Annotated in this window: 56 protein-coding genes and 1 other RNA gene (2 of these 57 cut by a window edge); 26 read left to right on the forward strand and 31 right to left on the reverse strand. The window is 62.1% G+C overall.

Translation table 11 applies throughout. The features are described from left to right. A protein-coding gene (uraH, locus tag ABGX75_RS01760; protein WP_011505378.1) for a hydroxyisourate hydrolase crosses the window boundary here: on the reverse strand, nt 1–172 show its 5' end (the start). It extends 185 nt beyond the left edge of the window; 172 of the gene's 357 nt are visible here — the first part of the coding sequence; its start codon is at nt 170–172; the stop codon falls past the left edge of the window. Nucleotides 173–295: 123 nt separating this feature from the next. On the opposite strand from uraH, the gene uraD reads away from it, so the two are divergent. The 3 genes from uraD (at nt 296) to ABGX75_RS01775 (ending at nt 3,133) form a co-directional block, all read left to right on the forward strand. Next, entirely contained in the window at nt 296–820 is a 525-nt protein-coding gene (gene uraD / locus ABGX75_RS01765) for a 2-oxo-4-hydroxy-4-carboxy-5-ureidoimidazoline decarboxylase (protein ID WP_347410847.1), read from the forward strand. Nucleotides 821–929: 109 nt separating this feature from the next. Continuing rightward, entirely contained in the window at nt 930–1,760 is an 831-nt protein-coding gene (locus ABGX75_RS01770) for an IclR family transcriptional regulator C-terminal domain-containing protein (RefSeq protein WP_128689564.1), read from the forward strand. Between the two features lie 323 nt (nt 1,761–2,083). Further along, on the forward strand, nt 2,084–3,133 hold the full coding sequence (locus tag ABGX75_RS01775) for a homocysteine S-methyltransferase family protein (RefSeq protein WP_287124463.1): 1,050 nt from the start codon (nt 2,084–2,086) through the stop codon (nt 3,131–3,133). A 291-nt stretch (nt 3,134–3,424) separates the two neighbouring features. Here the strand turns inward: ABGX75_RS01775 and ABGX75_RS01780 are convergent, their stop codons facing one another. Next, nucleotides 3,425–4,279 carry an SDR family oxidoreductase gene (locus ABGX75_RS01780; protein ID WP_011505374.1) on the reverse strand — a complete coding sequence of 285 codons (855 nt, stop codon included), beginning with the start codon at nt 4,277–4,279 and terminating at the stop codon, nt 3,425–3,427. A gap of 182 nt (nt 4,280–4,461) precedes the next feature. Between ABGX75_RS01780 and pyrB the strand changes: the two genes are divergently transcribed. Next, nucleotides 4,462–5,493 (forward strand): aspartate carbamoyltransferase, encoded by a 1,032-nt coding sequence (gene pyrB, locus ABGX75_RS01785; RefSeq protein ID WP_011505373.1) that lies wholly within the window; start codon nt 4,462–4,464, stop codon nt 5,491–5,493. Nucleotides 5,494–5,536: 43 nt separating this feature from the next. Here the strand turns inward: pyrB and ABGX75_RS01790 are convergent, their stop codons facing one another. Continuing rightward, nucleotides 5,537–6,364, reverse strand: a complete 828-nt coding sequence (locus ABGX75_RS01790) for a LuxR C-terminal-related transcriptional regulator (RefSeq protein ID WP_179152446.1) — start codon at nt 6,362–6,364, stop codon at nt 5,537–5,539. Nucleotides 6,365–6,555: 191 nt separating this feature from the next. On the opposite strand from ABGX75_RS01790, the gene ABGX75_RS01795 reads away from it, so the two are divergent. After that, on the forward strand, nt 6,556–7,365 hold the full coding sequence (locus ABGX75_RS01795; protein ID WP_011505371.1) for a carbon-nitrogen hydrolase family protein: 810 nt from the start codon (nt 6,556–6,558) through the stop codon (nt 7,363–7,365). A 75-nt stretch (nt 7,366–7,440) separates the two neighbouring features. Beyond that, nucleotides 7,441–8,763 carry an APC family permease gene (locus tag ABGX75_RS01800; protein WP_347410846.1) on the forward strand — a complete coding sequence of 441 codons (1,323 nt, stop codon included), beginning with the start codon at nt 7,441–7,443 and terminating at the stop codon, nt 8,761–8,763. 58 nt (nt 8,764–8,821) lie between these two features. Here ABGX75_RS01800 and ruvX read toward each other — a convergent pair whose 3' ends face one another. The 5 genes from ruvX to ABGX75_RS01825 form a co-directional block, all read right to left on the reverse strand. Further along, complete coding sequence (ruvX, locus tag ABGX75_RS01805; protein ID WP_011505369.1) at nt 8,822–9,268, reverse strand: Holliday junction resolvase RuvX; 447 nt, start codon at nt 9,266–9,268, stop codon at nt 8,822–8,824. Beyond that, on the reverse strand, nt 9,268–9,825 hold the full coding sequence (locus tag ABGX75_RS01810) for a YqgE/AlgH family protein (RefSeq protein ID WP_347410845.1): 558 nt from the start codon (nt 9,823–9,825) through the stop codon (nt 9,268–9,270). Before ABGX75_RS01810 ends, ruvX begins: the two co-directional genes overlap by 1 nt. Before the next feature lie 118 nt (nt 9,826–9,943). Then, a complete protein-coding gene (gene gshB, locus ABGX75_RS01815) occupies nt 9,944–10,897 on the reverse strand; it encodes a glutathione synthase (protein ID WP_110060980.1) in 954 nt (317 codons plus the stop codon). 78 nt (nt 10,898–10,975) lie between these two features. Further along, a complete protein-coding gene (locus ABGX75_RS01820; RefSeq protein WP_043557815.1) occupies nt 10,976–11,710 on the reverse strand; it encodes a S1-like domain-containing RNA-binding protein in 735 nt (244 codons plus the stop codon). 139 nt (nt 11,711–11,849) lie between these two features. After that, a complete protein-coding gene (locus ABGX75_RS01825) occupies nt 11,850–12,728 on the reverse strand; it encodes a LysR family transcriptional regulator (RefSeq protein ID WP_347410844.1) in 879 nt (292 codons plus the stop codon). Between the two features lie 137 nt (nt 12,729–12,865). Here ABGX75_RS01825 and ABGX75_RS01830 point away from each other — a divergent pair, with 137 nt between their 5' ends. Then, complete coding sequence (locus ABGX75_RS01830; RefSeq protein ID WP_179152443.1) at nt 12,866–13,714, forward strand: alpha/beta hydrolase; 849 nt, start codon at nt 12,866–12,868, stop codon at nt 13,712–13,714. Nucleotides 13,715–14,020: 306 nt separating this feature from the next. On the opposite strand, the gene ABGX75_RS01835 is transcribed toward ABGX75_RS01830, so the two are convergent. Beyond that, the gene (locus ABGX75_RS01835; RefSeq protein ID WP_347411442.1) at nt 14,021–14,248 is read right to left on the reverse strand and encodes an ogr/Delta-like zinc finger family protein; all 228 of its coding nucleotides are present in this window, start codon (nt 14,246–14,248) and stop codon (nt 14,021–14,023) included. 232 nt (nt 14,249–14,480) lie between these two features. Here ABGX75_RS01835 and ABGX75_RS01840 point away from each other — a divergent pair, with 232 nt between their 5' ends. Together ABGX75_RS01840 and ABGX75_RS01845 are read left to right on the forward strand one after the other, a co-directional pair. Beyond that, nucleotides 14,481–15,731, forward strand: a complete 1,251-nt coding sequence (locus ABGX75_RS01840; RefSeq protein ID WP_179152441.1) for a glycoside hydrolase family 68 protein — start codon at nt 14,481–14,483, stop codon at nt 15,729–15,731. 59 nt (nt 15,732–15,790) lie between these two features. After that, nucleotides 15,791–16,093 carry a phage holin, lambda family gene (locus ABGX75_RS01845; protein ID WP_179152440.1) on the forward strand — a complete coding sequence of 101 codons (303 nt, stop codon included), beginning with the start codon at nt 15,791–15,793 and terminating at the stop codon, nt 16,091–16,093. 657 nt (nt 16,094–16,750) lie between these two features. On the opposite strand, the gene ABGX75_RS01850 is transcribed toward ABGX75_RS01845, so the two are convergent. From ABGX75_RS01850 to ABGX75_RS01865, 4 genes are all read right to left on the reverse strand, one after another. Continuing rightward, nucleotides 16,751–17,284, reverse strand: coding sequence for a Spy/CpxP family protein refolding chaperone (locus ABGX75_RS01850; RefSeq protein WP_179152439.1), 534 nt, complete (start codon nt 17,282–17,284; stop codon nt 16,751–16,753). Nucleotides 17,285–17,591: 307 nt separating this feature from the next. Further along, complete coding sequence (locus tag ABGX75_RS01855; RefSeq protein ID WP_179152438.1) at nt 17,592–18,320, reverse strand: 16S rRNA (uracil(1498)-N(3))-methyltransferase; 729 nt, start codon at nt 18,318–18,320, stop codon at nt 17,592–17,594. A 3-nt stretch (nt 18,321–18,323) separates the two neighbouring features. Then, nucleotides 18,324–18,818, reverse strand: coding sequence for a protein-export chaperone SecB (gene secB / locus ABGX75_RS01860; RefSeq protein ID WP_011505359.1), 495 nt, complete (start codon nt 18,816–18,818; stop codon nt 18,324–18,326). Nucleotides 18,819–18,889: 71 nt separating this feature from the next. Next, on the reverse strand, nt 18,890–19,309 hold the full coding sequence (locus tag ABGX75_RS01865; protein WP_011505358.1) for a rhodanese-like domain-containing protein: 420 nt from the start codon (nt 19,307–19,309) through the stop codon (nt 18,890–18,892). A 294-nt stretch (nt 19,310–19,603) separates the two neighbouring features. On the opposite strand from ABGX75_RS01865, the gene gpmI reads away from it, so the two are divergent. The 9 genes from gpmI (at nt 19,604) to ABGX75_RS01910 (ending at nt 28,870) form a co-directional block, all read left to right on the forward strand. Beyond that, nucleotides 19,604–21,181 (forward strand): 2,3-bisphosphoglycerate-independent phosphoglycerate mutase, encoded by a 1,578-nt coding sequence (gene gpmI / locus ABGX75_RS01870; protein WP_287124472.1) that lies wholly within the window; start codon nt 19,604–19,606, stop codon nt 21,179–21,181. 29 nt (nt 21,182–21,210) lie between these two features. Further along, nucleotides 21,211–22,374, forward strand: a complete 1,164-nt coding sequence (locus ABGX75_RS01875; protein WP_301968669.1) for a peptidoglycan DD-metalloendopeptidase family protein — start codon at nt 21,211–21,213, stop codon at nt 22,372–22,374. Nucleotides 22,375–22,525: 151 nt separating this feature from the next. After that, nucleotides 22,526–23,848, forward strand: coding sequence for a S41 family peptidase (locus ABGX75_RS01880; RefSeq protein ID WP_179152435.1), 1,323 nt, complete (start codon nt 22,526–22,528; stop codon nt 23,846–23,848). A 261-nt stretch (nt 23,849–24,109) separates the two neighbouring features. Next, the gene (locus ABGX75_RS01885; protein ID WP_011505354.1) at nt 24,110–24,910 is read left to right on the forward strand and encodes an AraC family transcriptional regulator; all 801 of its coding nucleotides are present in this window, start codon (nt 24,110–24,112) and stop codon (nt 24,908–24,910) included. 80 nt (nt 24,911–24,990) lie between these two features. After that, nucleotides 24,991–25,641, forward strand: coding sequence for a LysE family translocator (locus ABGX75_RS01890; protein WP_179152434.1), 651 nt, complete (start codon nt 24,991–24,993; stop codon nt 25,639–25,641). Between the two features lie 97 nt (nt 25,642–25,738). Further along, a complete protein-coding gene (locus tag ABGX75_RS01895) occupies nt 25,739–26,248 on the forward strand; it encodes a TetR/AcrR family transcriptional regulator (protein ID WP_256985217.1) in 510 nt (169 codons plus the stop codon). 191 nt (nt 26,249–26,439) lie between these two features. Further along, nucleotides 26,440–27,624: an MFS transporter gene (locus tag ABGX75_RS01900; RefSeq protein WP_347410843.1), complete on the forward strand. Its 1,185-nt coding sequence runs from the start codon at nt 26,440–26,442 to the stop codon at nt 27,622–27,624. A gap of 77 nt (nt 27,625–27,701) precedes the next feature. Further along, on the forward strand, nt 27,702–27,875 hold the full coding sequence (locus ABGX75_RS01905) for a hypothetical protein (RefSeq protein WP_179152431.1): 174 nt from the start codon (nt 27,702–27,704) through the stop codon (nt 27,873–27,875). 122 nt (nt 27,876–27,997) lie between these two features. After that, nucleotides 27,998–28,870: an EamA family transporter gene (locus tag ABGX75_RS01910; RefSeq protein ID WP_301968672.1), complete on the forward strand. Its 873-nt coding sequence runs from the start codon at nt 27,998–28,000 to the stop codon at nt 28,868–28,870. Nucleotides 28,871–28,924: 54 nt separating this feature from the next. On the opposite strand, the gene ABGX75_RS01915 is transcribed toward ABGX75_RS01910, so the two are convergent. From ABGX75_RS01915 to ABGX75_RS01975, 13 genes are all read right to left on the reverse strand, one after another. Then, on the reverse strand, nt 28,925–29,560 hold the full coding sequence (locus ABGX75_RS01915; RefSeq protein ID WP_347410842.1) for a LysE family translocator: 636 nt from the start codon (nt 29,558–29,560) through the stop codon (nt 28,925–28,927). Between the two features lie 156 nt (nt 29,561–29,716). Next, complete coding sequence (locus tag ABGX75_RS01920; RefSeq protein ID WP_347410841.1) at nt 29,717–30,208, reverse strand: DinB family protein; 492 nt, start codon at nt 30,206–30,208, stop codon at nt 29,717–29,719. Nucleotides 30,209–30,377: 169 nt separating this feature from the next. Next, on the reverse strand, nt 30,378–30,602 hold the full coding sequence (locus ABGX75_RS01925; RefSeq protein ID WP_347410840.1) for a hypothetical protein: 225 nt from the start codon (nt 30,600–30,602) through the stop codon (nt 30,378–30,380). A gap of 159 nt (nt 30,603–30,761) precedes the next feature. Beyond that, nucleotides 30,762–31,241: an OsmC family protein gene (locus ABGX75_RS01930; protein ID WP_347410839.1), complete on the reverse strand. Its 480-nt coding sequence runs from the start codon at nt 31,239–31,241 to the stop codon at nt 30,762–30,764. Between the two features lie 30 nt (nt 31,242–31,271). After that, entirely contained in the window at nt 31,272–31,886 is a 615-nt protein-coding gene (locus ABGX75_RS01935) for a hypothetical protein (RefSeq protein ID WP_347410838.1), read from the reverse strand. Nucleotides 31,887–31,985: 99 nt separating this feature from the next. Then, nucleotides 31,986–32,228 carry a hypothetical protein gene (locus ABGX75_RS01940; RefSeq protein WP_347410837.1) on the reverse strand — a complete coding sequence of 81 codons (243 nt, stop codon included), beginning with the start codon at nt 32,226–32,228 and terminating at the stop codon, nt 31,986–31,988. 295 nt (nt 32,229–32,523) lie between these two features. Beyond that, complete coding sequence (locus ABGX75_RS01945) at nt 32,524–33,225, reverse strand: DUF4145 domain-containing protein (protein ID WP_347410836.1); 702 nt, start codon at nt 33,223–33,225, stop codon at nt 32,524–32,526. Between the two features lie 128 nt (nt 33,226–33,353). Beyond that, nucleotides 33,354–34,085: a hypothetical protein gene (locus ABGX75_RS01950; protein ID WP_347410835.1), complete on the reverse strand. Its 732-nt coding sequence runs from the start codon at nt 34,083–34,085 to the stop codon at nt 33,354–33,356. 22 nt (nt 34,086–34,107) lie between these two features. Then, a complete protein-coding gene (locus ABGX75_RS01955) occupies nt 34,108–34,851 on the reverse strand; it encodes a hypothetical protein (RefSeq protein ID WP_347410834.1) in 744 nt (247 codons plus the stop codon). 389 nt (nt 34,852–35,240) lie between these two features. Beyond that, nucleotides 35,241–36,182, reverse strand: coding sequence for a hypothetical protein (locus tag ABGX75_RS01960; protein ID WP_347410833.1), 942 nt, complete (start codon nt 36,180–36,182; stop codon nt 35,241–35,243). 465 nt (nt 36,183–36,647) lie between these two features. Continuing rightward, nucleotides 36,648–38,855, reverse strand: coding sequence for an OsmC domain/YcaO domain-containing protein (locus tag ABGX75_RS01965; protein ID WP_347410832.1), 2,208 nt, complete (start codon nt 38,853–38,855; stop codon nt 36,648–36,650). A 205-nt stretch (nt 38,856–39,060) separates the two neighbouring features. Continuing rightward, nucleotides 39,061–40,800, reverse strand: a complete 1,740-nt coding sequence (locus tag ABGX75_RS01970; protein ID WP_280512633.1) for a methyl-accepting chemotaxis protein — start codon at nt 40,798–40,800, stop codon at nt 39,061–39,063. A 386-nt stretch (nt 40,801–41,186) separates the two neighbouring features. Continuing rightward, a complete protein-coding gene (locus tag ABGX75_RS01975; RefSeq protein ID WP_287124489.1) occupies nt 41,187–41,663 on the reverse strand; it encodes a GFA family protein in 477 nt (158 codons plus the stop codon). Nucleotides 41,664–41,925: 262 nt separating this feature from the next. Here ABGX75_RS01975 and ABGX75_RS01980 point away from each other — a divergent pair, with 262 nt between their 5' ends. The 5 genes from ABGX75_RS01980 to ABGX75_RS02000 all read left to right on the forward strand — a co-directional run bounded on the left by ABGX75_RS01980 (nt 41,926) and on the right by ABGX75_RS02000 (nt 47,900). Further along, nucleotides 41,926–43,176: a M20 family metallo-hydrolase gene (locus ABGX75_RS01980; RefSeq protein WP_347410831.1), complete on the forward strand. Its 1,251-nt coding sequence runs from the start codon at nt 41,926–41,928 to the stop codon at nt 43,174–43,176. An 80-nt stretch (nt 43,177–43,256) separates the two neighbouring features. Continuing rightward, on the forward strand, nt 43,257–44,513 hold the full coding sequence (locus ABGX75_RS01985; RefSeq protein WP_347410830.1) for a peptidase: 1,257 nt from the start codon (nt 43,257–43,259) through the stop codon (nt 44,511–44,513). A 50-nt stretch (nt 44,514–44,563) separates the two neighbouring features. Then, nucleotides 44,564–44,743, forward strand: coding sequence for a hypothetical protein (locus tag ABGX75_RS01990; RefSeq protein ID WP_011505340.1), 180 nt, complete (start codon nt 44,564–44,566; stop codon nt 44,741–44,743). A gap of 39 nt (nt 44,744–44,782) precedes the next feature. Next, the gene (locus tag ABGX75_RS01995; protein WP_179152422.1) at nt 44,783–46,375 is read left to right on the forward strand and encodes a sodium:solute symporter family protein; all 1,593 of its coding nucleotides are present in this window, start codon (nt 44,783–44,785) and stop codon (nt 46,373–46,375) included. Between the two features lie 91 nt (nt 46,376–46,466). Beyond that, nucleotides 46,467–47,900, forward strand: a complete 1,434-nt coding sequence (locus ABGX75_RS02000) for a sigma 54-interacting transcriptional regulator (RefSeq protein ID WP_347410829.1) — start codon at nt 46,467–46,469, stop codon at nt 47,898–47,900. Between the two features lie 6 nt (nt 47,901–47,906). Here ABGX75_RS02000 and ABGX75_RS02005 read toward each other — a convergent pair whose 3' ends face one another. The 4 genes from ABGX75_RS02005 to ABGX75_RS02020 all read right to left on the reverse strand — a co-directional run bounded on the left by ABGX75_RS02005 (nt 47,907) and on the right by ABGX75_RS02020 (nt 52,536). Further along, entirely contained in the window at nt 47,907–49,139 is a 1,233-nt protein-coding gene (locus ABGX75_RS02005) for a UbiH/UbiF/VisC/COQ6 family ubiquinone biosynthesis hydroxylase (protein WP_224113433.1), read from the reverse strand. 20 nt (nt 49,140–49,159) lie between these two features. Then, complete coding sequence (ubiH, locus tag ABGX75_RS02010; RefSeq protein WP_347410828.1) at nt 49,160–50,362, reverse strand: 2-octaprenyl-6-methoxyphenyl hydroxylase; 1,203 nt, start codon at nt 50,360–50,362, stop codon at nt 49,160–49,162. 178 nt (nt 50,363–50,540) lie between these two features. Further along, entirely contained in the window at nt 50,541–51,878 is a 1,338-nt protein-coding gene (pepP, locus tag ABGX75_RS02015; protein ID WP_347410827.1) for a Xaa-Pro aminopeptidase, read from the reverse strand. Nucleotides 51,879–51,933: 55 nt separating this feature from the next. Further along, nucleotides 51,934–52,536, reverse strand: coding sequence for a UPF0149 family protein (locus ABGX75_RS02020; RefSeq protein WP_035414051.1), 603 nt, complete (start codon nt 52,534–52,536; stop codon nt 51,934–51,936). Nucleotides 52,537–52,749: 213 nt separating this feature from the next. Here ABGX75_RS02020 and ABGX75_RS02025 point away from each other — a divergent pair, with 213 nt between their 5' ends. From ABGX75_RS02025 to ABGX75_RS02035, 3 genes are all read left to right on the forward strand, one after another. Then, on the forward strand, nt 52,750–53,067 hold the full coding sequence (locus ABGX75_RS02025; RefSeq protein WP_011505333.1) for a cell division protein ZapA: 318 nt from the start codon (nt 52,750–52,752) through the stop codon (nt 53,065–53,067). Between the two features lie 44 nt (nt 53,068–53,111). Beyond that, nucleotides 53,112–53,295, forward strand: a non-coding RNA gene (gene ssrS / locus ABGX75_RS02030) — 6S RNA. A gap of 6 nt (nt 53,296–53,301) precedes the next feature. Beyond that, nucleotides 53,302–53,928: a 5-formyltetrahydrofolate cyclo-ligase gene (locus ABGX75_RS02035; protein WP_347410826.1), complete on the forward strand. Its 627-nt coding sequence runs from the start codon at nt 53,302–53,304 to the stop codon at nt 53,926–53,928. 442 nt (nt 53,929–54,370) lie between these two features. Here ABGX75_RS02035 and ilvA read toward each other — a convergent pair whose 3' ends face one another. Further along, nucleotides 54,371–55,479 carry the 3' portion of a threonine ammonia-lyase, biosynthetic gene (gene ilvA / locus ABGX75_RS02040; protein WP_347410904.1) on the reverse strand. 505 nt of this gene lie beyond the right edge of the window, so 1,109 of the gene's 1,614 nt are visible here — the last part of the coding sequence; the start codon falls outside the window, past its right edge; it ends in the stop codon at nt 54,371–54,373.

Genomic DNA, 55,479 nt, shown 5'->3' on the forward strand with positions numbered 1-55,479 from the left:
CCCGGAAGGCTTCGCCCTCCAGCAGCGGTCCATCGCAACGGCCATCCTCGTTGGTCACGAACTCGCCCAGCGCCTGGCGGGTGTCGCCATCGAGCCGATACAGCGACAGGCGCATGCCGCGTGCGGGGCAGCCCCGAGCGGTGTCCAGAACGTGCGTGGTGAGATAGCCCATGGTCACTCCTTGCGATCGTCGGCGGGCATCGAGCGGCAGCCCGGGATGGACGCCCGTGGCGCCACCGCTTACCCTGATTTTTGTATACAACAATCCCGAACAACATAGCATCAGGAGACGCGCATGCGCCATGCCCTGCTCTCGCCGCGCCCCACGCAACTCGACCGCGAGGCCTTCGTGGCCGCGTATGGCGGCATCTACGAACACTCTCCGTGGATCGCCGAAGCGGTATGGGACGCCGGCCTCGACACCCGCCACGACAGCCCCGCGGGTCTCGCCGAGGCAATGGCCGCCGTGCTTGACGCCGCCCCCGCCGAGCGCCAGCTCACGGTCATCCGCGCGCACCCCGACCTGGCCGGCAAGGTCGCGCTGGCTGGCGGGCTGACCCAGGCCTCGAGCCAGGAACAGGCCGGTGCCGGGCTCGATCAGTGTACCCCGGACGAGCTGGCCCGCTTCGAGCGCCTGAACGCCGCCTACCAGGCACGCTTCGGCTTTCCCTTCGTGATGGCGGTCAAGGGCTACCACCGTCACGAGATTCTCGATGCCTTCGAGCTCCGCCTCGCGCATGGGCCCGACGAGGAACGCCGTTCCGCCATCGCGCAGATCCATCGCATCGCGCGACTACGCCTGGACGCCCATGCCACCTGAAGGCCGTCCTGCATCGGAATGAGCGGCAGCGTGCGTCTTTGGTGGGCTGGCGAGGCAGCGGAATTCATGGAAGAATTTTCCATGAATGCTTCGTGAGAGAGAGCCAGGCGTGACGGAAAGCAAACGCAAGACGGTCGGACGCCCCGCCGGCAACGGCAAGGCCGCCAGCGGCCACAGCCAATCGCTGGTGCGGGGCCTGAATATCCTCGAAGGGCTCGCTGCCGCTCCCGGTGGGCTGGCCCTGTCCGATATCGCCCAGATCGTGGGTCTGGCCCCGTCGACCACGCACCGCTTGCTGCAGGCGCTCCACCAGCAGGGCTTCATCGCCCAGGACGCGGAGATGGGCGTGTGGCATATCGACGCCAAGACATTCCGCGTGGGCAATGCCTTCCTCGAGGCACGCGATTTCGTCGCCACCGCCCGCCCCTTCCTGCATCAATTGACGGCGGAGACCGGGGAAACCGCCAACCTGGGTATCCGGGATCAGGGCATGGCCGTGTTCCTCGCCCAGAGCGAGTCGCCGCAGATGATGCGCATGATCACGCGGCTGGGCTCACGCGCCCCGCTGCACGCCTCGGGCGTCGGCAAGGCCCTGCTCGCCTGGCTGCCGCGCGACGAGGTCGAGCGCATCCTCCACACGCGCGGCCTCGACAAGGTGACGCCCAATACCCTCGACACCCCATCCCGCCTGCGCGACGCCCTCGGCGAGATCCGCCGCCAGGGCTATGCCTGCGATCGCGAGGAACACGCCATCGGCCTCAACTGCGTTGCAGCGACGCTGCACGACGAGAACGGTCTGCCGCTCGCCGCCATCTCGGTGTCCGGTCCCGCCGCACGCATTCCCGAAGCACGGCTCGCCGAACTCGGCGGCCTGGTGAGCCGAGCCGCCCGCGAGATCACGGCGCGCCTGGGCGGGCGACTGCCCGGCGCTCAGGACTGAGCAGACAGGCTAATTTAGTCTCAGCCTTCTCATTAGAAACCTCTCACTATCGTTGCTTGATTGGCTGGGGCTTCTCTTCCACCCGCGTCATGAACGACCTGGCGTACTTGGCGGCCCGCGAAGGATAACGCCTGTCGCCCATCTGATCATCGGGGAACCTGCAGCGACAGAGCTGATGGGGTATGCACTTCCCTACTAGAACCCCCTATCAACATGAGCCTGATTCACTTTTAGGTGGGAATTCTTCATTGGTGGTGGAAGCCACGGGGCTGCCAAAATGCGGCCTCGATTGAAGACGCACACCACCCCCGAGGCATTCATCCATGACGCAAGACCTGATCACCCAACGACTCGACCAGGGCCCGCTTATCTGTGCCGAGGGCTTTCTGTTCGAGCTCGAACGGCGCGGTTATCTCTCCGCTGGTGAGTTCGTGCCCGAAGTGGCGCTGTTGCGCCCGGACGCGCTGGAAGCGCTGCATCGCGATTTCCAGCATGCGGGGTCGGACGTCGTTCAGGCGTTCACCTACAACGGCCACCGCGAAAAAATGCGGGTGATCGGCAAGGAAGAGCTGCTGGAACCACTGAACCGGGCTGCGTTGAAGATCGCTCGCAAGGTGGCCGATGAAAAACCCGGCAACCTGATGGCCGGCAACATCTCCAACAGCAACGTCTGGGACCCGGAAGATCCGGCCGCCCAGCAGAGCGTGCGCGCCATGTTCGACGAGATGGTGCAATGGGCCGTCGAGGAAGGCGCCGATTTCATCATCGCGGAAACCTTCTACTATGCCGGCGAAGCCGAAGCGGCCCTGGCAGCGATCAAGGCCCAGGGGCTGCCTGCCGTCGTCACCCTGGCGCCGATGGCCGAGAACCGCATGGTCGATGGCCCCGGCATCGTGGAAACCTGTGTCGCCCTCGAGCAGCAGGGCGCCAGCGTGGTCGGCCTGAACTGCTTCAGAGGGCCGGACACCATGCGCCCCTGGATCCAGCAGATTCGCGACGCCGTTACCTGCCATGTGGCGGCACTGCCGGTGACCTATCGCACTACCGAGCAGGAGCCGACGTTCTTCAACCTCTCCGACAATCAGGGATGCAGCTGCCCGGCGCCCCACGGACGCGCCTTCCCGACCGCCCTGGACCCGCTGTTCTGCAACCGTTACGAGCTCGGCGCCTTTGCGCGCGACGTTCATGCCCTGGGGGTCAATTACCTCGGCGTATGCTGCGGGGCATCGCCGATGCACGTGCGCGAAGTGGCCATGGCCGTGGGGCGTGAACCGGAAGCCGCCCAATTTGCTGAGCGCATGGAGAACCACTTCATGTACGGCTCCCATGAGCGCTTGCCGGAGCATATCGCCGCCCTGGGGGAAAAGGCCTAAGTCATTATTCATGATGAATCGGTTGCTCGGCTCCATAACCACCGAGCAACCGATGTATCTCATGTCAGAGACGGTCGAACGTCAGATAAGCGTTCAGGGGCAAGATCGATCTGGACCAACATGGTCCAGATAGCCCCGCCCCAGGCGGCCTGGGGCGGTGGCAAGAAAAGCGGAATAGGCCATGAACGTGATCCCCAGGGCCTGACTGCCTAGCAGGAATTGAAGCAGGTGATGGCGCCCGTAGAGGCCTGAGCGCCTCACCGAAAGCGATGATCGCCCCCCTCTCTCGGTTCAGGTATTGAGGATCACGCCGCCGTTGAGATGCAGCGTCTGGCCGTTCATGTAGGAAGACTCCTCGCTGGCGAGATAGACGTAGGCGGGGCCCATTTCACTGGGCTGGCCGGCGCGGTCCATGGGCACCTGGCCTCCGAAGCCGGCGACCTTGTCCTCGTCGAAACTGGCGGGGATCAGGGGCGTCCATACCGGGCCAGGGGCGACGGCGTTGACGCGAATGTCGCGATCCACCAGGGACATCGCCAGCGAACGCACCAGCCCCTGGATGGCTCCCTTGGTCGCCGTGTAGTCGATCAGCGTGTCATTGCCCTTGAAGGCATTGACCGATGAGGTGGCGATGATGGTGTCGCCCTCGTGCATGTGGGGCAGCGCGTACTTGGCCATGTAGAAATGGCTGAAGACATTGGTCTGGAAGGTCCGCTGTACCTGGTCGTCGGGAATCTGCGTGACATCGTCCCAGTCATACTGCTCGGCGGCGTTGTTGACCAGGATATTGACCGCGCCGAAGCTCGCCAGCGTCGTGTCGACCACATGGCGACACAGCACCGGGTCGCCGACATCGCCTTGCACCAGGACGCACTCGCGCCCCTCGGCTTCGACCAGCGCCTGGGTATCCTCGGCGTCGCGCGCTTCGTTGAGATAGACGATGACGCAATTGGCGCCCTCGCGGGCGAAATGCACTGCCACGGCACGACCGATGCCGCTGTCGCCGCCGGTGATGATGGCGACCTTGCCGTCGAGCTTGCCGGTGCCGCGATAGCTGTCGCGGATGTACTCTGGCTCGGGCCGCATGGCATGTTCGTCGCCGGGCTGGTCGGCCTGTTCCTGCGCGGGGAAGTGTTGCTCGCCCATGTCATTCGCTCCTTGAATGGTGGGAACTACCATGTCTCACCATAGAAGCCGCCGACGTCCAGGCCAAGCGAACCGTACCGGTCGGGCGCCGCATCGCGTTCGCTGAAAGCAACGGATGAAGCCGGGGTCCGGGATGCGTACACTACGCGCAGCGATCCCCTGCGCCACTTGCGAGGCTACCGATGAGTCCCCACCTGCTTTCCGTCGATTCCCTGTCCCGCGATTACGTCGAACACCTGATGCAGCTCGCCGGCCGCATGGAGCCCTTCGCCCAACGGCGCAAGGTGACCCGCGTGCTTGAGGGCGCGGTGCTCGGCAACCTGTTCTTCGAAGCCAGCACGCGGACCCGCATCAGCTTTCACGCGGCGTTCTCGCGTCTCGGCGGCAGTGTCTGCGACACCACCGGCTTCACCTTCTCGTCGATGGCCAAGGGCGAGTCCCTCTACGACACCAGCCGCGTGATGGGCGGTTACGTCGATGCCATCGTCCTGCGCCACCCCGACCAGGGCGCCGTGGCGGAATTCGCCGAGGCCACGCGAGTGCCGGTGATCAACGGCGGCGACGGCCCCGGCGAGCACCCCAGTCAGGCGCTGCTGGACCTCTACACCATCGAGAAGGAATTCACGCGCCTGGGCAAGCGTCTCGAAGGCGCGCACCTGCTGCTGACCGGCGATCTCAAGCATGGCCGCACCGTGCACTCGCTGATCAAGCTTTTGTCGCTGTTCGACCCGCTGCGCATCACGCTGGTATCGCCCCCGGGGCTGGAAATGCCGCGTCACTTGATCGATCTGGTTGCCTCGCGAGGCCATCGTGTGGAGCAGCGCGAGAGCCTGGCCAACGATTTCGGCGACCTCGACGTGATCTACACCACGCGTATCCAGAAGGAGCGCTTCACCGACGAGATGTCGGAGACCTTCGCCGGCATCTCCCAGGACTTCATCGTCGATCGCGCCTTCCTCGACAAGCGCTGCTCGCCGACCACCATCGTCATGCACCCCCTGCCGCGCGACAGCCGTCCCGGCGCCAACGATCTCAACGTCGACCTCAATGGCGACCCGCGCCTGGCCATCTTCCGCCAGGCCGACAATGGCATTCCCATGCGCATGGCGATCTTCGCCAACCTGCTGCGCGTCGAGGATTACATCGAGCGCGACGCCCAGGACGTGCGCTGGTTCGTGCCGCCGACCTTCGGCGTCGACGACCGCACGTTGTAGACCCGAGCGCCCCGGGCCGGCGCAGACGGTTGTTCTGCCAGGCCTAGGGGCGCGCCTGCCAGAACAGCGAGAACAGCTCCGACTGCGAGTTGATGCCCAGCTTGGCGTAGAGATGCTTCTTGTGGGCGCGTACGGTTTCCACCGAGATCGCCAGCCGTCGGGCGATCTCCTTGGTCGAGCTGCCGCCCAGCATGAGCTGGCTGACCTCGCGCTCCCGCTCGGTCAGTGCGTAGCGTGAATCCAGCTCGCGCGGCGTGCCGGGACGGGGATGCCAGGGATGCGGCCCCGGCGGCGTGCCGTCCTCGCCCTCGAACTCGAAATGCATGCGCTGGCGCATCAACGCCAGCATCCAGGGCTGGATGAGGCTCAACAGTCCCAGCGCGGCATGATCGAAGGCCCGGGTCGACCCCAGCGAGAGACACAACGTGCGCTCGGCGTCGAGCGGGCAGTTGAACTGCACCTCGTCGGCGACGATGTTGCGCTGGAAATAGCGCTGATAGTACTCGGTGTGGCGAAAGCGCTGCGGCGCCACGTCGGCCAGGGTGTAGAGCCCCTCGCGGGCACGCCCCTTGGCGTCGATGTAGAACGGGTCGAGCAGGTACAGGCCACGCTGGTAGTCCTGGAAGAGCGCCTCGTCGGCGCCATCGTCCTCGTCGCTTTCGGCGAGGATCCGGGGCGGCCGATGATGGTGGAAGATCAACGCCACCCAGGTATCGAAGGCAAGGTGCGCGCCGATCGTGCGGACCGCCGCCAGCCAGAAATCGGGGGCATCCAGCGACGCCGCCAACCCGCCGAAGGCACGGTGCCAGGCCAGGCTCTCCAGGCTGGTCCGGCCGGGGGCGGACGTTGCCGGCTGCGGCTCGCTTGTCATGTCGCTCTCCTCGGCGCTCTTCCAGGCATGCTCTTTGGCCCTCTTTTCGGCACGCTACCGACCATGCTCTTCACAACGCTCCTCGCTCCCCCCGCAGGGGTAACCCCGTCGGGGAATGGTCACCGCCGTGTGATGACGGATACTGAAAGGCATCCGATACCGACAGCCATACAATACCTTCGGAGTTTTTCATGCAGATAGCCTTGGCACAACTGGCCGGGCGCGAGGGTGACATCGCGTACAACCTCTCGCGGACGCTGGCCTGCCTACGCGACGCCGACGCCGAGACATCCCTGATTGTCTTTCCCGAAACGCACCTCACCGGTTTCGCCGAACCCGGGCACGTCGAGGATCGCGCCCTGGCGCTGGAGGGGCCTGAGCTCAACGCCCTCGTCACCGCCAGCCGCGAGCAGGACACCGCGCTGGCCGTGGGCTTTCTCGAGCGCGACGCCGAAGGCGTCTTCAACACCACCGTACTGATCACCCCCGAAGACGGCATCGCGCTGCGCTATCGCAAGGCGCACCTGTGGCCGGACGAACGCCAACTCGTCGGCGAGGGTCACCGCGTGGGCTGCGTCGAGTGGCGCGGCCTCCAGGTGGGTCTCTTGATCTGCTACGACCTGGAGTTCCCCGAGCCGGCGCGGGCACTGGGGCAGCTCGGCTGCGACCTGCTGCTGGTCACCAACGGCAACATGGACCCCTACGGGCCGGTGCATGCGCGCGCCGCCCAGGCCCGCGCGCAGGACAATCATTACTTCGTCGCCATGACCAACCGCGCGGGAGAAGGCGCGGGGCTGACCTTCGCCGGCGAGAGCGCACTGGTCGCCCCGGACGGCGAGACGCTGTTCCGCGCCGAGCGCGAGGAAAGCGTGACCACGCTGCAGCTCGACCTGCAACGCTTGCCGGCGGCACGGCGCGATTACGACTACCAGCAGGACTGCCGCATCGGGCTGCAGGGCCGGCGCGAGGATATCGGGCGCGGCCGCTACTGGCATTTCTGATCCCAGGCACTCGCAACCCTCCCTCAACCAGTCGCAACGACCACGAGTCGCAACAACCACAATCAGGAGGCGACAATGAACCAAATGAAGAAGACCCTCTCCCTGGGCCAAGTCGTACTGTTCGGCCTGGCGTACATGACGCCCATCATCGTGCTGGGCACCTTCGGCGTGCTCGCCGTCACCACGGAAGGCGCCGTCTCGGGCGCCTACCTGGCGGCGCTGATCGCCATGCTGTTCACCGCGCACAGCTATGGAAGAATGGCCAGCGCCTACCCGGTGGCCGGCTCCGCCTATGCCTACGTGCGCCACGCCATCAACGACCGCCTGGGCTTCATCGCCGGGTGGGCGATCCTGCTCGATTACCTGTTCCTGCCCATGGTGATCTGGCTGATCGGTGCCGCTTACCTGCATTCGGCGTTTCCCGCCGTGCCCACGCCATTGTGGCTGCTGGCGTTCATTGCCGTTACCACGGTGATCAACATCCTCGGCCTCCGGCTCGCCAGCGTGGTCAACAGCGTGATGATGCTGGTGCAGATCCTGGTCCTGGTCGCTTTCGTGGGGTTGAGCATGCACTACGTGCTGGGCGACCCCACGCAGCCCTTCTGGAGCCTGACGCCGTTCCTGGGCGCTGACTCGGCCGCGACCCTGCCGGTATTGATGGCCGGCGCCGCCGTGGCCTGTTACTCCTTTCTGGGCTTCGATGCCGTCACCACGTTGACCGAGGAAACCAAGGACCCGCAACGCACCCTGCCGCGTGCCATCCTGTTGATCACCTTGATCGGCGGCTTGATCTTCGTGGTGGTGTCGTATTTCGTGCAGCTCGCCGCGCCGGGGCATGATTTCGCCAACCCCGACGCCGCCGCCTACGAGATCGCCCGCAACATCGGCGGCGACATCTTCGTCTCGATCTTCTTGATCGGGCTGGTGGTCGGCCAGTTCGCTTCCGGCATCGCCGCCCAGGCCAGCGGCGCGCGCCTGCTCTACGCCATGGGTCGCGACGACGTCCTGCCGAAGCGCTGGCTGGGCAAGTTGAGCCGCTTCGGCACGCCGCTGGGCGGCCTGCTGCTCAGCGGCGTGGTCGCGCTACTGGCGCTGACCATGGATGTGCTCTCGGCGGCATCCTTCATCAACTTCGGCGCCTTCCTGGCCTTCGCCCTGGTCAATCTCTCGGTGATCTTTCACTACTACCTGAAGGAACGCCGGCGCGGCGGCATGGAAACGCTGTGGTTCCTGATCTGCCCGCTGATCGGCCTGGGCGCGATCCTGTGGCTGATGCTGAGCCTGGATCACCTGGCGATCATGCTGGGCGGGGCATGGCTGGCCTTCGGCCTGGCATGGCTGGTCTGGCTGACGCGCGGCTTCAGCCGGCCCACGCCGGAACTGCATATGGATGGTTGATGCGCACGCCACCGATCGCGCATGACATCACGACCGGCTCCTGGCCGGTCGTGGTGCGTCACGGCATGCGTTGCAGGAAGGTGTCGTCGGCGAAGAAGCTTTCCAGGATCAACTGCGCGGCGATGCCGTCCACGCCATCGTCACGATAGTTGCCGCGGTGCCCGGCGTCGCGGGCGATGCGCTTGGCGGCACGCGTGGAGCCGCGTTCGTCGAACACCTCCACCGGCTTGCCGAAGCGCCCGTGCAGGCGATTGCCGAACTTGCGCGCCCGCCGACTCATGTCCGACTCGGTGCCGTCCATGTTGAGCGGCAGCCCCACCACCAGCAGGTCCGGCTGCCACTCCTCGAGCAGCGCCGCGATCTGCTGCCAGTCGGGGATGCCGTCACGCGCGGGCAACGGCGCCAACGCCGTGGCGCTGCCCAGCATTTCGTTACCCACCGCCACGCCGATGCGCCGCGTCCCGAAGTCGAACGCCAGCACCAGCCGTTGTCCGGCCTCGGCCATCAGGAATGCCCCGCCTCGCGGCTCATCAGGTTCAGGTCGATGCCGAGTATCCCCGCCGCCGCGCTCAGGCGCTGCTCCGCGTGGACCTCGAACAGAATCGAGGCATCGCCTTCCACGGTCAGCCAGGTGTTCTGCTTGAGTTCGTCCTCGAGCTGACCGGCCTGCCAGGCGGCGCAGCCAAGGCAGACGATGAAGTCTTCCGGCCCCTGGCCGTTGGCGATCGCCTTGAGCATGTCCATGGAAGTGGTCAGCGCGATGTCGTCGGCAACCTGCAGGCTGGAGTCCCAGGGCAGGCTCGAGCCGCGATGCAGGATGAAGCCGCGATCCTTGTGGACAGGCCCGCCGTAGTGGACCGGCATCTCGCGACACGGACACTCGACGGCATCCAGTTCCAGCTGCTCGAGCAGCGCATCGAGCGTCAGCTCCATGGGCCGATTGACGATCACGCCCATGGTGCCGTTTTCATCGTGATCGCAGAGATAGGTCAGCGTCCCCTTGAAATTGGGGTCGTCGAGATGCGGCATCGCCAGCAAAAAATGGTGCTTCAAGCTTTGCATGAGCCTCCCAGGCGTCGAGGCGCGCCTCGCCTCTAGCGCACGCCGAAATTGGTGCCTTTCACGGCGATTGTATCACTCCCCGGCACGGGGCTCGCCATCATGCGACGGCGCGTCCCGCTCAAAAGCGCCGGGCGATGGCCTCCATCAATTGACCACCGATATCCGTGCCGCGCTGCGCGTCGATTTCGCGCACGCAAGTGGGACTGGTGACATTGATCTCGGTGATGTAATCGCCGATCACATCGAGCCCCACGAAGATCAGTCCCTTCTCGAGAATCGCCGGCTTGACCTGCTCGATCAGCCAATGGTCGCGGTCGGTGAGTTCGCGAGCCTCGCCACGGCCGCCGGCCGCCAGGTTGCCACGCGTCTCGCCGGCGCTGGGAATGCGCGCCAGCCCATAGGGCACCGGCTCGCCGTCAATCAGCAGGATGCGCGTGTCACCGGCCTGGATCTCGGGCAGATAGCGTTGCGCCATGATCTGGCGCGTGCCGCGCTCGGTGAGCTGCTCGATGACCGAGCCCAGGTTCCGGCCTTCCGGCGTGATGTGGAAGATACCGCTGCCGCCCATGCCATCCAGCGGCTTGAGGATCACGTCGCCGTGCCGGGCGTGGAAGTCGCGCAGCACGCCGTCGTCACAGGACACCACGGAGGGCGGAATGCACTGCGGGAACTGCTGTGCGAAGAGTTTCTCGTTGCTGGTCAACAGCGCCTGCGTCGGGTTGACCACCAGCACGCCCTCGCGCTCGGCGAAGCCCAGCAAATGCACGGCATTGAGGAAATGGCCATCCACCGGCGGGTCCTGGCGCATCAGGATCACGTCGAGCTCCGCCAGCGGCGCGGCCCGCGATACGTCGAGCCGGTACCAGGCCTCGGGGTCGCGATAGGCTTCCAGCGCGCGCATGCGGCCCATGGCGCGTCCGCCTTCCAGGTACAGGTCTTCGGGCTCGAGGTAGTACAGCGACCAGCCGCGCTCCTGGGCGGCCCACAGCATGGCCAGGGTGGTGTCTTTCTTGTAGGCGATATCGGCGATGGGGTCCATCACCACGCCGAGCTTCAAGGCGCGCTCGCTCATGATCGGTCTTCCGGGTAAGGAATGGATGCGCGCAGTATGCCGCAGCCGTCAACGGAAGACCAAGACGCCGGCGACGCCTCAGTCGGACGAAGCGTCGTCGATCGCCTCGCGCGTCAGGCGGATGCCTTCCGCCTCGATGGTGATCAGCCGTTTCTTGTAGAGCCGACCCACGGCCTGCTTGAAGGCGCTCTTGCTCACGCCCACCCGCGCCTTGATCTCGGCGGCGGGGGTCTTGTCGCCCAGCGCCACGAAGCCGCCGTGACAGCGCAGCAGTGCCAGCACCTTGTCGCCGACCACATCGAGCCCCGCCTCGCCGGGCGGCAGCATGGCAAGGTCGAGACGCCCATCCTCGCGTACGCGCTTGATGTACCCCGTCAGCCGCTGACCGCGCCGCGGCGGATGGACGATGTCATCCGCGTACAGAAGCCCCCAATAGCGGTGATCGACCACCGCCTTGAAGCCCAGGTCGGTACGCTCGGCGACCACCAGCGCCACCTGATCGCCGGCCTTGAGGTCCGTGGCCTCATCGGCCAGGAAGCGATCGAGCCGCATGGACGCCACCGGCCGTCCCTGGGCGTCTTCGTACAGCATCACCAGCACGCGCTTGCCCACCTCCGGCCGGAAGCGCTGCTCGGCGAACGGCAGCAACACGTCCTTCGGCTGGCCCCAGTCGAGAAAGGCCCCGGTGGTATTGACCGCCACCACCTTGAGATACGCCACCTCACCGATACGCGCCAGGGGTGGGCGCGTCGAACTCGACGCACGCCGGCCGGGAGCGGAGGAACGCGGGGCGGGATCTGGGGAACGGGACATGATGGCGACCACTGACGAGAGATATGTCCTCATTATGACGCCGCCCGGCAACGCGAGCAAAGGGCGTTGCTTGGAGCGGCATCGTCAATGGCCGGCAGGCGATGCCATTCAGGACGCCCCACCGCGCGCCATCGTCTGGCTAGTGACGATCCAGAGAGTCAACGTTCTCGCCCAACTCGCTCGCCAGTTCTTCCACTAGGCCACGGACGGCAGGCGAATGGCTTTTGCGCCCCACTCTGAGGACATAAACGATCGTCGGAGGCGGCGTCAGTTCACGATCCATGATCACCATCTCCGGGGTGACATGCCGCTTGTTGATTAGCGAAATTCCCAGGCCCGCGTTCACGGCGGCCACCACGCCGGAGATGCTGGCGCATGTCATGACAGTCGAAAATCCCGGCGGCAGTGCCTGTCCGACTTCCATGGCCCAGTGCCGATAGAAACAGGCATCGTCAAAGGCGACCAATGGCAGTGGCCGCGTCATGTCGAGCGCGAGATCGGGCGATTTTACCCAGTGCAGTGGCTCCTTGGCGAGCACCACATCCGTTCCGCGCTGGTGATGCTCGAAGCGTTGCATCAGCCCAAGGTCGAGCTCGCCGTGATCGATCTGCTCTTCAATCGTCAGGCTCTGACCGACGCGTGTATGCACCGTGACCTCCGGATGACGCCGCGTAAAACGACCGAGGATGAGCGAAAGCCCATCGCTCGTCGTGTCCTCGGTCACGCCAAGCCGGATCTTTCCGCTCAGCGGTAACGCTCCCAGACTCATCACGGCCTCGTCGTGCAAGTCCAGAATACGCCGCGCATAGCGCAGCAATCGCTCGCCTTCCGGTGTGAACGGGGACTGCCCGGCACGCCTCGCCAGCAGCGCGCACCCGAGCCCATCCTCCAATCGTTTGAGCTTGTGCGACACCGCTGACTGGGACAGGGCCAAATGCTCTGCTGCCCGTGTGATGCCCCCGTGATCGGCAACGGCGCATAGCGCTTGCAGCGCGCCCATCTCAAGTCTGGAACTCATCGCACTCACATGACAAATATCGATTCATATATGTAAACAATCCATTTGAGTCATCTCGGAGCGTAACGCAGCCTATTGAACGACACCACCATTCCGTTACGCCCCCCTGCTAAAGGCACGACAGCCAGGAGCGAACCATGAAGCATCTCGCAACCGAAAACCTCTTGATCGATGGCCAGCGTATCGCCCACGGCGTTCACGGGAGCGGCGAGCCCGTCATCCTGCTGCACGGCACCCCCTCCTCTTCCTTCATCTGGCGCAACGTCGCGCCACGTTTGATCGAAGCGGGCTATCAAGTGCACGTATTCGATTTACTGGGTTACGGGCTTTCCGAGCGCCCTCAGGATCCGGCAGTCGATACCTCGATTTCCGCGCAGGTGCCGATCCTGGAAGCATTGATGGATCACTGGGAGTTGAGCACGGCTCATCTGGTCGCACACGATTTCGGGGGCGGCATTGCCCAACGGCTCGGGGTTTTCCATCCCCAGCGACTGCGCTCGCTGATAATGCTCGACGCGGTGTGTTACGACAGCTTTCCCTCGCCACGCACCCGGCAGCAAATGGCCAGCGGTCTGGAAGCCCTGATCAAGGCACCCGACGCCGAGCATCGCGAGCATTTCCGTGAATGGTTATTGACTGCCGTCCATGATCGACGCGCACTGATGGCCTCGGCACTCGAAACCTACCTTGACTTCATCAGCGGTCCCATTGGGCAACCCAGCCTCTTTCAGCACCAGGTGCGCCACTACGACCCCAAGCACACGCTGGAAATCGCGGACCGACTGCACGAACTCGGCAGCCTGCCGGTCAAGCTCATCTGGGGGGCGAATGACGCCTGGCAAAGCGTGGATTATGCCCATCGCCTGAAGGCGGACATCCCGGGCTCTGAACTCACCGTGCTGGATAACTGCGGCCACTTCTCTCCCGAGGATCAGCCGGAAGCGATCTCACGGTTGTTGGTCGACTTCCTAAACCGGCACCGGTAGGCGGGCTTTTCCTGCCTTTTTGCCGCCTCCAGAGGGGTGCCCGTGGCGAGTTTGAACGCGTCCGGTGACACAAGCAGCACCGGACGCACGCCTTCCCTTGTTCCCTCCTGGCAAGGATCAAGGCCGTGAAACTCATGACGCCACAGCCTTAATCGATTAAGCAAAATGGCCACTCAATAACGCCATCCAATGATCAAAGATGACATTTATTACATAAATTAACTCATTAAAACGAAAAGGAATGATTCAAGAGGCGAGGGTGACAGGCTCATCTAGAACCCAAGCAAAAACCATCGTCAAGCATAATTACTCCGCACGCTTTTCCACCAGAGAATCTTTCTCAGACATAGGTGCGCTTATAATCTTATCCAAACTCTCTATGGCCTTGAATGTGCAGGAGCAAGAAATGTTCTGACACTGATAATAGGCTTCCTTCATCGTTCTCGTGATATAGCGACTCGTTCTTGTGTGTGCCGATTTTCCACATACTGGACAGCGCATCATAGCGGGTGCCTTCCTTGGTGACAAGTACATTCACATAAGCCCTGTATTTATATAAAAACTTATTAATGCATGGCTTATAAGGGCATTTATAATCCAACTCAAACCAAGGCACAACAGGAACGTGGTTTTTCATTTCTCACACAACAAAATCCTGATATCGAAGCAACCATGTTGTATGAGGGATGACCAGACACCGTCCCCTTCAGGCACACAAATACTCATGTTTTTATAAAGCCTCACCCATCAACGTGAGCACTCAAAAATGTCTAACCAAGACAAGATCCAAACTACCTCTTGGTCTCGTGCAGATGCGCTTAAAGTGAAATTCGATGACCCGACAACGACTCAACCCGAGGTCGGACATGATTTTCCGGTACTGGATGACGACCTGTTCATCTGGGATACCATGCCACTCCGGAAACTGAATGGTGATGTCGTATCAGTCGATGGCTGGTCAATCATCTTCACTCTGACGGCTGACCGCAAGCCCGAAGAATTTACCTATAAAGACGGTAGTTACGATATTGCTTCCGATTGGAAGGACCGTCATGGGCGGGCACGCATATGCTACTGGTACGCCAAGGATAGTAAAAACTGGATCTTTGGCGGCCGTGTCATGCAGGAAGGCGTTTCACCGACCAAGCGAGAGTGGGCTGGCACGCCCATTCTGCTCAACGACAACGGTGATATGGAACTCTACTACACCGCAGTCAAGCCCGGGGCGACCATGGCGAAAGTCAAAGGTCGCATCGAAACCACGGAAACTGAAGTCAAGCTTCATGGCTTTGATGATGTAAAGGAGCTCTTCACTGCTGACGGTGTCTATTACCAGACTTTAGATCAAAATCCGCTCACCAACTTCCGGGACCCCGCTCCCTTCATTGATCCAGTTGACGGCAAACTTTACATGCTGTTCGAAGGCAATGTAGCCGGCAATATTGGTGAGCATGTCATCACTACCGAAGACATGGGTCATATCCCGCCTGGCTTTGAGGACGTCGGCGGAGCCCGCTTCCAGAGTGGCTGCGTTGGCATTGCCGTTGCGACCGATCTTACGGGGGATAGCTGGGAGCTCCTCCCACCGCTGGTCACCGCAGTTGGCGTTAATGACCAACTGGAGCGTCCACATTTTGTGTTCAAGGATGGGAGATACTACCTCTTCACCATCAGCCACCAGTACACCTATTCCGATGGTCTGGATGGTCCGGATGGCGTCTATGGCTTTGTCAGCGACTCCTTGTTTGGTCCGTTTTCGCCGTTGAATGGATCAGGCCTGGTACTGGGCAACCCGTCTTCTCAGCCGTTCCAGACCTACTCGCACTGCGTGATGCCGAATGGTCTTGTGACATCCTTCGTCGATAGCGTAGAGAAAGATAACAAGACCGAAGACTACCGCATCGGCGGCACTGAGGCACCGACAGTGGAAATCAAGATCGAGGGTAACAACACCTACGTCGTCAAGGAATACGACTACGGCTTTATTCCTCCGATGGGCAATGTTCTGACCAAATAAGTAAAACGCGAAACATGATGGCGGACTGTTCGTCCGCCATCATATAAAGGATGTGCCGAATGGATATTTCAAGTGCAATTGCAGTCGTGAAGGAATTATTTAAAGGAGACTCTCTTCTAGCAGGAATACTGATCTCCGCTGCCATATCGACATTGAGGGTTATTTCCAGGGGAGGTGGAAAGCTAGAGGTATTGATTGAGGCAATGCTCTGTGGCTTCTTGACCTTTGTATCTTACTCCCTGATGAATCATCTCGGTATTTCTGAGGGGCTGACCGTTACTGTCGGAGGCGTCATAGGTTTCATGGGAGTCAAGAAAATACGCTTCTTCTTGGATAAAGCAATCAGCAGCAAGGTATCATGACCATGTTGCATATAGAATGCAGCATCTTCCTTATCTCTTTCAACCATGAGTTGGTAAACTTGGCTGTCACCTTCAGCTTCTAACCCTCTCTTATGGCCACGTTATACTAAATGACCATGGCATGCGCAAAGCCGGATATAATTTAATAGCATATAAAGCCAACAGAGACCAGGGATTCAAAAATGTCAGCAGAGCATCTTGACATCGTCGAAGTGACGCACTCATCTATCCTACAAGAGGTCAATGAGCTTCTGAGCGAAGGGTGGAAATTGTTGGGGACCTCTCATGGGGTTGATGAGAACAGCTATCCAATTGTAATTTATGCATTGGGCCGTGAGAAACAATACGGGACCTAGAACAGGCACAAGAAACAACACACCCAGCATGTTATGGCCTGTGAAGCGGATGGCAACCGAGCCCTCCGGGCCCTTGCGCCGAACAGCATTCGCCATGTTGGCTGCGCCGAGGCTGACTGAGCCCAGAGGCCTAGGGTGGAAAGGCCCCCGGGCGCCAGAAAGAAGCGTAGAGCGATTGCCGAACATCAAGCGTTATCGGAACAATAATATATACCGCCACCATGATACATCTTATATGACCTCTACTCGCTGTGACCACGGATTCGAGTAAAACACCTTCAGTGAAGGTCTTTACTCGAATTTATTGCGATCCTGACATGCGCCCGCGCATCTGCTCACGCTGCTCCTCAGTCAACAAATCCTGAATTTTGTTATGCAGGCGCACTCTATCGACCAGCATGTCGCCATGGAGGGTAGCCATTTTTCCATGCAGTTCCTTTATTTTCTCGGGATCAGGGCGCTCCGCTTGCATGAGCTGCATCATGTCATCATGCAGGTTCATCATTTCCTCCATCCGATCAAGTTGAGCAGAGCGGTTTTCCTGTCGCATCTCGCGCATGGTGCTCATCTGCTGCTCGTCGAGAATTCCGGACATCGCCCCCATACCGCTCATTATTGAGCAAGGCATCATGCCACTTTGGCCACCCATCATCATGCCGGAGCCCATGCCACCCTGGCCGCCCATCATCATGCCGAAACCCATACCGCCTTGACCGCTCATCATGCCGCCATGACTCTGGAAGCCTTGATGCATGCCTTGAGCAAAGAGGGTACTGCTCGCGGCACCAAGACTTAAGGCCAGTGCAATGGCAAAGATCTTTTTATGCTTGATCATGATATTTCCTCTCCTCATGTTGCGGGGCGCGAAGTCACTTTCTCACCACAAGGTAAGTAAGGTGGGGCAGCTTCTTTATAAGCTTACTCTCTACAGGCACCCCAAAGGTCAAGGAGAAAAAAGACAAATCTCTCCAAACTTGTCACAGGTCATTTTTCGGGCCTGAGCTCCCGCTTCGCTTCAGCTCGAAAGGTGTAAAAAACCAAACGATACCCTCGAAAAGGGTGATGTTTTATCCGTTAGCGTTGAAGCGGAGGGAAGCGGAAATCAAGGCGCGTCAGCTCCGGAAATGAGACGCGAGTGCTACTCACGCCAAATCGCCGAAGTGATACTGGAGCAGCGTGAGGGCAACGACGGGGGCGGTTTCGGTGCGCAGGATGCGCGGGCCGAGGGTCAAGGCGGCGAAGTCGGCGGCGCGGGCGGTGTCGATTTCGTTGGGCGATAGACCGCCTTCGGGGCCGACGAGCAGCGCGACGCGGGCGACGTCGCTGGCATGTCGCCAGGTGGTGTCGGTGGAAGGGTGCAGGACGAGGCGCAGCGTTTCGTCACGCCTTGCCAGCCAGGCGTCGAGCGTTTGCGGAGGATGCACGGTGGGTACGCGGCTACGCCCGCATTGCTCGCAGGCGCTGACCGCGACGGCTTGCCAGTGGGCGAGTTTCTTGGCTTCGCGCTCGCCCTTGAGGCGCACGTCGCCGTGCTCGGTGTAGAGCGGAGTGATGGCCGCCACGCCGAGTTCGGTGGCCTTCTGGATCGCGTAGTCCATGCGATCGCCCTTGGAGATCGCCTGGCCCAGGTGCACCGCCAGCGGCGATTCGGCACCTCCCTCGGTCACGGCGATGATCCGCACGCGCACCTCGCGGCGCCCCACGGCGACGATCTCGGCATCGGCTTCATGGCCCTCGCCATCGAACAGGCGCAGCGCCGCGCCCTCGCGCAGGCGTAGCGCGCCCGCCACATGGCGCGAGGCACCTTCGGGCAGGGTGAGCTCCGCTGCGGCGACCAGCGTGGCCGCCACATGAATGCGCGGTCCGGCCATCGCTTAGTGCGCGTTCTCGGCGGCTTCGCTCTCGCGCTTCTTCTTCTGCGCGTACATGCCCTCGAAGTTGACCGGCGACAGCATCAGTGGCGGGAAGCTGCCACGATTGACCAGGTTGTCGATGCACTCGCGCGCATAGGGGAACAGCATGTTGGGGCAGAACGCGCCCAGAGTGTGGTCGAGCTGGTCGTCGCTCAAGCCGGCGATGCGGAACAGACCGGCCTGTTCCACTTCGGCGAGGAATGCCGTGGCGCCGTCTTCGTTGTTGGTGACCTGAGCCGTCACCTTGACCACCACCTCGTAGAGATTTTCACCGACCTGCTTGTGGGTGGTGTTGAGGTCGAGCCCGACCTTGGGCTTGAACGCGTTCTGGAACACGCTCGGCGCGTTGGGCGACTCGAAGGAGATGTCCTTGACGTAGATGCGCTGCATCGAGAACTGCAACTGGTTCTGCGCGTCGTTGCCACCCTGAGCGGCCTGATTGTTGTCTTCCGCCATGTCGTACTTCCTTTGACTGAGCTATGCATGAGACACGGGGCCCGGCGTGCACCGCCCCGTCGGGATAACGATTACTTGCGCACCACCGGCAGCTCGTCGGACTGCCACTGGGTCATTCCGCCCTTCAGCTTGGTGGCCCGCGTGAAGCCCGCCTGGGTCAGTTGGCCCACAGCGGCGCCGGAGCTCTGGCCATGCTTGCACACCACCACGACCGGCTTCTCCTTGAACGCCTCGAGCTCCTTGAGACGATCGTTCAGGCGGCCCTGGGGAATGTTGCGCGCGCCGGCGATGTGCCCCGCCTTGAAATCCTTCACCTCGCGGATGTCGAGGAACAGGCCATCCTCGCGATTGACCAGCGCGGTGGCCTCGGACGGCGAGACGCCGTTGCTCGAGTTCCTGAGCTCGTAGGCGATCCACGCCACCAATACCACCAGAAAAGCGCCTGACAAAAGCAGGTGGTTCTGCACGAATTCGAATAGCTGATCGATCATGAGTGCGGATAACTCTCGTTGTATGTCGGTCGGGCCGCGTATCCAGTCGGGCCGCGCTCGGTCGAGTCGTCGTCGCTCGACGGACGACGCGTGACGCCCCAACGGGCGCCTTAGTATACATGAGCCACGGGCGGGCGTCCGGCCCCAGCGACTCGGCTGACGCCTCCCCGCGACTGCGTTATGATGCCGCAAGGAGACGTGAGTCGCGAACCCCGTGCGCGGTGTCACCGCCACCCGGGGTCATCGGCGTCCCGCCGCCGATGCGACGCCCATCAGATTCCCGCGAGGCATGTTATGGCAGATACCCACACCCAGCGTCCCCGTCCCGTCGCGCTGTTGATCCTCGATGGCTACGGTCAGAACGACGACACCGAGTACAACGCCGTCTACAGCGCCCGGACGCCGGTCATGGACGCGTTGAAGCAACGCTATCCCTCCGCCTTGCTGCACACCGACGGCAAGTATGTCGGGCTGCCCGACGGCCAGATGGGCAACTCCGAAGTCGGCCACATGAACCTCGGCGCCGGGCGCATCGTCTATCAGGACTTCACGCGCATCACCAAGGCCATCGAGGACAACGAGCTGGCCAGCAACCCCGTGTTGACCGCACCCATCGATGCCGCCGTGGCCGCCGGCCGTGCCGTGCACCTGCTCGGCCTGCTCTCGCCGGGCGGCGTGCACAGCCATGAGGATCACATTCTCGCCGTGGCCGCGCTGGCCGCCGAGCGTGGCGCCAAGCATGTCTATCTGCATGCCTTCCTCGACGGCCGCGACACCGCACCCAAGAGTGCCCGGGCCTCGCTGGAACGCGCCAACGCACGCCTCGCCGAGCTGTTCGGCGCCGACAACGCCTACGTCGCCTCGATCGTCGGCCGTTACTACGCCATGGACCGCGACAACCGCTGGGACCGTGTCGAGCAGGCCTATCGCGTTATCGTCGAGGGCGAAGGCTCGCAGGTCGCCACCAGTGCCGAGGCCGGGCTGGACGCCGCCTACGAACGCGGCGAGACCGACGAATTCGTCGCCGCCACCAGCATCCGCCCGCACGGCGAGCCGGTGCGCATGGCCGACGGCGACGCCGCATTGTTCCTGAACTTCCGCGCCGACCGCGCCCGCGAGCTCACCCGCGCCTTCGTCGAGGACGACTTCAGCGGCTTCACCCGCCAGGCACGGCCCAAGCTGGCCCATGAGGGCCTGGTGATGCTCACCGAGTATGCCGCCGACATTCCCGCGCCGGTCGCCTTTCCGCCCACCGACCTGGTCAACACCCTGGGCGAGACCGTCGCCAAGCGCGGCCTGAAGCAGCTGCGCATCGCCGAGACCGAGAAATACGCGCACGTCACCTTCTTCTTCTCCGGCGGCCGCGAGGACGAGTTCGAGGGCGAGCATCGCGAACTCATCCCCTCGCCGCAGGACGTCAAGACCTACGACGAGAAGCCGGAGATGAGCGCGTATGAGCTCACCGACAAGCTGGTCGCGGCCATCGACGCGGGCACGTATGACCTGATCGTGTGCAACTACGCCAATGGCGACATGGTCGGCCACAGCGGCAACTTCGATGCCGCGGTCAAGGCCATCGAGGCCGTGGACGACTGCCTGGGCCGGGTGATCGAGGCCATCGAGCGTGCCGGCGGCGAGTGCCTGGTCACCGCCGACCACGGCAATGCCGAGCAGATGGTGCACCCCGAGACCGGCAACCCGCAGACGGCCCACACCACCTTCCAGGTGCCGCTGATCTACGTCACGCCGCGTCAGGGCGCCACGCTGGCCGACGACGGCAGCCTGTGCGATCTGGCCCCGACCCTGCTGACGATGATGCACGAGCCGGTGCCCGAGGAAATGACCGGCCGAGTGCTGATCGGCAATACCTGAACGGTGTGCGTGCATTGCGGAGTCGGCGCATGACGACGCCAGTATCCAGCAAGCGAATCGCCATGGCCTGTGCCATGGCGATCTCGTGTGCGTGGCTATCCCCGCCCGTTGCCTGGGCGCAGGATTCTCCCGAGGAGGTCCGCCGCCAGCTCGAGGCATTGGGAGAGAACATCGAGCAGACGCAAGCTCGCCTGGAAGGCACGCGCGACGCCCGCGACGAGGCCCAGCGCGAGCTGCGCGAGGTGGAGACTCGACTGGCCGAGACGCACCAGCGCCTGATCGGGCTCCAACGCGAACAGGACCAGCTCGACCAGGAAGTCGCCGAGCTCAAGAAACGCCGCCAGACCCTGGAAATAGAGCGCCGCCACCAGCGCGAGGCGCTCGCCAAGCAGCTCAATGCGCTGTACCGGCTCGGCCCCACGCCGCAACTCAAGCTGTTGCTCAATCAGAGCGATCCCGCGCGACTGGATCGCCTGCAGCAGTATCTCAACCATCTCAACCAGGCGCGTCAGCAACGCCTCGATGCACTGGCCAAGCTCGAGGATCAGCTCGACGAGACGCAGCGCGCCCTGCAGTCTCATCAGGCGCGCCTGGACGACCTCGGCGACGAGCTCACCGCACGACGCGAGACCCTGAGCGAGCAGCGCGGCAAGCGCGAGACCATCCTCGCCCAGTTCAAGGAGCGCTACACCACCCAGCGCGCCAAGCTGGCCGCGCTCACCGACGACCGTGAAAACGCCGAACAATTGCTCGATCGCATGCGCGAGCGCCTCGAGCGTCTCGACCAGGCACCGCCTTCCACGCAAATCGAGCAGACCCAGGGGGACCTTCCCTGGCCCGTGCAGGGCGACATGCTCACCGGTTACGGCAACGGCGACGGTGTCGACCGCAACGGTATCCTCATCGGTGCCGCGTCGGGCACCCCCGTCTCCGCCGTGCATGCCGGGCGCGTGGTCTTCGCCGACTGGATGCGCGGTTTCGGCAACCTCGTGATCATCGACCACGGCGACAACATCATGACCCTGTACGCGCACCTGCAACGCTTCGCCGTCGGGGTCGGCGAACAGGTGGAGCGTGGCGCCACCATCGCCGCCGTCGGCGACAGCGGCGGCCGCGACACCCCGGCCCTGTACTTCGAGGTACGCGAGAACGGCGACCCCATCGACCCCGGCGACTGGATCGCGCGGCGCTGAGACGCACGATGCGTCACACCAGCAGGCTGGATTGCGCCGACCCATAAAGGCTATGCTGGGGCTCGGCGCGCGTGGGTTCGCCTTCGCCCCGCCACGGCCCGTCCCCGGGGCCGACCGACACGAGCCCGTTCCGCCGCGTTGTGGAGACCGCATGACTGCAAGCCAATCCCGTTCCCCGCGCCTCGTCGTGCGCCATTGCCTGCACCTGGGCATGGCCCTGGCGATCGGTGCGCTGACCCTGCCGCTGCCCGCGCATGCCCAACAGCCGGCCGGCGACGACGCCCTGCCCGTGGAAGACGTGCAAACCTTCGCCGAGGTCTTCGAGCGCATCAAGCGCGCCTATGTCGACGAGGTCGACGACACCACGCTGATGCGCAACGCCATGCGCGGCATGCTCGGCGAGCTCGACCCGCATTCCGCCTATCTCGATGCGGAGTCCTTCGAGGCACTGCGCGAAACCACCGAGGGCGAGTTCAGCGGCGTGGGCATCGAGGTCGGCATGCAGGAAGGCCAGTTGACGATCATCGCCCCCATCGACGACAGCCCCGCCGCACGTGCCGGACTCCAGGCACAGGACGCCATCCTGCGCATCGACGACACGCCCACCGAGAGCCTGTCGCTGCAGGAGGCCGTGGAAATGATGCGCGGCGACGAAGGCGAGGAGATTCGCCTGACCATCCTGCGCGAGGGCGAGGAAGCCCCGCGCGAGGTCACGCTGACCCGCGAGACGATCCGCACCGACAGCGTCAAGCATGAGATGCTGTCGCCGGGCTACGGCTACCTGCGCATCAGCCAGTTCCAGAGCCGCACCGGCGAACAGGCCCGCGATGCCATCGCCGCACTGCGCGAGGAAGGCGACGGCAATCTCAAGGGCCTGGTGCTGGACCTGCGCAACAATCCCGGCGGCGTGCTCGACAGTGCCGTCGATGTCGCCGACCTGTTCCTCGACAGCGGGCTGATCGTCTATACCGAAGGCCGCCTGGCAGACAGTGACATGCGCTTCTCGGCCTCTCCCCAGACCAGCGCCCCGGACGTGCCCATGGTCGTGCTGATCAACGGCGGCAGTGCCTCGGCGGCGGAGATCGTCGCCGGTGCCCTGCAGGACCAGCAACGCGCCGTGCTGATGGGCACCGAAAGCTTCGGCAAGGGCTCCGTGCAGCAGGTGCTGCCGCTCAACAATGGCGACGGCCTGAAGCTGACCACCGCGCTCTACTACACGCCGGACGGCCGCTCGATCCAGGCTCAGGGCATCGCCCCGGACGTCGAAGTCGTGCGCGGTCGCCTCGAGGTCGCCGAAGCCACCGGCCTGAGCATCCGCGAGTCGGATCTCGAGAATCACCTGCGCAACATCAACGGCGAGCGGGAACGCACCGAGCGCGAAAGCTCCCTCGCCGAAAGCGACTACCAGCTCGGCGAAGCCCTCAACCTGCTCAAGGCCCTCAACGTCCTGCCCCGTGCCCAGAGCGGCAACTGACGCTCCACTCGCACCTGAAACGCAAACGCCCCCGTGCCGTGATTTTGCAATAAACGGCGCGGGGGCGTTGTGGTTGGGGCCTTGCTGAAAATCAAGGAGGTACCGGCCTAACACAGGGCATTCTGGTCATGACGACCAGACGAGGTAGACTCGAGACAGGAACCGCGACGACATCGACCGCAATCAATAGCTGGCCTTTGAAATCGACGAGATTACCTTCGCGCTGGGCTGAGCGCCCCTCGCTACCTCAGGAATCCTCCCATGACGCAGTTCTGGCGAGACCCGACGCTGCCTTTTGTCGAGAGCCGGCGGGCCACCGATAGCCGCGCCTGCTACCGGCCCCACAGCCACCCCACCCTGTCGATCGGTGTGGTCGACCGAGGCCAGAGCCAGTTCCAGTGCCAACGCCGCCGCGAGTGGCTGACACCGGGCTGCCTGGTCAGCGTGCCGGCGGGCGTGGTACATGACTGCAACCCGCTGCCGGATCAGCCTTGGAGCTACCAGATGCTGTATCTGGAACCGGCCTGGGTGAGCGAGGTGCTGGATGAGGCCTCGGCCGAGACCGACGCTGCCCCGACCCTGCCCTCGACGGTATTCATCGCCCGCGACGTCGCGCCTTACCAGGCCTTCTGTCGGCTCAATGCGCTGCTTTTTTCCTCGGCTCCGAGGGCCGACAAGGAGGCCGGACTGATCGAGTTCCTCGGCAGTCGCCTGTGGTGTCACGGGGACGCCATGGCCGTTCATTGGCCGAACTCATCCGACCTGGATGACCTCCAACGGCATCTACTCGAGTGCCTCGAGCGTCCGCCGTCACTCGAGGTGCTGGCTCGGGACCATGGCCTGAGCCGTTACCAGGTGATTCGACTGTTCCGCCGCGAGACCGGGCTAACGCCCCATGCCTGGCTGCTCGACCGGCGCATCCAGCAGGCGCGCCGCCGCTTGTGTCAGGGAGTGGAGCTGGCGGAACTCGCGCAGGAACTCGGCTTCGCCGACCAAGGCCACTTTCAGCGCGCCTTCAAGGCTCGGGTGGCGGCCACGCCGGGTCGCTATCGCAGTACCTGAGGTAACGCACTTTCTTTCAATACTATCGCCACGCGTCGACGCAGACTGGCCCTCCACGCACTCGAAGGGGCTTACGCGTCATGCTGCAACAGTTCCTGCTGGTCGCCGGAGCGCACTTCCTCGCCCTGCTCAGCCCTGGTCCGGACTTTTTCCTGATACTGCGCTACGCGATCGCCTTGGGCCGCGGGCCGGCGGCGCTGGTCAGCCTCGGCATCGGCCTGGCCAACGGCCTGTTCATTCTGCTCGCCATGGGTGGGCTCATGGCCCTGGACGCCGAAGCCGGCCTATTCATCGCCGTCCAGTGGGCCGGCGGTGTCTTTCTGCTTTACATGGGCATCCAGTTCATTCGCCAGGCGGGACAGACTCGTCTCGAGGCAGGCTCGCACCGCGAGGCAGAAGCCCCTGCGAGCACCGCGCCGGGCGCCTTGCTCGCCGGGCTGGCCTCGGGGTTGCTGAACCCCAAGAATGCGCTGTTTTATGCCAGCCTGTTCGCAGTGCTTCACGCGCGCAGCACGCCTGCTGGCGTCCAGAGTCTCTACGCGTTGTGGATGATCGCTGTGGTACTCGGCTGGGATCTGCTGGTTGGTCACTTGGCCGGCCATCCGGTGCTGATCCGTCGTTTCGGCCATGGCCTGCGACACATCGAGCGGCTGGCTGGCGCCCTGCTCATCCTGCTGGGGCTCGGCATCATCGCAGCCCGGCTCGACCCAGGGCTGCTCGCGGCCTTCTGAAGACCCGACGGCTCAGGCATCGAACATGGTGGTTGGGATCTTTCTTGCACATGTAAAATGACCGTTTTACACTGCCTGCATGGACATACGTACACGCTTGCTCGAGACCGCCGAGCAACTCTTCGAGCGACACGGCTTCGCCGCCACCGGCATGGACCGTCTGACGAGCGCTGCGGGCATCTCGAGCCGCACGCTCTACAAGCACGTCGGCAACAAGAACGGCCTGATCGCCGCCGTTCTGAACGAGCGCGACCGCCGCTTCCATCGGCTGGTGGAGGCCAACAGCATCGACGCCTTGTTCGCCGCGCTGGAAGCCTGGTTCGGCCAGGCTGGCGCCCGGGGCTGCCTGTTTCTGCGCGCCTGGGGGGAAACCGGCGGCGGCGTGCCCGAGATCGCCGAGGCAATGGAGCGGCACAAGCAGCGCCTGCGGGAGCGGATCGATGCCATCGTCCTCGCGGAGATCGGCCGGCACGACGACGACCTCGTCGAGGCGATTCAATTGCTGTTCGAAGGCGCGACTCACGCGGCGACGTATCGCGGCGAGGCCGCCGCCGATGCCGCGCGCCGCGCAGCGCACCGCCTGGCCGGTCTCGCGCGGATCGCGTAACGGCGGCGCCCGCATCGAACGCTAGCGGATCGCCAACCGCCGCCAGCGACACCGCCGAGCGCTGACCGTACAAGCGTCATCGGGTACACACGACCGGCGCCTGCGCCGGGGGCTCGATACGTCCGTAGTGAAAACGATCGTTTTACATTCAGCAACACGATGCTGACCACAGGCCGAGAGGAGTACACCGCATGGCGCGCACAGAGTTCCGCCTGATCGTCGCCGGCACCATGCTGATCGGCACCACCTACGGCCTGGCGCGCTTCGCCTACGGGCTGTTCCTGCCCAGCATGCGCGAGGAGGTCGGCTTGAGCGCTACCCTGGCCGGCATCATCGGTAGCGGTGCCTATGTCGGTTACTGTCTCGCCATCGTGCTCAGCGCGCTGCTGGTGGAACGCTTCGGGCCGCGACGGATCGCCGTCGTCGCCGCCCTGATCGCGGCGGTGGGCATGGCAGGCATCGCCGTCAGCACGCAGGCGATATGGCTGGCCGGCGCCGTGCTGCTCGCCGGGACGAGCACCGGCCTGGCCTCACCGCCCATGGCGCAGGCGGTATCCCGCGCGATCACCGCGCCCCGGCAAGGGCGGGCCAACACCGTCATCAACGCCGGTACCAGCCTGGGCGTCGCTGTCTCCGGACCGGTCGCTTTCCTCGCCACCGGCCAGTGGCGGCTCGCCTACGCCGCCTTTGCCGTCGCCGCGTTGCTCAACGCCCTGCTGTTGCTGATCAGCGTGCCACGCTCATGCGCCAGCGATACCGCCAAGGCGGTCGACGGCCAGGACGACGACCGCCCCGGCGGGCTCTGGCGGCCTCGTGCAGTGACGCTGATCGCCGCAGCCACCGGCATGGGAGTGGCCAGCGCCGCCTTCTGGACCTTCTCCAGCGAAGTGGTCATCACGTTGGGGCACTTCGAGCAGGCCACGGCCAACATCGCCTGGATCCTGATCGGCGTCGCGGGGCTGGTGGGCGGCGCGGCAGGCGACCTGATCGCACGGCTCGGCCTCAACACCGTGCATCGTGGCAGTCTCGCGGCGATGGCCGGTGCGCTCGGGATGCTGGTTCTCAGCCCCTCGAACCTGGCGGCGGTGCTCATCTCGGGCGCGCTGTTCGGCGCGGCCTACATCATGCTGACCGGCGTCTATCTCGTCTGGGGCATCCGGCTGTATGCGGACCGCCCCGCCATCGGGCTCGGGCTTCCCTTTCTGATGATCGCCGCGGGGCAGATCGTCGGCTCGCCCCTCGCGGGCTACCTGATCGGCAGCCGAGGGTACCTCGTCTGCTTCATCGCCTTCGCGCTGATCGCAGTGGCCACGGCTCTCATCGGCGCCAGGACCACCGAGCGCGCGGCGCTCCAACCGGCTTCCACTTCCCCCTGACATCTACGTTCCCGGTAGATGCAACGGCACTCACGGGACCTGTCAGGTTCTTGAAGGCAACGCGAGAAGGAGAAGGTATGCATAACGAGGCGCAGTATCGAAAAAGCAAGCAGGACGAGCGTTCACCCGACGACCGGGCCGAGCATGAGCAGGCGCTGAAGGTGATGTACATGCCGGCGATGCCGCCTACCGGGTTCTTCATCTGGAGCAGGAAGACACTCCAGCGACTTCTGACAAAGGTACGCTCCTGATGCACTTGGCGGCACACAGCACGAGACGGCATCCCCTGCGGGCCATGCCCCCAGGGGATGCCGGTTTTTTACAGCGGACCATGCGTCGATTTTCCACTTCTCCCTGACGACAGGAGCTCTCCATGGCAGGTGCAACGGCACTCGTGGTTCTCGCCTCATTTTGCTGGGGTTTATCGGGCGGCATCGGCGGCATGCTCATGGCGGACGACTGGGACGCGTTCGTCGTCTCGTTCTACCGAGGTGCCATCGGCCTGGTGTTCGTGCTCGGCTGGCTGGCGATCCGCCCCCGCCACAACGGGTTGAGCAACCCCCGCCTCTGGGGCTGGTCGGCAGTGGCCGGCCTGGGGGTCGCGGGCAACTTCGCGTTCTACTTCCTCAGCATCTCGCAGGGCAGCGTCGCGGTGGCGGCGACCCTGATGTACTCGGCGCCGATCTTCGTCTATCTGCTCTCGTTCGTGCTCAAGCTCGAAAAACCCACGCCGCTGAAGTGGGCCGCCATCGCGGTGGTGATGCTCGGCATCGTGCTGCTGACGCGCATCTATGACGTCGGCGCGGGCGGGATCACTCTGCTCGGTGTAGGCGCCGGACTGCTGGCCGGGGTCTCCTACGCGGTGTTCATCTTCGGGTTCAAGTACGCGGCACCGCACGGCAGCCCACAGGCCATTCTGGTGATCGCCTTCGCGGTGCTCGCCGTGCTCCTGGCCGGCCTCGGCGACACCAGCCAAACCCTGGACGTACTGCACACGCCGGATTGGCCGCTGTTCATCACGCTGGGGATACTCGGCGCCGGGCTATCGTTCATCTTCTACGTCAACGGCCTGCACCACACCGCCCCGGCCGTGGCCTCCATCGTCGCCATGGTGGAACCCGTCACCGCCTCGCTCTTCGGTGTCGTGGTCCTCGGCGAAAGCCTGGTGAGCATTCAGATCGTCGGGATGGTGCTGATCCTCGCCACGGTGACCGCGCTGAGCGTCTACTCCAGTCCCAAGGAGTGAGTTGGGGGCGGGAAATTCATGCAGCCGATGGAAAAACCCGCCGCCATCCTGATGTTACCTGGTGCTGGCGGCCAGACGCGCCCCCAGGGCAACGAACATGGCACCAAGGCCGCGATCCATCCACATCCCCACTCGCGGGCTTGCCTTCAAGAAAGCGCCCAGCTTTGCTCCCATCATCACCAAAGGGGGCTCGATAAAAGCCGCGACCACGATAATCAAGCTGCCATGCAAGAACAGCTGGGCGCCCACCGGCCCGGCGCCTGCCACGACGAATTGCGGCAAGAAGGCGAGAAAGAAGATGGCCACTTTGGGGTTCAGCGCGGACACCAGCACACCCTGCCAATAGACCGACTGCGCCTTTGCGTCCCGGCCCCCGCCATTGGAAATAAAAGAATCCCCCTTGGACAACAGCATCTTGACGCCGAGCCATATCAAATAGGCAGCCCCTACCCACTTGACCACCGAGAACGCCAACGCCGATGTGGCCAGAATGGCCGACAATCCCGCCGCTGCCATGACCACATGCAATGCTGCCCCGGACCATACGCCGAGCATCGCAGCGAACCCATGTCGACGCCCACTGCGTAGCGTCTGCCCGAGAATGAACGCGATATCCGGCCCTGGAGAAAGGTTCAGAAGCACCGCCGCTGACAAAAACGCCAGCCAATGTACCAACGAATAATCGAACATATCGAAATCCCTTTATTTCTACGTCAACGGCTTGTGTCCAAAAGCCCTATGCTCTGTCTGAAAAATCGACGAGCGATGATCAGACAAAGCGCAACGACCGCAGGAAGTAACAACCGAAGGCTAGCCCAAAGGATGAGCGTGGCGAATCAAAAGCGCTTATGTCTCATCACCCGGCAGCCCGATCAGGTCGGTAACGCCGACATCGATGCCTAACTGGAAAAGAAGCGTTGTAGTCTGGCCACGATGATGTGTCTGATGGTTAAAGAAATGTGAAAGGGCAAACCAAAGCGGATATCGCCGAGGCACGGGATTTACGATACCGGTATAGATCAAGTCTTCGTCTAAATCTTGCGGAGAAAGCGAGGCGACCCATTCGATGATACGGTTGTCCTCAGCCTCGCGCTCGCTTCGAAGCACGTCGAAATCTGAGTAGAGCTCATGATCTAGTGACGTGACATGAAATGGCTTACCCGTAAACCGCCCCATCCAGACTCGGTCAGTAAGTAGCAAATGGTTAAGAGTGCCATGAATCGATTTGAAAAAGGCACCCATATCGCGCTTTCGCTTCTCATCTGACAATCCAGAGCAGCACTCGTAGATTTTCTGATTCATCCAGCGATTATATCGCGCCATCGTTTGAATATGCATTTGGCTTACGCCCTCATCTGTCTCGTCGCCCAACGCTGCAGGGATCTCATCCTGGTGCTCAGCAAGGCTGCCAACGCAGAACTCAATTCGTCTTCGCGCTGATCGCGGTGGCCTCGGCTCACCTCGGGTATAGCACCGCTGGGGACGTGGTGCTATCCAGCGTCACGCCTCATGAGGCGGACGTGAAGTCGATGCGACCCGCCAAACGCATCAGCTCGCCTTTTGCCGGCGTGACCACCGTGTGCGCCTGACGCGCTTCAAGATCCAGCACGTGCACGATGGTGCTGCCGATATGCTCTTGCCAAGAAAGCATGATCAAGCCATCACGCAGTGCCACGGCGTCGTAATCGACCGTATCAGCGAAGCCGAGGTTATCACCGGCAACGATCTCCACGGTGAGCGTGCTTTACGTCTCGATGGTGATTCGTGGCGTAAAGGATGGAAAATGAATCTCCAGTACATCACCCATGCGCAGGGATGGCCGAACCTCAGGCTCCATATTCACTCCTGCTTGCAGAAAGCATCCATCCACGCGTAGCGCACTGTCAGGCCTTCATTGGCCGCAGCGAATGTCGGCCTCACACGCGACCTCAAAATTCACCGAATTCGCAATGAAGCATAGCGAATGCGCTTTCTCGTGAAGAGATTTCGCCAGCTCGCTATCGTCATTTTCGCCGATGCTGACGATGGGCTTGAGTGTCACTTTATCGAAATGACCGCCGCCGCTTTTGGTCTCAACCATGCGCCCTTCGGCGTTGTCCTCGTAACTCGACACCGTGATGCCGGCATCAGCGCACAGATGTAGATACCAAAGCATGTGACATGCAGAGAGCGAGCTCAGCAAAAGCTCCTCCGGATTATAGCGGGACGAGTCGCCAAGAAATGCCGGATCCGCCGACCCGGCGATTGTTGGTTTATCGCCACAGGTTATTTCATGATCGCGCGAGAAGGCGCGGTAGTTCTTTGTACCTTCGCCTGAATTACCGGTCCAGACGACGGTAGCAGAATAATTGTGCTCGCCTTTCTTAGCCATTGACACATTCCTCTAAGGTAAGAGACTCGTCTAAGAACCAAGTTCAGCATTCCTGTCGCTCGGCAGCTCTGGAAGCCGACTACTCACTCGTTCGCGGTAATTTTCTTTAGAGATAAAATTAGCATAATGAGGAATACCAATAACCCTGAATTCCTGAGACAGGTTTCTTTTGACTATCTTTTCAGCGTCTTTTCCTAAGGCGACGAGAACCGGATGGGGAAACCCGAGAACCTTGATCTCCTCGCGAAGCTTTTGAATACTTTCTCGTTCAAAGTCTTTGTTATGTCTTAGAAAGCTCATCATATTGCCCGATACTTTTTCCTCAAAATCCTTGACTACATCTGTCATGTAGGCGCCCCAATAATCAGTACCTTTGAGAGCGTGCCGAATCTTGAAGTCGGTCGCCATCGGTCGAGAGTCATGGAAATTACCAAGGGGGCGCTCAATCTCGCGTGAGATGTTCAATCCAAGCAGGATCGCATTTGCATGCACTATTTGGAGAAGGTTCGGATTTTCATCAGGATTCAACACCGATAGATCATCAATATTGTCTTTGGGCTTCACTCCTTCGTCCGCCCATACAGCCCAGCTTGCAAAGTGGCCGAAACGTTCACGTATCTCGAAAAACCTTTCAATATCAATCATATTTTTCCTATTTAACAACTAAGCACCTGGGCGCGAGTTTATGAACACCCCATCGCCGCTCTCGGCGCAGTGCTGCGACTGGCGATGAGGCACGACCACTCACGCAAGCTCCCAAGGTAAATCACGGCGACCATTAACGGGCTTGAGAATACCTCTATCACGTAATTTTTGCGCAGCCCATCGAATATCATATTGCCATGTGTATAGCAGATCGCCTGATCCTTTTAATTCACCTTCGTAGTGTTCCCAAACGTACTTCGACACCTCACGCGGCCAGCCACTACCGCCTCGCTCCTGTAGACACCGGATAATCCAGTCCTTCATATCATCTCTGGTAGCCATAAAACCTTCCTGATGGTGACCTTATAACATCTGTGGTTGCGGTAAATTGTGAGTACAGCGAGTATTTTTCCTGCAGCCTAAATTTTTTATCCGCGGCCGGCTTGCACCTTCCATCCATCGTCCTTACCGAAAGCCAAGATGCCTTTTGCAATAATGAATTCAAAAACTTCCACTTTCGTACCTGTATAGCCGCTCATACCCGCCTACTCTCGCTGAGCGAGCGTGCGCTTCGCATACTCATAGGCCAGAATTTCCACTAAACCGGTGGAAGTGCACGGTCAACTGCAGCGGGCTGTTATGCACTGTCACTACGGCGCTCTTTCCGACGGGCTTCCGCTACCCTAAGGCGCTCTGGCTCGGTATACATGCGTTCGAGAAGGATTTTGGTAAAGTCCAGCAGATCCGCGGCATCGTCCTTGTTTAAACTCCCCGCATGCGCGCCATCGTTGCCGTCTTCGCGTAAGCAAGAAGACAGGTCTCTAAGAGCTTCCGGCAGATAGCCGTGATCGAAAAGCCATGGCAACCTCAGCCCGAGGTTTCGTCGAATACGATTGTTAAGACCATTAATGTCTTCTACTGGCGTCATTCCACGCGTAGCTATATCGACGCAAAGTCGGAACATCGTTCCTGCCGCGTTGTAGCATCCAACTGCTTGGCATGTCGCGCCCTCGCGAAATACCGCATCGATGTCATCCGGTACGTGCTCGGGCGGCTCTTCCGCTAACCTGTCTTTCAGGCCAACAATTCCCTCTACGTCGACGAAACGGTTTACCGCACCAGAAATACCGGTAAGCCCATTTCTGTGAACAAAATCGTAATTTCCATTTACACTTTCTGACAAAACGAAGACTGTTGACCTCAAGCATTGTCTGCAGATAGAAAACGCTTCATACCAAAATTGCCAGCCATGTAGTTGGCGCGTTTTAATAGCGCTGTAAAGGTCAAACGTGATTTTGTTTGCACCACATCTTGGGCAATCGGCTACTAACTCTGCCACTTTTTCTCTCACCTCATATCGATTCACTACGGAATGTATAACGCAGAGCGCGCCGGTGGCCTTTACGCCGCTTCGCTCTGTAAAGGCCATCCGCGTGACGCGCTTGGTTATACGCTTTAAAACTAAGGCTATGAAGCTTCATTTCTCACCAAATACGCATAGGATATGAGATAGCTAACCAATATCCGATATTGGTCATGAAAGAGCGGGAAGGATAGATTATTGTTTGCCGGCACTTCCACGATAAACACCTTGCTCGCATAAATAAACTGCGACACAAACGCCTCATGATCTCCGCGGTTGTCGCCAATTCCTGAGTCATTAATAACTTTTGCAACAAACTTTTCAGGATTTTCGATCGTGCCTTGATTATGTGCAATAGCATGTCGCATTTTCTCTACTAGATGCACAGCAACACGCAGATTTACCCCAAATGCGTTACTCCTTTCGGCAGCCTTGATTCCGGGGTAATTCTCAGAAAAATGTACAAGGATTGGGTTCAAGTTTCTGCCAGCTCTGCCATTAACCTCACGATATGATGCCTTCAAGAATTCCTCGAATTTCTCAAAAGCGCTCATGAGAAGCCAACAATACTGACTATTTTTGTGCCAATAGGTTAACCGCTTTAAATCCTCGACTGATGCCGACCGGAAGCCGTATTTTTCGGGGATTCCAGTAAAAGGGTTGTCGAAGATGAAAGCCTCTCTGCTAACAATTTCCGAGAGGCTATCAGAATCATAGCTTTCAAGGATCTCAAACTCTCGCTTGAACGCGTGATGAACCACCTGCTTCACCTGATTAAGATCCGCAAGGCTTTTCAATAACTCATCGTATAGATGCTCTATCACAGCTACATCCATGCTAAGACGATACCGTATAACGCTAGCCATTAGCCACGCCAGCTTTGCTGGCGTCTGTTTCCATGGCTTTGTTAGCGTTTTTCTTGATCAAGAGTTTCCGCTCGGGTGTACAAAAACCCGCGCGATCCATGCTGGCCTGGATATAAGCTTCGCACTTCAGTTGAACTTCCTCCCCGCTCAAGTAAAAGCGGGGATCCTGACAATACACCTCATAGATGTAGAGTTCGGACATCACGTCTAAGAGCAAACACAAGCGTACACAATTTTCTTTTGTCCCAAACTGGGAATCGTTAAGAAGGTGGGACGCTAGATGTCTATTGAAATTTGCATGCGCTTCCCCATCGCCTGAGGGTTTAAACAGATGCTCCGTTAGTAGCTTGTCGGCAACTGTTACGTAAATCTCGTGAAAGAGGGGATTGCCGGGACATGGTTGTCGCCGATAGGAATTAGCGATAAATCGTTTAACTTGCTTGAAGCTCGGCTTACCTCCCTGTCCTGAATAACCTAGCCATCTAAGGATCACTCCCTCCACTACGGGAACCAATGTCAAGTACGCGCTGATGTAGTTCTCTCGATAATAGGAGACCACGCCAGCCTCGATAATCGCGGCGCAACCTTTGAATATAGGGAGAGCTTCAAAGCGTCCTTTTTGCTGAAGCGCCCTCATGCGAGGTGCCATCGCAATTTCCTCGAGGGCTGGAAGGAGTATATTTTCATCTAGTGTGTCTCCGGCTACTAAGTCCTTTAGTTTACGATAGTCAGCCATGGTGCTCTCCGGCGGGAGGCACAGAGCTACGTTCGAGAGGACTTCATTAAGACGAAGGATTCCGACCACTTCCTCGTTGGACGTACATGCGACGTTTGGGGCAGCCTCATCCTTCGTTCTTTTCTCACGCGCTTGCTCTAAGTGTAGCCGGTATACCTCCGCGCTTACGCGAACCCACTCGTTTTCACTCAGGTCGAGGCCTGACCGGATGTTCTTCAGCGTCTCTCCCTTCTCGAGCGAGGACAGCACCAGATTTGCTTTATCGTGTACGTTCACTACCCTCCCCTCCGAATACCAATTTTTCACGCTAACGCCAAGCTCACGCGCCGATTTGGAGCCGCGAAGAGGCGGAAAATCGGGGGAAGTCCAGGTCGCTGTGCAGCTGATTGTTATGCTTTAAGATCCTCAAAAAGGTCCAAAAACCTTACTTCCAAGTAATCTAAACTTTCAAAATTGAAGTTTATATATCTTTTTTCACCTTTTTCGACTCCGTAAGGCTTTGAGTATAGGAAGATGAACGCCCGATGATCCTCAGAATTTCTAATCTTCTCTAAGCGCCTGACAACCAGGTTTCGAACGGGATACTGCTCTATAATATCATCATGGATAAAGAAAGCCGGCCTTATTTCCTGGCCTTCCCAAGACAGGTTCTGACCAAACTTGATCTGATAGCACCCTTGATTTTCCAAATAGTCTACAAATGCCACACCCCAATAGATCAATTTATCTTCGGGGAGAGCCTCAATCGTTTGCTGATAGACACCTTTAAACAGGCTTCCATAACTTTGATCTCTTCCAGAAATATTTACCTTATTTTCCGAAAGAGCTTGGGTTTTCCGGTACCTTATAAATTTTGAAACTAGAGATCTAACAGAATAAAACTCAGAGCCACTACGTACCTCACCATCCCTCACCAATCGCTCGCGACGCCTTTCTGCCTTTTTCTTTTGGGATTTTTCGCCAGACATATCTGGGTTCTTTGCAAACTGATTATCGGGACGCTTCAGGTGAAATACATCGGGTATTTCTTCAGCTTTGACAACCTTTGCTTGAGTTCCCTCATCACCCGCAACTTCTACAACGCTACCTTCGTCTTCTAATGTAGCATCAAAGTCCGCAGAATGCTTATAACCTCTGAAGTGAGGTGACTGATGCATATCTTGCTTTTCTTTGGCTATGTTGATGCATGTGACTTTTGCATTGCAAAATTCTGACGGACAAACAAAAGCGGATTTGTCATTGATAACACCTGCCCAGAAGAGGTCATAAGCAAGCTCTGGATCAATGATGTCTCCGTATTCGAGACTATACGCCTCCTCTAGTGATGCCATTCATCCACTCCTTTTTGCATAACAGGTATTAGCTAGCACGCTCGCTTCCCACTTGAACGCGCCCGCGTGTTCAATAAATCTTATCTAGCCCGCCATTTCGCATATAAGTCATTGATTTAAAATAAAATTAAAAATAACTCGGCAATCCATGCAGACTTCGCGCGTTTTATCGGAGCCAGCGTGTGGAGGGAGAAGCAGCGAACGGTCACAGGCCTGGGCACGCTACCGCCCCTACCCTGCAAGCCGTGATGCGCCCTTGCCATCACATGCGGTAGTCCCAGCGTCGTTCTTTTACATGGCCATCTAAGTAGCCTTAGTGAATCAGAGTATTCAAGTGTGGTGATGGATGCAAAGCGGCGGTTGATCGTATGTCGAGGCTCTGGCGTCAATGCATGGAGGGGATAATGCCCTCTCCGCCGAGGCGCGCCGTGCGTGGCGGTGACGGAGAGGGTGGGGAGGTGCGGTTTACGAGGTGGCGATGCCAGCCCCGGCGGCGCGCGCGGCGTGCAGCTTGCGGTAGCTTTCGATCAGGCGCTGGTGGCGGTCGATGCCTTCCAGTCCCATGCTGGTGGGCGTCAGCCCGGGGAAGCGTATCTCGTCATTCACCGCGCCGATCACCTGGCGCATGGTCTCTTCGCCGAACATCCGCGTGAGGTTGCGGTGGTAGTCGTTGAAGTCGAGGTCATCGTCCAGGGCGATCTCCAGCACCGCCTGCATGGCCTGATGGAACAGGCCGCGCTGCACGGTGTTGTCGTTGAACTGCAGGAACATCTGGACGTGCTCCAGCGCGGCTTCGTACTCGCCCAGGGCGATCTCGATCAGCAGCTTGAGCTCGAGGATGGTCAGCTCGCTCCACACGGTGTTGTCGTCGAACTCGATACCGATCAGCGTGCCGACCTTGATGTGATCGTCGAGCTGGCTTTCTTCCAGGCGCTCGAGCAGGTCGGCGAGGCGCTCATCCTCGAGTGTGTGCAGATGGAGAATGTCCGCCCGGAAGTCCAGCGCCATGTTGGTGTTGTCCCACACCAGGTCTTCGACCGGGTACACCTCGGAATACCCCGGCACCAGGATGCGGCACACCGGCGCGCCCAGGTCCTCGTGTTCCATCACGTAGGCTTCCAGGCCCTGATCGGCGAGCAGTCCGTAGAGGCGCTCGGCTTCTTCCGCAGTGGTGCCGGCGAAGTCCCATTCGTGGAAGTCGAGATCCGTGCGGTCGCTGAAGAAGCGCCAGGAGATCACCCCGGAGGAGTCGATGAAGTGCTCGACGAAGTTGTTGGGCTCGGAGACCGCCAGCGAGCTGAAGGTCGGCTGCGGCAGGTCGTTCAGGCCCTCGAAGCTGCGCCCCTGGAGCAGCTCGGTGAGGCTGCGCTCCAGCGCGACCTGGAAGCTCGGGTGCGCACCGAAGGAGGCGAACACCCCACCGGTGCGCGGGTTCATCAGGGTCACGCACATCACCGGGTAGCGGCCGCCGAGCGAGGCGTCCTTGACCAGCACCGGGAAGCCCTGGGCCTCCAGTGCGGCGATGCCTTCCTGAATGCCGGGGTACTTGGCCAGCACCTCTTCCGGCACGTCCGGCAGGACGATCTCTTGCTCGATGATTTCCTTCTTCACCGCGCGCTCGAAGATCTCGGAAAGGCACTGCACCTCGGCCTCGGCGAGCGTGTTGCCGGCGCTCATGCCGTTGCTGAGGTAGAGGTTCTCGATCAGGTTGGAAGGGAAGTACACCGTCTCGCCATCGGAGCGGCGCTTGAACGGCAGCGCGACGATGCCGCGATCCTTTCGCCCGGAGTTGGTGTCGATCAGGTGCGAGCCGCGCAGCTCGCCGTCCGGATCGAAGATCGCCCGACAATGTGCGTCGAGCAGCCCGGCGGGCAGCGCGTCGTCGTCTTCCAGCGGGAACCAGCGCTCGCTGGGATAGTGAACGAAGGCACTATCGGCGATCGCCTCGCCGAAGAACTGGTCGTTGTAGAAGAAGTTGCAGGAGAGGCGCTCGATGAACTCGCCCAGCGCCGAGCACAGCGCCGCTTCCTTGGTCGCGCCCTTGCCGTTGGTGAAACACATCGGCGAGGCCGCGTCGCGCAGATGCAGCGACCAGACGTTGGGCACGATATTGCGCCACGAGGCGATCTCGATCTTCATGCCCAGATCCTCGAGGATCCGGGTCATGTTGGCGATGGTGCGTTCCAGCGGCAGGTCCTTGCCCTCGATCCAGGTTTCGCTGCCTGCGTCGCCGTCCTTGGCATTCGTGCCCATCAGCAGCGCCTGGGCGTCCTCGTCGATGTTCTCGACCGTCTCGATCTGGAATTCGGGCGCGTTCTGGATCACGCGCTTGACGCTGCAGCGCTCCGCCGCGCGCAGGATACCGGTGCGGTCCTTTTCGGAAAGGTCCTCCGGCAGCTCCACCTGGATCTTGAAGATCTGGTTGTAGCGATTCTCGGGGTCGACGATGTTGTTCTGCGACAGCCGGATGTTCTCGGTAGGGATGTCCCGCGCGTTGCAGTACAAGCGCACGAAATAAGCCGCACACAACGCCGAGGAGGCCAGGAAGTAGTCGAACGGACTCGGCGCCGAGCCGTCGCCCTTGTAGCGAATGGGCTGGTCGGTCTCGACGGTGAAGTCGTCGAACTTGGCCGCCAGCCGCAGGTTTTCGAGAAAGTTGACCTTGATTTCCATGTACACGAACCGGGTTGGTGTCGGGTGCGCCCAGGGGGCGAATTGCCCGCCATTATCCGGGTTTCAAGCGGGTGTGTCTTGGGTGGGGAAGCGATGATCGGGTGCAACGTCGAAGGACGCGTGGGCTCGATGCCAGACGACCGCCGGCGGCGGTCGTCTGGCATGTCATTCGCCTCGAACGGTCAGCGAGGCATTCAGTCGGGAATCAGAACGTCTCCCACTCTTCTTCCTCGGTAGTGTGCCGCGCAGTGTGACGGGTGCTCGCCAGACGTGGTGCGGGCGCGGATGTAGACGCCTGCTGTTGTGCGCCGCCGGTGGCGGCCCAGGACTGCTGCGCCGAATGCCGTGCGTCCTGCGCAGAGGCCGTGCCGAGCTCGAAGGCCGACATCAGCTCCATCAGTTTGTGGGCACGCGCCTTGAGGTTGTTGGAGGCGCTGGCGCTCTGCTCGACCAGGGCCGCGTTCTGCTGCGTGACCTGATCCATCTGCGCGACGGCTTCGCCGGCCTGCTGCACCCCGTCGCTCTGCTCGGCGGTCGCGTTGCTGATTTCTTCCATCAGCTCGGTCACGCGTTTGACGGAAGCCACCACGTCCTCGGTGGTCTTGCCGGCGCGCGTGGCCAGTTCCGTACCCTGCTCGACACGCTTGCGGTTGGCGGTGATCAGGGTGTTGATCTCCTTGGCCGACGCCGCGGAACGGCTGGCCAGCTCGCGCACTTCCTGGGCGACCACGGCGAAACCTCGGCCATGCTCACCGGCGCGCGCCGCCTCGACGGAGGCGTTGAGCGCCAGGATGTTGGTCTGGAAGGCAATGCCGTCGATCATGGTGATGATATCGGCCACTTCATTGGAGCTGGCATCGATGTCGCGCATGGTCTGCACCACCTGGGTGACAACCTCGCCACCTTCTTCGGCGATACTCGAGGCATTGGCGGCCTGCTTGCGCGCCTCGGCGGCATTGTCGGCGTTGTGCTGGACGGTGCTGCCCAGCTCTTCCATGGCGGAGGCGGTCTCGGCCAGCGAGCTGGCCTGCTGCTCGGTACGGGAGGCCAAGTCATTGTTCCCCTCGGCGATCTGCTCGCTGTTGGTGGCCACCGATTCGGCCGAACCGCGTACTTCCCAGACCGTCTTCTTCAGTCGCTCCGCCATCGCCACCTGGGCGGCCATGATGCTGTTGCGATACTGCGGTTTCAGCGACACCTGACGGGTCAGATCGCCATTGCCCACCGCCTCGGCGAAGGCCTTGACCTCGTAGGGCTCCGCACCGAACTCGCGCAGCAGCAACCGGGTCAGCAACGTGGCCACCAGCCCCCCGATCACCAGGGCCCCCAGGCACAGCAAGATCATGGTGATCTGGAAATTTTCGGCGATATTGCGCGCAAAGCCGGTTTCGGCGGCATTGAGCTCTTCTTGCAGGGTGATGAAGGTGTTGATGTCGTCGAGCCAGGTGCTGAAGGCCGGCGCCGCTTCGTCGAGCAGCAACTGCTCGGCCCCCGCAATGTCGCCTGCCTGACGCCGCTCGAGCACTTCCTCGATCAGCGGCATGGTCGTGGCCTGAATCTCCTGGATAGCGGCCAGGGCGTTACGCTCTTCGGCAGTGACATTGCTCTCCGAGAAGATCTCCCGCATGCCGGTCGCAGCCTCGCGGTAGTCGCCTTCGAGGCGCCGAATGTCCGCCAGGATCGGCGCCAGGTCGGCCTCGTCGTCGACCAGGACCGCATCGCGCACGGCGATGGCGCGATCGTGCACGCTGCCTCGGAAATCGACCGCATACTGCTGCTTGACGCTGTTGACGTCATTGATGACCTTCATGCTGTGGTCGATCAGGTTGACCTCGCGCACACCCTCGGCGGTCAGGATGATCATCAGCAAGAGCACGCTGGCAAAGCCGGCCGTCATCCGGGCCCGAATCGTCGTTCCCCGTAGCCATGAAAAAAGGTTTTTCACTATGTTATTCCTTTCCCTGCGATTCGAAGGAGGCATATGCATCGAGAACGCCTAGCGACCAGAAACTCTCGTCATATACAAATCTTGTACAGAAGGTAAAGTATTGTACAAAGAAATGCCAGCGATTCCTGACGAACCGTCTTCCTGAGTCACTGCGGGCAGTCACGAGAACGCTGGACGGGGGCGCCCGCGGCTCTGGGTCAACGGCACCAGGCCACGAGGCTATCGACGCGGGATCGTCGAGGGCATCGCCTTTTTACGAACGGTCGGAAGGATTCAACGCCGAGACCACCGAGCCGGCACGAGGCCCAAACTGATGGCGGGCAGCATTCCAGGGAGAACGACCCGCCATTATCCGGGTTTCAAGCGAGGGATGTCTTGGGTGGCTACGCGCCGTCTTCCAGTCCCAGCCGCTGATGCCATTCGGCGATGCTCTCCTGCGGGTAGACGGCGAAGCACTGGTCGTTTTCCCGAGCGTCGACCTCGACCCAGCTGGCTTTGCTGTCGAGCATCAGATGAACGCGCTCGGGCGGTATGGGCAGAGGCGTGTCGATGGCAGAGGCGAACGGATGCACCAGACTCGGCCATTGAGGATCGAAGACCCACAACGCGCTGGCGCAATGCCGGCAGAAGTGGCGCTCGCCGGTGCTGGTATTGCCATCGATGACGGCGTGATAGACATTGATGTGCTCACGCCCCTGCACGTCGAGCGTCTCGGCGCGACCGCTCAAGTTGATGGCATAGCCGCCGCCTCCGGCGGTCTTGCGGCAGATGGAGCAATAGCAGCGCTGATAGGGATAGGGGTGCGGGGAATCGACGCCGAAACGCACCGCACCGCAATGGCAGGAACCGTCGAGTCGCATGGGGCATCTCCCGTGGCAAATGTACCTGTCAGTCTAGATGCGCATGCCCGACGGTACAGAACGGACCGGCAGAACGAGGTCACGGACGATCGACCGGCATGCTCATGGCCAACACTTGAGTCGATATCGACTCAAAAGCGCTGGACCGGGGATCTCACGCTGTCCCAAACCGCCCATACCTTTCTGTATTAAAAGGAAAATCTACCAACCGGCACAGTACTCGCTTGGTATGGCGCACAATGCCAACCACGAGGAATGGTCCATGCCCGGCGCCACCCCCCGCGTTTCCATCGACAGCGATCGACTCTGGAACTCCCTGATGCGCATGGCCGAGATCGGCCCGTCTCCCAATGGAGGCAGTCGCCGCCTAGCCATGACGCAGGAAGATGCCGCAGGGCGACGGCTGCTGCTCGATTGGGTCGAGGCTTTGGGCTGCACCTGGCAGCGCGACAAGGCAGGCAACCTGTTCATTCATCGCCCCGGCCATGAAAACCGCCTCCCGGCCGTCTCCCTGGGCAGCCATCTGGATACCCAACCCCTGGGCGGGCGCTTCGACGGCGTGCTGGGAGTGCTGGCCGGCCTCGAGGTATTCCGTACTCTCGCCGACAACGACATCACGACGCGTCGTCCGCTGTCGCTGATCGTCTGGACCAACGAGGAGGGCAGCCGATTCGCTCCCGCCATGGGCGGCAGCGGTGTCTGGACCGGGCGCCTCGATGAAGACACGTTCTTCACCGCCACCGACAGCCAAGGCGTAAGCCTGCGTGAGGCCATTCAGGCCTGCGACGAAGCCGGTGACCTCCCCCTCGGCGAGCAAGACCTCGACGCCTATTTCGAACTGCATATCGAGCAGGGGCCGGTCCTGGAGGAGCAAGGCGATCCGCTAGGCATCGTGACCGGGGTCCAGGGCATTCGTTGGTACGACCTGAGCCTGCGCGGTCAGTCGGCCCACGCCGGCCCCACGCCCATGAGCTATCGCCATGATCCGCTGATGGCCGCCACTGCACTGATTCAAGCGCTCAAGGAAGAAGTATTGGCGGATCCGGAAGGCGCCGCCCGCCTGACCGTGGGCGACTTCCAGGTCGTAGAACCCTCGCGCAACGTGATCCCGGGCGAGATACACCTGCAACTCGATCTGCGCCATACCGATGATGAACGCCTCGCCGCACTGGACGCCACGGTGGAGCGCCTGGCCCGGACCGCTGCCGAGGCCGAGGGCGTGACGCTTTCCCTCGAGCGCCGCTGGCACTCGCCGGTCACGCCTTTTGACGACACGCTGATCGCATCACTGGTCGAGGCTGCCGAGGCCCGCGGGCTGGAGGCCCCGACCATGATGAGCGGTGCCGGTCACGACGCCGTTCATCTTTCCCACGTCACGCCCACGGTGATGATCTTCGTCCCCAGCCGGGACGGCATCAGCCACAACGAAGCCGAGTATACCGAGCCCGAGCATTGTGCTCTGGGCACTCAACTCCTGTGCGATGCCGTACTGGCCAGGGCCGAACGCGTATGAGTCGAAAACGACTCGACCGAGTCCATTTCGACTCGCCCGCGTACCACCGCTTCGACACCGCACCAACAAGGACAAAGCACATGAAAGACCGGATTCGCGACGCCATCGACCAGCAACGGGAAGCCTACACGGCTTTGCTGCAAGAATGGGTACAGGACCCCACGCTGTCGGGGCAGGAGTCTCGTTACCAGCACCGAATCGCCGACCTCTACCGCGAATTGGGGCTCGACACCGACTTGTGGGAAATCGACATCGCCTCCCTCAAGCATAATCCGTTGTTCCACTGTCAGCGTGAAAGCCTCGCCGGCAGCCCCAACGTGGTCGGCACCTGGAAGGGAACCGGTGGTGGTCGCTCGCTGATCCTCAACGGACACGTGGACGTGGTACCGGAGGGAGATCATGCCCAATGGCATCACCCCCCTTACTCGGGCGAGATCATCGACGGCTGCCTCTACGGGCGTGGCGTCACCGACATGAAGGGCGGCAACCTGTCCGCTTATGTGGCAGTGGCCACGCTCAAGACACTGGGCGTACGCCTCAAGGGCGACGTCATCCTGCAGAGCGTGATCGAGGAGGAAGCTGGGGGTGCGGGCACGCTGGCGGCGCTGGAACGCGGCTATACCGCCGATGCCGCGCTGATCCCGGAGCCCAGTGAACAGAAGATATTCCCGCGCCAGCAAGGCTCGCGCTGGTTCCGGCTCAGGGTGATGGGAGTGAAGGCGCACGGCGGTACCCGTTACGAGGGCGTCAGTGCCCTGGAGAAAAGCGTCGCCGTCATCGCCGCCATCCAGGCGCTGGAGGCGCAACGCAACGCAGACCTCAACGATCCGCTATACGAGGGCGTTCCGATTCCGCTGCCGATCAACCTGGGCCGCATCGAAGGCGGAGACTGGCCCTCCAGCGTGCCGGACGAGATCACCCTGGAGGGCCGCATCGGCGTTGGCCCCGGCGAGACGGTGGAAACGGCCGAGCAGGCCCTGGTATCGGCCATGGCGGCCCTCGCCGAGCAAGACGACTGGTTCGCCGACCATCCGGTCGAGGTGGAGTTCTATGGCGCCTGCTGGCAGCCCGGCGGCATCGATCTCGACAGTCCCCTGGTGACGCAACTGTGCAACGCCTTCGAGCGCGTTCATGGGCGCATGCCCGAACGCCAGGCCTCGCCCTGGGGCACCGACGGCGGCCTGCTGAGTCAGTACGGCGTGCCGGCGCTGGTGTTCGGTCCCGGCATCACGCGGCTGGCACACTTCCCCAACGAGCATATTCGCCTCGACGACATCTTCGACGTGGCCGAGATCATGGCCCTGACCCTGATCGACTGGTGTGAACTGGCCGACTGACCACGACCGTCCACTCGCTCCTCACCAACGTACAACAAGAGGCTCTTCCCATGGACTTCAATCCTCAGGTTCTACTGCTGTTCACCAATGCCTTCCTGACCACCGCCCTGTCGGTGGTCATCGTCGGCGTCATCCTGGTGCGCGAGTACCGGCCGACGATACGGCGTCTGGAACAGGCACCCAAGGAAGAAGACACATGCGCATCCAGTGAGCCCGACCCGCGCTCCTGACCCCAACAAGCACAATACCGCTGACTGGAGACACTCGTTATGACTCTGGCGATCTTCGCTACCGTACTCGCCGCCTATGTGGCGGTGGCGGCCTTCCTGGCCCGCCGAATCAAGAACAAGGACGACTTCTATGTCATGGGGGAGCAGGGCTCCACGCTGCTGATCGTCGGCACCCTGGCCGCCACCTTCCTGAGCGCCGTCACCCTGATGGGAATCGCCGGCATCTCCTACAGCGAGGGCCCCCTGGTCATCGCCGCCCTGGGCTCCTTCGGCGCCTGGGTCGGCACCCTGGTCGCCGTGGTCTTCATCGGGCGCAAGCTCAAGGCATTGAATTGTCGCACCATGATGGATTTCTTCGACTACCGCTTTAACAACAAGTGGGTCAGCGTGGTCGCCCTGATCCTGATGGTGGTCGGTCTGCTCGGCTACGGCATCATCCAGCTGATCGGCGCAGGGCTGGTTCTGGCGGAAATCATCGACATTCCCTTCCCGGTCATCATCGTCGCCTTCACCCTGGCGCTGCTGGCCTTCTGTTCGCTATCCGGCATGTACGGGGTGGTCTACACCGACACCATGATGTTTTTCACCATGCTGGCCATCGCCTTCATCATCGCTCCCTTGCTGATCGGCGATGCCGGTTTCGAGGCAATGAAAGGCCTCGGCGAAACGCTTCCCGGCTTCTGGACCGTGGGCGGCGCCAGCGACCGGCCCCTGAGCTGGTCGATCTCGCAGTTTCTGGTATGGATCCTGTTCTTCGCTTGCACGCCGGCACTGGTATCTCGCGTCTTTCCGGCGAAGAACGACTTCGTCATCCTGAAGGTCGCGGTGATTGGCGTCTTCTTCGCCCCGGCCATGCAGTTGCTGGTATTTCTGGCCGCCAGCGCCATGCAGGTCATTCAACCCGGGATCGAACCTACCGATCGGGCCATGATCGTCGGCTTCATGGAGCATACCAACCCGACTCTCGCCGGCATCGGCCTGGCGGGGCTGATGGCATCGATCATGTCCACCGCCTCGACCCTCTTCGTGCTGACGGGGTTCGCTCTGGCGCGCGACCTCTACGAGAAGCTCTTCGATCGCAAGGTCAGCGAGCACAAGGGCGTGGTCCTCGGCCGCATTTCTCAGGCCATAGTGGCACTGATCGTATGTGCCGTGGCCATCTCCCGCCCCGCGGGCATCTACTGGATTTCCATCTACGCCGGCGCCATTTTCGCCGTGGCCTGGCTGCCGACCATCGTTGCCGCCCTGCACTGGCGCCGCATGAATGCCAATGCCGCGCTGGCGTGCATGCTGGTAGGCTCCATCACCTTCATTGCGGTCGGCGAGCTCGAACGTCATGGGGTGATGTCGCTGCCCTGGAACATCGATAACCTTCAGGTCGCCATCGTGCTGGGTACCCTGTCACTCGTCGTCGTGGGCCTGAAGAGTCGTCCCAACGACTACGAGCTGCGCGTCTTCGACGACATTCGCGCCAAGCGTTTGTCCGACACCACCATCAGGGACATCCTCGCGCGCCCCGATGGCGCTCGCGAGCTGATCCGCGAGTACCGCCAGGTGTGGGCGATCATGGCACTGTTCGTGATCATCGCGGCAGCTCTGTGGGGCTATCTGTTCAGCAAGCTGGGCATGTAGCCCGTCCCCTTCATGGGCGCCGTCGGCGGCGCCTTTACTACCGACGACTGCGGGCACACCATGGTCCCCCTGGTCCCTGCCCGGAGTCCGTATGAACCACGGCACTCTCATGCCCGAACAATTGCTGGCCATCCTCAATGCGCTTGAAGATGGCATCTTCATCACCGATCTCGGGGGCCATCCGCTATGGGTCAACCAGGCGAGTCTGTCCCAGCTCGAGACCACCGAAGCGCACCTCTACGCCAGCGATGTCTATCAGCTGGAGGAAGAGGGTGTCTTCTCTCCCTCGGTCACTCGGTTCGTGATCGACGAGCGTCGTCCCGTCAGCGTGGTTCACCGCTATCGCGGCAAGGACTACCTGGTCAACGGCAGCCTCTTTCATCTGGACAGCGACGACTCAGGCGAGCCGGATGCCGTGCTGGTGCAGACCCGCAACCTGGACCGCGATGTGCTGGCATCCCGTTCGCCGGACACCACTCAGGCATTGCTCGATCATGTCATGCATCAGCTGAAACGCATTCGCCAGGATCAGGTCGCGACGGAGGCCAACCCGGCCGCTCCCAGTCGCAGCCCCCGCTATCGCCAGTGCCTGGAACGCCTGGATCGCGCCGCCGCCAGTGACACGACCGTCCTGGTGAGCGGTGAAACCGGTGTCGGCAAGAGCTGGCTGGTCAATCGACTGCACCAGTTCAGCCCGCGCTCGGAGCAACCGCTGATTCATGTCAATTGCGCGGCCATCCCCGAGGCCCTGCTCGAGGCCGAGCTGTTCGGTCACGAGCGTGGCGCTTTCACCGGTGCCCACCGCGACGGCCGGGTGGGTTACGTCGCCCTGGCCGAGGGCGGCACCCTGTTCCTCGACGAGATCGGCGAGCTGCCGCTGGCGCTGCAGCCCAAGCTCCTGCAGTTGCTTCAAGAGCGCGAATACCACCCTTTGGGCGGCAGCACGCGCAAAGCCGATGTACGCATCGTCGCTGCCACCAACACGGACCTTCCCGCCCGAGTGCGAGACGGCAGCTTTCGCGCCGACCTGTTCTATCGGCTGAACATCGTGCCCATCGAGGTGCCGCCGCTGCGAGAACGTGCCGAGGACATTCCCCATCTCGCCAACCAGCTGCTCGCCCATATCTCGCGCCGACACAAGCGGCGCCTGACGCTCGAGCGCGATGCCTTGCGGGCCCTGACCCGTCATCACTGGCCCGGCAATGTGCGTGAGCTGGAAAACCTGCTGGAACGGCTAAGCGTTTTCTGCGAGGACGAGACCATCAGGGTTGCCGACCTGGCCCCGGACCTCGATATCGAACCCGCCGGTTCCGCACTGCCCGAAGGGGACACACAGCCCCTGCCGCAACGGTTGGCGCAGCTGGAACACCAGGCCATCCGCGAGGCCCTGGCGCTCACCGGCAGCACCCGCAAGGCAGCAAGGACACTGGGCGTCACGCAGTCCTGGTTGATGCGCCGAATCAAGCGCCATGCCATCGACACTGACACCTCGACGTCAGAACGCACGTCTGTCGACGCATCATGAAACCCTCTAGCGACACACGGCGGGCAGCTCGCCGCGCTCGCCGGCGGCTTGGCGGATCAAGAGCCGCTTGAGGGGCATCAGGCGGTGCGTGCTGGAAAGACCGACGTTACGTATCAATCGTAATGCGGGGTGTCGGGCGCCGAACAGCAGGCGGAAGCCGTCCATCAACGCCAGCATGGCGGCGTTGTCGCCGCGCCGGCGCCGAGCGTAACGCGCCAGCGTGCGAGCATCGCCGAGGGCCACGCCACGTTGCCGGGCGTGGACGATCTCCTCCGCCAGCACCGCCGCATCCAGGAAGCCCAGATTGACGCCCTGGCCGGCCAGCGGGTGAATGCTGTGCGCGGCGTCGCCGATCAGGGCCAGCCCGGGGGCGGTGTAATCGTGGGCATGACGCTGGGTCAGCGGGAAGTGGTGTACTTCGTCGAGCACGTCGATCTTGCCCAGCCGGTCTTCCATGGCGGCATTCAGGGCCTCGGCGAATGCCGCCGGGTCCAGCGCCAGCAGCCGCTTGGCATGCTCGGGGCGTGTCGACCAGACGATCGAGCAATGGTGATCGTCTTCCTCGACCCGCAGGGGCAGAAAGGCCAACGGCCCGTCCGGCAGGAAGACCTGGCGCGCCACGCCACCGTGGGCCTGCTCGCAGCGCAGCGTGGTGACCAGCGCCACATGACCGGTATCGTGCTCGCGCACCTCGATGCCCGCCAGGCGGCGAAGCGGGGAGCGCGCGCCATCGGCGGCAACCACCAGCGGCGCCATCCAGCGGCTGCCATCGTCGAGGGTCAATGTCTGCGTCTCGTCTTCGCGCTCGATCCCCGACACTCGCACGCCGAAACGCTGGGTCACGCTCGGCAGGGCGGCGAGGCGTGCTTCGAGCCCCGCCAGGACGACGTCGTTCTCGACGATATGGCCCAGCTCGCGCAGCCCGATGTCCGCCGCCTCGAAGGCGATTTCACCGCTGCCTTCGCCGTCCCAGACGCGCATGCCCTGATAGGGCGAGACACGCCGCTCGGCCATCCACGACCAGACTCCCAGATGCGTCAGCAAGCGCTGCGATACCGGCGTCAGGGCGCTGACCCGAGGAGCGGGCAGGCCGCGACCGACATCGTCGCTGGCCAGCGGCGCCGGGCGGGCATCGAGTACCGTCACCGAGATGCCGGCCTCGCCGAGCAGCGCCGCCAGCGCGGCACCGACCATGCCGCCGCCGACGACGATCACCTCGTCGTGTGTCGTCTCTTCCATGTTCGTTTCCTCGTCGGCCGTCATCGCTCCAGCCCCATGGCGCGGCGCGCCAGGGTGCGTCGCAGCGGGCTCACGATATTGAGTCCCACCAGCCCCGCGGCGCGCAGGTGGGAAAAGGCGGCATGCTCGATGCCGAACAGGCGGATCAAGCCGTCGCTGAAGCGGATCACGTTACGCCGATCGGCGGCACGGCGGTTTTCGAACTCGCCCAGCAGGCCCGCACCGCCGGGTGCCTGTCCACGGCACAAGCCGTCCTCGAGAGTCGCGACCAGATCCATCACGCCCCGCAGGGCGAGGTTGAAGCCTTGCCCGGCCACCGGGTGCAGGGCATGCGCGGCATTGCCCAGCACCGCCAGATGGGGGCGCACCGGCTCGTTGGCCGTGACCAGCGACAACGGATAGGCGTCACGCCGGCCGATGCGCCGGAAACGTCCCAGGCGGTCGCCGAAGGCGTCTTGCAGGCGCCTCAGGCAGACGTCGTCCGACCAGGCCAGGGCGTCTTCGCGCCGCTCGCTGGCATGCGTCCAGACCAGCGCCATCCGGCGTCCCGCCATCGGCAACAGCGCCATCGGGCCTTGCGACGAGAACCGCTCGTAGGCCACGCCACCGTGATCGCGACCGACCTCGACGTTGGCGATCAAGGCATGCTGTTCATAGGGCTGCGCCTGGCTGGCGATGCCCAGCCGTTCCTTGAGCCCCGAGCGTCCGCCGTCGGCGAGCACGGTGAGCCCTGCCTCCAGGCAGGCGCCGTCGCTGAGCGTCAGGCGGTGGCCGTCGGCGATGGGCACGATGTCGTCGACACGCGCCGGACAATGCCAGGTCAGCGGCAACGCCCCGAGGGCGGCATGCAGCACCTGGCCCATCCAGGCATTGGGGATCACGTAGCCCAGCGCGTCGAGGTCGAACTCGTCCGCCGTCAGCCGGGTGGCGCCGAAACGCCCGCGCTCGCTGACATGGATCTGACGAATCGGCGTGGCGCGCTCGGCCATGGTCGCCCACACCCCCAGGCGTTCGAAATGACGGCGCGAGCCTTGCGCGATGGCGCTGGCCCGGGCGTCGAAGCTGGGTTGAAACGTCGCCGCCTGCGCATCGTTCAGTGGCGCCGCCTCGATCACCGCGACCCGCAGCCCATGGCGCTCGATCAACGGCGCCAGCGCACACGCCAAGCTGGCGCCGACCAAGCCGCCACCCACGATGGCGATATCCACCCGATTGCGGGGCATCGCAAACTCTCCCTGTCGGCTCCGAACGTCCCGCCATCGGCGATGGCGGGACACGCTGTTTTGTACCACGTTAAGGGCATGCACGGCAGTCGTGGCGGGCCTCTCCCGGCCACGGCCGCCGCGCTTACGTATTCATAACGTAATTACGTAAACATCATTCATGGCGATCAAAAATTGATCAACGGTCATGCATGAGTGCCTCGATATCCGCCACCGATTTCGGCACATCCGTCGTCAGCACCTCCCGACCCGTGGCGGTCACCGCCACATCGTCCTCGATGCGAATGCCGATGCCCCGATACGCCTCGGGAATATCCTCGGCGTCGGGGATGTAGAGTCCGGGCTCCACGGTCAGCACCATGCCCGGCATCAGCTCGCGCGGCTGTCCCTCCAGGCGATAATCGCCGACGTCATGCACGTCGAGCCCCAGCCAGTGCGAGGTCGCATGCAGGAAGAAACGCCGGTACCCGTGGTCGTCGATACGCGTCTCGAGCGGACCTTCGAGCAAGCCCAGGCGAATGAGCCCGTCGGTCAGGTCACGCACGACGCCTTCGTGTATCGCCTGCAATGTCGTGCCGGGCGCGACGGCCGCCACGGCACGGCACTGGGCCTCGAGCACGAGGTCATAAAGCTCTCGCTGGGCCGGGGAGAAACGCCCATTGACCGGAAAGGTGCGGGTGATGTCACCGGCGTAGAGGTCGAACTCGCCACCGGCATCGATCAGCACCAGGTCGCCATCGTTCAGCGTCGCGCCGTTTTCGATATAGTGCAGCACACAGGCGTTCTCGCCGCCGCCGACGATCGTCGCATAGGCCGGCGCACGGGCGCCGTGCCAGGCGAATTCGTGTTCGAGCTCCGCCTGCAGCTGATACTCCTGCAGGCCGGGGCACACGCTCCGCATGGCACGCCGATGAGCCGCCGCTGAAATGCGTGCCGCATGACGCATGAGGTCGAGTTCCGCCTCGCTCTTGATCAGGCGGCGCTCGTGGATCAACGGCGCCACATCGGCGAAGGCGCGCGGCGCGCGCGCGCCCCGTCGTGCCTGGGCCGCCAGTTCGGCGCGCAGGGACTCGGCCAGGGCCAGCGTCTCGCCGTCGTCAAAGGGCAGGTAAAGCGTTTCACGGCCATCGAGCAGCTCGGGCAGGAGGGCATCGCGTTCGTCGTTTTCGTAGGCCGCATCCAGGCCGTACGTCGTCACGGCCTTCTCGGCACCGATGCGAAGGCCGGTCCAGGCCTCCATGTGCGGATCCTTTTCCTGGCAGAACAGCACCGCCTCGCCGTCCTCGCGGCCGGGCAGCAGCACCAGCAGGGCATCCGGCTCGGGAAAACCGCTCAGGTAATGAAAGTCGCTGTCCTGGCGAAACGGGTATTCGCTGTCGCGATTGCGGGTCTTCAACGAGGCCGCCGAGAGCAGCACGGCGCTTTGCGGCGGCAGGGCCGCCATCAGCGACTGGCGGCGGGCACGGTATTCGGCAGGAGAAATCGCCGCAGGGCGCGGCAGGGGAGTGCGGGGCATGACAAGCTCCTCGGTCGCGGGGGCACGCCGGGGCGCACCCCGGCGCGCGAGCCCATCAGTGTGTCCGGTCGGGCGGCGTGCTGCCGTCATCCTCGGTGTCGACGCGCTCGACCTGGGGCTGACCGGGGTGCTGCTCGGTGTAGAGCAGCATGGCCGCCATGCGGGCATGCTCGGTCAAGGCGAACAGGTCGTTCTCGTTCTCTGCGGTCTCATCGAGCTCGATGTCGAACTCGGTGAGCGAAGCGAGATCCTCGAGCACTTCGCGCAGGGCCGCCGACCAGCCATCGCGCTTGTCGCTGGCGACTTCGGCGACGGCCTCCAGAAAGCCCTGAGTCCACTCCTGGAGCCCGCGGGCGCGCTCGGCGAGGGAGAACAGCTCATCCGGCAGCAGGGGCTCGAAATTGAGCTCCGGCGCGGCCAGGGCGTCGAGCGTCTGCTGTCGCCAGGCGAGGAGCACTTCGCCATCCTCGCGGCTCTTGGGTTGATCGACGCCCAGGGTCGCGCAGACTTCCTCGAGCCAGGTGTCGGCGGCGATATCGTCCAGCGCCAGACGCGCACACAGGCGGCCGTCGAGAAACGCCGGAGACTGCAGACTGCCATGGGCGAGGAAGGTGTCGGCGACACGGGAAAAATCGAGTTGTTCGTCGATGAGGGACATGAAACGGTCCTATGGTGTGGCAGGCCGCCGGGGCGCGTTGACCGCGACCTGGCGGCTCTTTATAGTGATCGATGGCTTACATGGCGGCGAACGCAGGCTCGCGACGGCAGGATGCCGATGTCGTCGAGGCCGTTCCCACCACCGCGCTCGGCGCGGAAACCTGGTTTCATCTTACCGCATCGGGCCCGACCTTGGCCCGCTCTGGAGCGACCCATGACCGACGCCTCGCGGCCGACGATCGAAATCACGCTGCTGGGACGCCCCTACGTGATTGCCTGCCCGCCCGACCAGGAAGACGATCTCAAGCGCGCGGCGCGCTATCTGGATCGCGCCATGAACGGCATCCACGCCCAGGGCAAGGTACAGGGCGCCGAGCGAATCGCCATCATGGCGGCGCTGAACATCACCCATGAACTCCTCGAGGCGCTCGACAACCAGCGCGAGGGCGAAGCCAGCCTGTCGCGCGTCAACGAGCGCCTGGAAAACGCCCTGGCCAATGTGCCCTCGAATGCGGACGATGCCGCGACCTGAGGTTTAACGTTTTGGCGACGCCCCGGTGTCTGCTAGGATAGAGACGTTCCCTGAGGTGTTCGCCAGTCGTTGTATTCCCTCGAGCCTATGCGCATTACCACGGGGGCCAAATGCTAGACGGGTCTGTGTGCATGTCCGTGCGACGGAAAGCCTGATGACTCGTCTGCGGCCACCCACCTTGAACCTTTAGGTTCAGGGCCAAGACGACAGCGGCACTTTGGGGAACCTCCCATCATGACGCATGACGCTACCTCCGACATGCCCAGCCGGCGACAGCTTCGCCGCACTCTTCGCCAGCGCCGACGCGGCCTTTCCGCAGCGCAGCGCCGCCAGGCCGCAGGCCTGTTGAGCCAACGCCTGCGCCGCTTGCCGGAAGTCAAACGCGCACGCCGAGTCGCACTCTATCTGCCCAACGACGGCGAGATCGATCCTCGTCCGCTGATCGACTGGTTTCGACGGCGCGGGGCCCACGTCTATCTGCCGGTACTGCGTCCGCTATCCGACAACCGGCTATGGTTCGTGCATTACCACGCAAGCACGCCCATGCGCACCAATCGCTTCTCGATCCCCGAGCCCTGTACGCGCCATGGCGCGCACCATGCGCGACGCTTGCCCGCCTGGGCGCTGGATCTGGTGCTCATGCCGCTGGTCGGCTTCGATGCCAGCGGCAATCGACTGGGCATGGGCGGCGGCTTCTACGACCGCACCTTCGCCTTCCGGCGTCTGCGCCGGCCGCACCCGTGCCTGATCGGTCTCGCTCACGATTGTCAGTACGTCGAGCGGCTTCCCGCAGCGGACTGGGACATCCCCCTGGATGCCATCGTCAGCGATGCCCGCGTGGTTCGCCCGACTCGCACTTGAGCCTGGCAGAAGCTGGCAAAGCCCGGAAATGGAAACGGCCGCTGACAGTGAACTGTCAGCGGCCGTTTGCACGGTCATGCGACTCTCGGCAGTGGAACCGACCGGCGGTCGGCTCGGACGCCTAGGTACCCATCAATGTTTGTGCGTACCCTGTCGCGACCACTCCCAAGCCGAACACCAGTACCAAAGCCATGACCAAATCAGGCTTGCGTTTCATTTCCTGCTCCGTAAGAAACGGTTGTTTTACCACCCCAAATAACGCATACGACTATAGGCTCAGCTATCGGGGTTGACAACGGCCCTCGGGCATTAGAATGAAACGTTTGGTTAACGAACATCGTTCGCGCCGGACTTCCTTCATGCCGCCGACATGAGAGCCTATCGGTAGACAGTTTCTCATAATCGGCGACTATGAAGGCAGCGTCGTCTCGACGTCCCCGTCTCAGGCCATGAACAGACGATAGGCGGGATTGTCGGATTCCTTCCAGTAGCGATAGCCGATGCGTTCGAAATGTTCCTCGACATGCGCCCGGGCGCCATTGGGGATCTGCATGCCCACCAGCACTCGGCCATACGCCGCGCCATGGTTGCGGTAGTGGAACAGTGAAATGTTCCAGTCGCCGGGCAGATGAGTCAGGAAGTTCATCAGTGCGCCGGGGCGTTCGGGGAACTCGAACCGGTAGACTTCTTCGCTGAAGTGCTCCTTGGGACGCCCGCCACCGAGATGGCGAATATGCAGCTTGGCCAGTTCGTTGTCGGTGAGGTCCTCCACCGGATAATCGGCCTCGCGCAACTTGTCGATCACCGCCTGGCGGTCCTCGCCGCCCGGCTTGACCTGCACGCCGACGAAGATGTGCGCGTGGTCGGGGTCGGCGTAGCGGTAATTGAACTCGGTGACCATGCGCTTGCCGATGGTCTTGCAGAATTTCTTGAAACTGCCCGGCCGTTCGGGAATAGTCACCGCCAGAATCGCCTCGCGCTGCTCGCCCAGCTCCGTGCGCTCGGCGATGTGCTGCAGACGATCGAAATTGGTGTTGGCGCCCGAGTTGATGCACAGCAGGGTCTCGCCCTCGGCGTTCTGCTGCTGGATGTATTTCTTGAGCCCCGCCAGCGACAGCGCGCCGGAGGTCTCGGCGACCGCCCGCGTATCCTCGAAGATGTCCTTGACCGCCGCGCACATCTCATCGGTGGTGACGGTGATCACGCCATCCACCCAGTGGCGCAGGATCTCGAAGGGTGCTTCGCCGATCTGCGCCACGGCCACGCCCTCGGCGAACACGCCGACCTGGTCGAGGGTGACCCGCTCGCCGGCTTCCAGGGCCGCCTTGAGGCAGGCGGCGTCTTCCGCCTCGACCCCGTACACCTTGATCTCGGGGCGCAGGTACTTGATGTACGCCACCACGCCGGCGAGCAGCCCGCCACCGCCCACGGGCACGAATACCGCGTCCAGCGGTCCGCTGTGCTGACGCAGGATCTCCATGCCCACCGTGCCCTGGCCGGCGATCACGTCATTATCGTCGAAGGGCGGAATGTAGGTGTAGCCATGCTCGT

The organism is Chromohalobacter sp., assembly GCF_039830575.1.
Classification (GTDB): domain Bacteria; phylum Pseudomonadota; class Gammaproteobacteria; order Pseudomonadales; family Halomonadaceae; genus Chromohalobacter; species Chromohalobacter israelensis.

Excerpts from the sequence above, each read along its gene's own strand:
- uraD (WP_347410847.1), top strand. The coding sequence starts at position 296 with ATGCGCCATGCCCTGCTCTCGCCGCGCCCCACGCAACTCGACCGCGAG.
- ABGX75_RS01775 (WP_287124463.1), top strand. The coding sequence starts at position 2,084 with ATGACGCAAGACCTGATCACCCAACGACTCGACCAGGGCCCGCTTATC.
- ABGX75_RS01780 (WP_011505374.1), bottom strand. The coding sequence starts at position 4,279 with ATGGGCGAGCAACACTTCCCCGCGCAGGAACAGGCCGACCAGCCCGGC.
- pyrB (WP_011505373.1), top strand. The coding sequence starts at position 4,462 with ATGAGTCCCCACCTGCTTTCCGTCGATTCCCTGTCCCGCGATTACGTC.
- ABGX75_RS01790 (WP_179152446.1), bottom strand. The coding sequence starts at position 6,364 with ATGACAAGCGAGCCGCAGCCGGCAACGTCCGCCCCCGGCCGGACCAGC.
- ABGX75_RS01795 (WP_011505371.1), top strand. The coding sequence starts at position 6,556 with ATGCAGATAGCCTTGGCACAACTGGCCGGGCGCGAGGGTGACATCGCG.
- ABGX75_RS01800 (WP_347410846.1), top strand. The coding sequence starts at position 7,441 with ATGAACCAAATGAAGAAGACCCTCTCCCTGGGCCAAGTCGTACTGTTC.
- ruvX (WP_011505369.1), bottom strand. The coding sequence starts at position 9,268 with ATGGCCGAGGCCGGACAACGGCTGGTGCTGGCGTTCGACTTCGGGACG.
- ABGX75_RS01810 (WP_347410845.1), bottom strand. The coding sequence starts at position 9,825 with ATGCAAAGCTTGAAGCACCATTTTTTGCTGGCGATGCCGCATCTCGAC.
- gshB (WP_110060980.1), bottom strand. The coding sequence starts at position 10,897 with ATGAGCGAGCGCGCCTTGAAGCTCGGCGTGGTGATGGACCCCATCGCC.
- ABGX75_RS01820 (WP_043557815.1), bottom strand. The coding sequence starts at position 11,710 with ATGTCCCGTTCCCCAGATCCCGCCCCGCGTTCCTCCGCTCCCGGCCGG.
- ABGX75_RS01825 (WP_347410844.1), bottom strand. The coding sequence starts at position 12,728 with ATGAGTTCCAGACTTGAGATGGGCGCGCTGCAAGCGCTATGCGCCGTT.
- ABGX75_RS01830 (WP_179152443.1), top strand. The coding sequence starts at position 12,866 with ATGAAGCATCTCGCAACCGAAAACCTCTTGATCGATGGCCAGCGTATC.
- ABGX75_RS01835 (WP_347411442.1), bottom strand. The coding sequence starts at position 14,248 with ATGTACTTGTCACCAAGGAAGGCACCCGCTATGATGCGCTGTCCAGTA.
- ABGX75_RS01840 (WP_179152441.1), top strand. The coding sequence starts at position 14,481 with ATGTCTAACCAAGACAAGATCCAAACTACCTCTTGGTCTCGTGCAGAT.
- ABGX75_RS01845 (WP_179152440.1), top strand. The coding sequence starts at position 15,791 with ATGGATATTTCAAGTGCAATTGCAGTCGTGAAGGAATTATTTAAAGGA.
- ABGX75_RS01850 (WP_179152439.1), bottom strand. The coding sequence starts at position 17,284 with ATGATCAAGCATAAAAAGATCTTTGCCATTGCACTGGCCTTAAGTCTT.
- ABGX75_RS01855 (WP_179152438.1), bottom strand. The coding sequence starts at position 18,320 with ATGGCCGGACCGCGCATTCATGTGGCGGCCACGCTGGTCGCCGCAGCG.
- secB (WP_011505359.1), bottom strand. The coding sequence starts at position 18,818 with ATGGCGGAAGACAACAATCAGGCCGCTCAGGGTGGCAACGACGCGCAG.
- ABGX75_RS01865 (WP_011505358.1), bottom strand. The coding sequence starts at position 19,309 with ATGATCGATCAGCTATTCGAATTCGTGCAGAACCACCTGCTTTTGTCA.
- gpmI (WP_287124472.1), top strand. The coding sequence starts at position 19,604 with ATGGCAGATACCCACACCCAGCGTCCCCGTCCCGTCGCGCTGTTGATC.
- ABGX75_RS01875 (WP_301968669.1), top strand. The coding sequence starts at position 21,211 with ATGACGACGCCAGTATCCAGCAAGCGAATCGCCATGGCCTGTGCCATG.
- ABGX75_RS01880 (WP_179152435.1), top strand. The coding sequence starts at position 22,526 with ATGACTGCAAGCCAATCCCGTTCCCCGCGCCTCGTCGTGCGCCATTGC.
- ABGX75_RS01885 (WP_011505354.1), top strand. The coding sequence starts at position 24,110 with ATGACGCAGTTCTGGCGAGACCCGACGCTGCCTTTTGTCGAGAGCCGG.
- ABGX75_RS01890 (WP_179152434.1), top strand. The coding sequence starts at position 24,991 with ATGCTGCAACAGTTCCTGCTGGTCGCCGGAGCGCACTTCCTCGCCCTG.
- ABGX75_RS01900 (WP_347410843.1), top strand. The coding sequence starts at position 26,440 with ATGGCGCGCACAGAGTTCCGCCTGATCGTCGCCGGCACCATGCTGATC.
- ABGX75_RS01905 (WP_179152431.1), top strand. The coding sequence starts at position 27,702 with ATGCATAACGAGGCGCAGTATCGAAAAAGCAAGCAGGACGAGCGTTCA.
- ABGX75_RS01910 (WP_301968672.1), top strand. The coding sequence starts at position 27,998 with ATGGCAGGTGCAACGGCACTCGTGGTTCTCGCCTCATTTTGCTGGGGT.
- ABGX75_RS01915 (WP_347410842.1), bottom strand. The coding sequence starts at position 29,560 with ATGTTCGATTATTCGTTGGTACATTGGCTGGCGTTTTTGTCAGCGGCG.
- ABGX75_RS01920 (WP_347410841.1), bottom strand. The coding sequence starts at position 30,208 with ATGCATATTCAAACGATGGCGCGATATAATCGCTGGATGAATCAGAAA.
- ABGX75_RS01930 (WP_347410839.1), bottom strand. The coding sequence starts at position 31,241 with ATGGCTAAGAAAGGCGAGCACAATTATTCTGCTACCGTCGTCTGGACC.
- ABGX75_RS01935 (WP_347410838.1), bottom strand. The coding sequence starts at position 31,886 with ATGATTGATATTGAAAGGTTTTTCGAGATACGTGAACGTTTCGGCCAC.
- ABGX75_RS01940 (WP_347410837.1), bottom strand. The coding sequence starts at position 32,228 with ATGGCTACCAGAGATGATATGAAGGACTGGATTATCCGGTGTCTACAG.
- ABGX75_RS01950 (WP_347410835.1), bottom strand. The coding sequence starts at position 34,085 with ATGGATGTAGCTGTGATAGAGCATCTATACGATGAGTTATTGAAAAGC.
- ABGX75_RS01955 (WP_347410834.1), bottom strand. The coding sequence starts at position 34,851 with ATGGCTGACTATCGTAAACTAAAGGACTTAGTAGCCGGAGACACACTA.
- ABGX75_RS01960 (WP_347410833.1), bottom strand. The coding sequence starts at position 36,182 with ATGGCATCACTAGAGGAGGCGTATAGTCTCGAATACGGAGACATCATT.
- ABGX75_RS01965 (WP_347410832.1), bottom strand. The coding sequence starts at position 38,855 with ATGGAAATCAAGGTCAACTTTCTCGAAAACCTGCGGCTGGCGGCCAAG.
- ABGX75_RS01975 (WP_287124489.1), bottom strand. The coding sequence starts at position 41,663 with ATGCGACTCGACGGTTCCTGCCATTGCGGTGCGGTGCGTTTCGGCGTC.
- ABGX75_RS01980 (WP_347410831.1), top strand. The coding sequence starts at position 41,926 with ATGCCCGGCGCCACCCCCCGCGTTTCCATCGACAGCGATCGACTCTGG.
- ABGX75_RS01985 (WP_347410830.1), top strand. The coding sequence starts at position 43,257 with ATGAAAGACCGGATTCGCGACGCCATCGACCAGCAACGGGAAGCCTAC.
- ABGX75_RS01990 (WP_011505340.1), top strand. The coding sequence starts at position 44,564 with ATGGACTTCAATCCTCAGGTTCTACTGCTGTTCACCAATGCCTTCCTG.
- ABGX75_RS01995 (WP_179152422.1), top strand. The coding sequence starts at position 44,783 with ATGACTCTGGCGATCTTCGCTACCGTACTCGCCGCCTATGTGGCGGTG.
- ABGX75_RS02000 (WP_347410829.1), top strand. The coding sequence starts at position 46,467 with ATGAACCACGGCACTCTCATGCCCGAACAATTGCTGGCCATCCTCAAT.
- ABGX75_RS02005 (WP_224113433.1), bottom strand. The coding sequence starts at position 49,139 with ATGGAAGAGACGACACACGACGAGGTGATCGTCGTCGGCGGCGGCATG.
- ubiH (WP_347410828.1), bottom strand. The coding sequence starts at position 50,362 with ATGCCCCGCAATCGGGTGGATATCGCCATCGTGGGTGGCGGCTTGGTC.
- pepP (WP_347410827.1), bottom strand. The coding sequence starts at position 51,878 with ATGCCCCGCACTCCCCTGCCGCGCCCTGCGGCGATTTCTCCTGCCGAA.
- ABGX75_RS02020 (WP_035414051.1), bottom strand. The coding sequence starts at position 52,536 with ATGTCCCTCATCGACGAACAACTCGATTTTTCCCGTGTCGCCGACACC.
- ABGX75_RS02025 (WP_011505333.1), top strand. The coding sequence starts at position 52,750 with ATGACCGACGCCTCGCGGCCGACGATCGAAATCACGCTGCTGGGACGC.
- ABGX75_RS02035 (WP_347410826.1), top strand. The coding sequence starts at position 53,302 with ATGACGCATGACGCTACCTCCGACATGCCCAGCCGGCGACAGCTTCGC.